Source organism: Nocardia bhagyanarayanae (genome assembly GCF_006716565.1).
In the GTDB taxonomy this organism is placed as follows: Bacteria; Actinomycetota; Actinomycetes; order Mycobacteriales; family Mycobacteriaceae; genus Nocardia; species Nocardia bhagyanarayanae.
The window spans coordinates 1,034,865-1,092,535 of the sequence record NZ_VFPG01000002.1 but is presented as its reverse complement, the minus strand read 5'-3'; the positions used below and the strand labels follow the sequence as shown (position 1 = coordinate 1,092,535).

General features: G+C 68.2%; 46 protein-coding genes, 3 rRNA genes and 1 pseudogene (2 of these 50 cut by a window edge). 18 read left to right on the top strand and 32 right to left on the bottom strand.

All coding sequences use genetic code 11. From position 1 onward, the window contains the following. The 11 genes from der to steA form a co-directional block, all read right to left on the bottom strand. Positions 1-1,089, bottom strand: the 5' portion of a protein-coding gene (der, locus tag FB390_RS31735; RefSeq protein ID WP_141812843.1) for a ribosome biogenesis GTPase Der. Its footprint begins 327 nt before the window's first position; the window shows 1,089 of its 1,416 coding nt (coding positions 1-1,089); the start codon lies at positions 1,087-1,089; its stop codon lies off the left edge, out of view. After that, on the bottom strand, positions 1,086-1,754 hold the full coding sequence (cmk, locus tag FB390_RS31730) for a (d)CMP kinase (RefSeq protein WP_141813218.1): 669 nt from the start codon (positions 1,752-1,754) through the stop codon (positions 1,086-1,088). Before cmk ends, der begins: the two co-directional genes overlap by 4 nt. Positions 1,755-1,819: 65 nt before the next feature. Next, positions 1,820-3,103, bottom strand: a complete 1,284-nt coding sequence (locus FB390_RS33825; RefSeq protein ID WP_185757361.1) for a pseudouridine synthase — start codon at positions 3,101-3,103, stop codon at positions 1,820-1,822. Positions 3,104-3,111: 8 nt separating this feature from the next. Further along, positions 3,112-3,795: an SMC-Scp complex subunit ScpB gene (scpB, locus tag FB390_RS31720; protein ID WP_425465945.1), complete on the bottom strand. Its 684-nt coding sequence runs from the start codon at positions 3,793-3,795 to the stop codon at positions 3,112-3,114. Between the two features lie 68 nt (positions 3,796-3,863). Continuing rightward, positions 3,864-4,730, bottom strand: a complete 867-nt coding sequence (locus FB390_RS31715; protein WP_185757422.1) for a segregation and condensation protein A — start codon at positions 4,728-4,730, stop codon at positions 3,864-3,866. Between the two features lie 95 nt (positions 4,731-4,825). Then, entirely contained in the window at positions 4,826-5,770 is a 945-nt protein-coding gene (locus FB390_RS31710) for a ParA family protein (protein WP_141813214.1), read from the bottom strand. Between the two features lie 306 nt (positions 5,771-6,076). Then, positions 6,077-7,024, bottom strand: a complete 948-nt coding sequence (gene xerD / locus FB390_RS31705; RefSeq protein ID WP_141812842.1) for a site-specific tyrosine recombinase XerD — start codon at positions 7,022-7,024, stop codon at positions 6,077-6,079. A gap of 12 nt (positions 7,025-7,036) precedes the next feature. After that, positions 7,037-7,696, bottom strand: coding sequence for an NUDIX domain-containing protein (locus FB390_RS31700; protein WP_141812841.1), 660 nt, complete (start codon positions 7,694-7,696; stop codon positions 7,037-7,039). 8 nt (positions 7,697-7,704) lie between these two features. After that, a complete protein-coding gene (locus FB390_RS31695) occupies positions 7,705-9,417 on the bottom strand; it encodes a CTP synthase (protein ID WP_141812840.1) in 1,713 nt (570 codons plus the stop codon). Between the two features lie 157 nt (positions 9,418-9,574). Then, positions 9,575-10,519, bottom strand: coding sequence for a copper transporter (locus FB390_RS31690; RefSeq protein WP_141812839.1), 945 nt, complete (start codon positions 10,517-10,519; stop codon positions 9,575-9,577). Then, on the bottom strand, positions 10,519-11,745 hold the full coding sequence (gene steA / locus FB390_RS31685; protein ID WP_141812838.1) for a putative cytokinetic ring protein SteA: 1,227 nt from the start codon (positions 11,743-11,745) through the stop codon (positions 10,519-10,521). Before steA ends, FB390_RS31690 begins: the two co-directional genes overlap by 1 nt. Positions 11,746-12,073: 328 nt before the next feature. On the opposite strand from steA, the gene FB390_RS31680 reads away from it, so the two are divergent. The 3 genes from FB390_RS31680 to FB390_RS31670 all read left to right on the top strand — a co-directional run bounded on the left by FB390_RS31680 (position 12,074) and on the right by FB390_RS31670 (position 14,393). Further along, a complete protein-coding gene (locus FB390_RS31680; protein ID WP_141812837.1) occupies positions 12,074-12,880 on the top strand; it encodes an LLM class flavin-dependent oxidoreductase in 807 nt (268 codons plus the stop codon). Positions 12,881-12,977: 97 nt separating this feature from the next. Beyond that, the gene (add, locus tag FB390_RS31675) at positions 12,978-14,006 is read left to right on the top strand and encodes an adenosine deaminase (RefSeq protein WP_141812836.1); all 1,029 of its coding nucleotides are present in this window, start codon (positions 12,978-12,980) and stop codon (positions 14,004-14,006) included. Between the two features lie 165 nt (positions 14,007-14,171). Then, positions 14,172-14,393, top strand: coding sequence for a lipopolysaccharide assembly protein LapA domain-containing protein (locus FB390_RS31670; RefSeq protein ID WP_141812835.1), 222 nt, complete (start codon positions 14,172-14,174; stop codon positions 14,391-14,393). Between the two features lies 1 nt (position 14,394). Here FB390_RS31670 and FB390_RS31665 read toward each other — a convergent pair whose 3' ends face one another. Together FB390_RS31665 and FB390_RS31660 are read right to left on the bottom strand one after the other, a co-directional pair. Continuing rightward, positions 14,395-15,582: a zinc-dependent alcohol dehydrogenase gene (locus FB390_RS31665; RefSeq protein WP_141812834.1), complete on the bottom strand. Its 1,188-nt coding sequence runs from the start codon at positions 15,580-15,582 to the stop codon at positions 14,395-14,397. Positions 15,583-15,775: 193 nt separating this feature from the next. Next, positions 15,776-16,111 (bottom strand): hypothetical protein, encoded by a 336-nt coding sequence (locus tag FB390_RS31660; protein WP_141812833.1) that lies wholly within the window; start codon positions 16,109-16,111, stop codon positions 15,776-15,778. A gap of 158 nt (positions 16,112-16,269) precedes the next feature. Between FB390_RS31660 and FB390_RS31655 the strand changes: the two genes are divergently transcribed. Next, on the top strand, positions 16,270-16,692 hold the full coding sequence (locus FB390_RS31655) for an SRPBCC family protein (protein ID WP_141812832.1): 423 nt from the start codon (positions 16,270-16,272) through the stop codon (positions 16,690-16,692). 171 nt (positions 16,693-16,863) lie between these two features. On the opposite strand, the gene recN is transcribed toward FB390_RS31655, so the two are convergent. The 12 genes and pseudogenes from recN to FB390_RS31590 all read right to left on the bottom strand — a co-directional run bounded on the left by recN (position 16,864) and on the right by FB390_RS31590 (position 34,018). Continuing rightward, positions 16,864-18,633, bottom strand: a complete 1,770-nt coding sequence (gene recN / locus FB390_RS31650; protein WP_141812831.1) for a DNA repair protein RecN — start codon at positions 18,631-18,633, stop codon at positions 16,864-16,866. Continuing rightward, a complete protein-coding gene (locus tag FB390_RS31645) occupies positions 18,611-19,603 on the bottom strand; it encodes an NAD kinase (protein WP_141812830.1) in 993 nt (330 codons plus the stop codon). The genes recN and FB390_RS31645 overlap by 23 nt, the downstream gene beginning before the upstream one ends. Further along, positions 19,600-20,421 (bottom strand): TlyA family RNA methyltransferase, encoded by an 822-nt coding sequence (locus FB390_RS31640; RefSeq protein WP_141812829.1) that lies wholly within the window; start codon positions 20,419-20,421, stop codon positions 19,600-19,602. Before FB390_RS31640 ends, FB390_RS31645 begins: the two co-directional genes overlap by 4 nt. A gap of 1 nt (position 20,422) precedes the next feature. Further along, positions 20,423-20,731 carry a hypothetical protein gene (locus FB390_RS31635; RefSeq protein WP_342780462.1) on the bottom strand — a complete coding sequence of 103 codons (309 nt, stop codon included), beginning with the start codon at positions 20,729-20,731 and terminating at the stop codon, positions 20,423-20,425. Between the two features lie 13 nt (positions 20,732-20,744). Further along, a complete protein-coding gene (locus tag FB390_RS31630; RefSeq protein WP_185757360.1) occupies positions 20,745-21,635 on the bottom strand; it encodes an HAD-IIA family hydrolase in 891 nt (296 codons plus the stop codon). An 864-nt stretch (positions 21,636-22,499) separates the two neighbouring features. Then, positions 22,500-23,513: pseudogene (locus FB390_RS31625) on the bottom strand (tetratricopeptide repeat protein); the annotation flags it as partial. Between the two features lie 1,040 nt (positions 23,514-24,553). Continuing rightward, positions 24,554-24,670 (bottom strand): 5S ribosomal RNA (gene rrf / locus FB390_RS31615). A gap of 164 nt (positions 24,671-24,834) precedes the next feature. Continuing rightward, positions 24,835-27,969 (bottom strand): 23S ribosomal RNA (locus FB390_RS31610). A 326-nt stretch (positions 27,970-28,295) separates the two neighbouring features. After that, positions 28,296-29,814: ribosomal RNA gene (locus FB390_RS31605) — 16S ribosomal RNA — on the bottom strand. The 16S, 23S and 5S rRNA genes sit together here, the layout of an rRNA operon. A 531-nt stretch (positions 29,815-30,345) precedes the next feature. Next, on the bottom strand, positions 30,346-31,638 hold the full coding sequence (tyrS, locus tag FB390_RS31600) for a tyrosine--tRNA ligase (RefSeq protein WP_141812826.1): 1,293 nt from the start codon (positions 31,636-31,638) through the stop codon (positions 30,346-30,348). Positions 31,639-31,983: 345 nt separating this feature from the next. Continuing rightward, positions 31,984-32,664, bottom strand: coding sequence for a DNA-3-methyladenine glycosylase (locus tag FB390_RS31595; RefSeq protein ID WP_425465932.1), 681 nt, complete (start codon positions 32,662-32,664; stop codon positions 31,984-31,986). A gap of 466 nt (positions 32,665-33,130) precedes the next feature. After that, positions 33,131-34,018 (bottom strand): RNA polymerase sigma-70 factor, encoded by an 888-nt coding sequence (locus tag FB390_RS31590; protein WP_185757358.1) that lies wholly within the window; start codon positions 34,016-34,018, stop codon positions 33,131-33,133. A gap of 285 nt (positions 34,019-34,303) precedes the next feature. On the opposite strand from FB390_RS31590, the gene FB390_RS31585 reads away from it, so the two are divergent. From FB390_RS31585 to FB390_RS31570, 4 genes are all read left to right on the top strand, one after another. After that, positions 34,304-35,827: a multicopper oxidase family protein gene (locus tag FB390_RS31585; protein ID WP_141812824.1), complete on the top strand. Its 1,524-nt coding sequence runs from the start codon at positions 34,304-34,306 to the stop codon at positions 35,825-35,827. Between the two features lie 77 nt (positions 35,828-35,904). Further along, positions 35,905-36,636: an ABC transporter ATP-binding protein gene (locus tag FB390_RS31580; protein WP_141812823.1), complete on the top strand. Its 732-nt coding sequence runs from the start codon at positions 35,905-35,907 to the stop codon at positions 36,634-36,636. Continuing rightward, complete coding sequence (locus tag FB390_RS31575) at positions 36,633-37,427, top strand: ABC transporter permease (RefSeq protein ID WP_141812822.1); 795 nt, start codon at positions 36,633-36,635, stop codon at positions 37,425-37,427. Before FB390_RS31580 ends, FB390_RS31575 begins: the two co-directional genes overlap by 4 nt. Next, a complete protein-coding gene (locus FB390_RS31570) occupies positions 37,424-38,119 on the top strand; it encodes a TetR/AcrR family transcriptional regulator (protein ID WP_141812821.1) in 696 nt (231 codons plus the stop codon). The genes FB390_RS31575 and FB390_RS31570 overlap by 4 nt, the downstream gene beginning before the upstream one ends. 19 nt (positions 38,120-38,138) lie before the next feature. Here the strand turns inward: FB390_RS31570 and FB390_RS31565 are convergent, their stop codons facing one another. Genes FB390_RS31565 through FB390_RS31555 form a run of 3 tightly spaced genes read right to left on the bottom strand, consistent with a single transcriptional unit; the run spans position 38,139 to position 41,128 of the window. Then, positions 38,139-38,357: a Trm112 family protein gene (locus tag FB390_RS31565; protein WP_067793020.1), complete on the bottom strand. Its 219-nt coding sequence runs from the start codon at positions 38,355-38,357 to the stop codon at positions 38,139-38,141. Positions 38,358-38,367: 10 nt separating this feature from the next. Further along, positions 38,368-38,853, bottom strand: coding sequence for a GtrA family protein (locus FB390_RS31560; protein WP_141812820.1), 486 nt, complete (start codon positions 38,851-38,853; stop codon positions 38,368-38,370). Between the two features lie 22 nt (positions 38,854-38,875). Further along, on the bottom strand, positions 38,876-41,128 hold the full coding sequence (locus FB390_RS31555; protein ID WP_246124502.1) for a glycosyltransferase family protein: 2,253 nt from the start codon (positions 41,126-41,128) through the stop codon (positions 38,876-38,878). A gap of 179 nt (positions 41,129-41,307) precedes the next feature. On the opposite strand from FB390_RS31555, the gene FB390_RS31550 reads away from it, so the two are divergent. Continuing rightward, entirely contained in the window at positions 41,308-42,393 is a 1,086-nt protein-coding gene (locus FB390_RS31550; RefSeq protein ID WP_141812819.1) for a glycosyltransferase family 2 protein, read from the top strand. Then, a complete protein-coding gene (gene rffA, locus FB390_RS31545; RefSeq protein ID WP_141812818.1) occupies positions 42,383-43,522 on the top strand; it encodes a dTDP-4-amino-4,6-dideoxygalactose transaminase in 1,140 nt (379 codons plus the stop codon). Before FB390_RS31550 ends, rffA begins: the two co-directional genes overlap by 11 nt. A 64-nt stretch (positions 43,523-43,586) precedes the next feature. Here rffA and FB390_RS31540 read toward each other — a convergent pair whose 3' ends face one another. From FB390_RS31540 to FB390_RS31530, 3 genes are all read right to left on the bottom strand, one after another. Then, positions 43,587-44,186 (bottom strand): class I SAM-dependent methyltransferase, encoded by a 600-nt coding sequence (locus FB390_RS31540; protein ID WP_141812817.1) that lies wholly within the window; start codon positions 44,184-44,186, stop codon positions 43,587-43,589. 198 nt (positions 44,187-44,384) lie between these two features. Then, positions 44,385-47,333: an acyl-CoA synthetase gene (locus FB390_RS31535; protein ID WP_141812816.1), complete on the bottom strand. Its 2,949-nt coding sequence runs from the start codon at positions 47,331-47,333 to the stop codon at positions 44,385-44,387. 168 nt (positions 47,334-47,501) lie between these two features. Continuing rightward, a complete protein-coding gene (locus FB390_RS31530; protein ID WP_141812815.1) occupies positions 47,502-48,287 on the bottom strand; it encodes a bestrophin-like domain in 786 nt (261 codons plus the stop codon). Between the two features lie 326 nt (positions 48,288-48,613). Between FB390_RS31530 and FB390_RS31525 the strand changes: the two genes are divergently transcribed. Genes FB390_RS31525 through idi form a run of 4 tightly spaced genes read left to right on the top strand, consistent with a single transcriptional unit; the run spans position 48,614 to position 53,179 of the window. Next, a complete protein-coding gene (locus FB390_RS31525) occupies positions 48,614-50,020 on the top strand; it encodes a family 2B encapsulin nanocompartment shell protein (RefSeq protein ID WP_141812814.1) in 1,407 nt (468 codons plus the stop codon). A 15-nt stretch (positions 50,021-50,035) separates the two neighbouring features. Continuing rightward, positions 50,036-51,700 carry a family 2 encapsulin nanocompartment cargo protein terpene cyclase gene (locus tag FB390_RS31520; RefSeq protein ID WP_246124501.1) on the top strand — a complete coding sequence of 555 codons (1,665 nt, stop codon included), beginning with the start codon at positions 50,036-50,038 and terminating at the stop codon, positions 51,698-51,700. A 31-nt stretch (positions 51,701-51,731) separates the two neighbouring features. Next, complete coding sequence (locus tag FB390_RS31515; protein WP_141812813.1) at positions 51,732-52,604, top strand: geranyl diphosphate 2-C-methyltransferase; 873 nt, start codon at positions 51,732-51,734, stop codon at positions 52,602-52,604. After that, on the top strand, positions 52,601-53,179 hold the full coding sequence (idi, locus tag FB390_RS31510; protein ID WP_221639440.1) for an isopentenyl-diphosphate Delta-isomerase: 579 nt from the start codon (positions 52,601-52,603) through the stop codon (positions 53,177-53,179). The genes FB390_RS31515 and idi overlap by 4 nt, the downstream gene beginning before the upstream one ends. A gap of 32 nt (positions 53,180-53,211) precedes the next feature. On the opposite strand, the gene FB390_RS31505 is transcribed toward idi, so the two are convergent. Further along, the gene (locus FB390_RS31505; protein ID WP_141812812.1) at positions 53,212-53,667 is read right to left on the bottom strand and encodes a MarR family winged helix-turn-helix transcriptional regulator; all 456 of its coding nucleotides are present in this window, start codon (positions 53,665-53,667) and stop codon (positions 53,212-53,214) included. An 82-nt stretch (positions 53,668-53,749) separates the two neighbouring features. Here FB390_RS31505 and FB390_RS31500 point away from each other — a divergent pair, with 82 nt between their 5' ends. The 4 genes from FB390_RS31500 to ilvA all read left to right on the top strand — a co-directional run. Next, the gene (locus FB390_RS31500; RefSeq protein WP_141812811.1) at positions 53,750-54,676 is read left to right on the top strand and encodes a quinone oxidoreductase family protein; all 927 of its coding nucleotides are present in this window, start codon (positions 53,750-53,752) and stop codon (positions 54,674-54,676) included. Between the two features lie 453 nt (positions 54,677-55,129). Next, on the top strand, positions 55,130-55,480 hold the full coding sequence (locus FB390_RS31495; protein WP_141812810.1) for a hypothetical protein: 351 nt from the start codon (positions 55,130-55,132) through the stop codon (positions 55,478-55,480). A gap of 97 nt (positions 55,481-55,577) precedes the next feature. Beyond that, complete coding sequence (locus FB390_RS31490) at positions 55,578-56,756, top strand: serine hydrolase domain-containing protein (RefSeq protein WP_141812809.1); 1,179 nt, start codon at positions 55,578-55,580, stop codon at positions 56,754-56,756. Between the two features lie 49 nt (positions 56,757-56,805). Continuing rightward, a protein-coding gene (ilvA, locus tag FB390_RS31485) for a threonine ammonia-lyase (RefSeq protein WP_141812808.1) crosses the window boundary here: on the top strand, positions 56,806-57,671 show its 5' portion. Its footprint extends 355 nt past the window's final position; 866 of the gene's 1,221 nt are visible here — the first part of the coding sequence; it begins with the start codon at positions 56,806-56,808; its stop codon lies beyond the right edge, outside the window.

Here is a 57,671-nt window from a genome sequence, read left to right as displayed (position 1 = left end):
GGTGTGCGCGGAGATGTTGACGCGCTGAGCCCACGGCACCCGGACCAGCTCGCGATCGACTTCCTTCTCCAACTGGAGGCGGCGATCCTCGTCGACCAGATCCCACTTGTTGAAGGCGAGCACCAGCGCCCGGCCGGAGTCGGCGACCAGGCTGATCACCCGCAGGTCCTGCTCGGTGATCGGCTGCGAGGCGTCGATCAGCATGATCGCCACCTCGGAGGCCTCCAGCGCCGACTTGGTGCGCAGCGAGGCGTAGAACTCGGTGCCGCTGGCGTTGGCGACCTTCCTGCGCAGACCCGCCGTGTCGACGAACTTCCAGATCTTGCCGCCCAGATCGACCAGCGAGTCGACCGGATCGACGGTCGTGCCCGCGACATCGTGCACCACCGAGCGCTCCTCGTCGGAGAGCTTGTTGAGCAGGCTGGACTTGCCGACATTGGGCTTGCCGACCAGCGCGACGCGTCGCGGGCCCGCGCCGCCGGTGCCCTCGCGCGGCGTCTCCGGCAGCACCCCGAGCACGTCGTCGAGGAGGTCGCCGGTACCGCGGCCGTGCGCGGCGGAGACCATGCGCGGCTCGCCGAGCCCGAGCGACCACAGCGCCGCGGCCTCGGACTCGACACGCTGGTCGTCGACCTTGTTGGCGACCAAGATGACCGGGATCTTCGACCGCCGCAGCTTCTTCACCGCGGCCTCGTCGGTCGCGGTCGCCCCGACGGTTGCGTCGACAACCAGCAGAATCGCGTCGGCGGTCGCCATGGCCACCTCGGCCTGACGGGCAACGTGCTGTTGCAGACCCTTGGCGTCGGGCTCCCAGCCGCCGGTGTCCTGCACCAGGAACCGCCGCCCGGCCCAGCTCGCCTCGTAGGAGATGCGGTCGCGGGTGACGCCCGGGATGTCCTCGACGACCGCCTCGCGGCGGCCGAGGATCCGGTTCACCAGCGTGGACTTGCCCACGTTCGGACGCCCGACCACCGCGAGCGTCGGCATGGCGAGGTGCTCCTCGCCCTCCTGCTCACCCTCGAGATCGGCGATCTCCCAGTCGGTTTCGTCGCTCCATACGCCGTCACCGGCGAGTACGTCCTCGGTCACCGCTCCCCTCCCGTCGAAATCTGCTGCGCGACAACGCGGTACAGCTCGTCGATGACCTCGTCCATGTTCAGCTCGCTGGTGTCCACGAGCACCGCGTCCGCGGCGGGACGCAGCGGGGAGACCTTGCGGGTGGAGTCGAGGTTGTCGCGGCGCTGCACGTCGGCGAGCACGGCCGCGTAGTCGTCGCCGCGGCCTTCCCGGATGTTCTGCTGGTTGCGCCGTTCGGCGCGCGCCTCCGCGGAGGCGGTCAGATAGATCTTGGCGTCCGCGTCCGGCAGCACCACGGTGCCGATGTCGCGGCCCTCCACGACGATGCGCTGCGCCGTCGCGGTGATCTCGCGCTGCAACGCGACGAGCAGCTCGCGCACCTCGGCCACAGCGGACACGGCCGAGACCGCCTTGGTGACGGCGTCGCCGCGGATCTCGGCGGACACGTCCTCACCGTCGAGCTCGATCACCTCGTGGCTGGGATCGGTGCCGATGGTCAGCGGCAGCTCCTTGACCGCGCTGCCGATGGCCGCGCTGTCGGTCAGCTCGATGCCGGTCCGCAGCACCCGCAGGGTGGCGACCCGGTACATGGCGCCGGTGTCGAGGTAGCGGGCGCCGAGCCGGGTCGCGAGACGTCGGGAGACGCTGGACTTCCCGGTGCCCGAGGGCCCGTCCATGGCGACCACCAGCGGAGCCTGGCCGGCCAGCCGGCCGGGAGCCTCGACCGGAATCTCCACACCGTTCACAACGACACCGCCTCGTAGAGTTTGCCGATTTCATCGCGGCCGAGGACACGCAGCGTGCCCGGCCGTTGATCGCCCAGTGCCACCGGGCCGATATGGGTGCGCACCAGCCGGGTCACCGGATGGCCGACCGCGTCGAGCAGACGGCGCACGATGTGCTTGCGCCCTTCGTGCAACACGATTTTCACCAGCGAGCGTCCCTCGCCGAGTTCGAGCACCTGGAAGCGGTCCACCTTGGCCGGGCCGTCCTCGAGCTCGACGCCATCGCGCAGCCGCTTGCCGATGATCTTGTTGTTGACCTCGCCGTTGACCGTGGCGAGGTAGGTCTTGGACACCTCGAAGGAGGGGTGCATCAGCCGGTGCGCCAGGTCACCGTCGTTTGTCAGCAGCAGCAGACCCTCGGTGTCGGCGTCCAGCCGACCGACGTGGAACAGCCGCTGCCCGGCCGCGATCCGCTCCGCGACGATATCGCCGACACAGGGCCTGCCGAGATCGTCGGACATGGTGGACTGCCAGCCCTTCGGCTTGTTGAGGGCGACGTGCACCAGTTCGTCGCGAACCACGACGCGGGTTCCGTCGACCCGGACCACGGCCGTCTGCGGATCGATGCGCAGGCCTTGCTCACGCACGATCGCGCCGTCGACCTCGACCCGGCCCTGCTCGATCATCTCCTCGGCCGCGCGCCGCGAGGCGACACCGGCCTTGGCGAGCACCTTCTGCAACCGCTCGCCCTCGCCCCACGGCAGCTTGACCGGGCCTTCGGTGTGCGCGGGCTCGACGTTCTGGCGACGCGCGGGCTTGGCGTTGCTCAACAGCGGCTGTGCCGGAATCTGGCGCTGCGGCTTGGGATTCTTCGACTTGCGGGCGGCGGGGGCCTTGGCCGCGCTCTGACCCCACGAAGAACGCTGCGCGGGCGCGCCCTGGCCGGAGCCGCCGCGACCGAATCCGCGCTGGGCCGCACCGCCTTGGGCGGAACCACGCTGAGCCGAACCGCCTTGCGCGGAACCACGCTGAGCCGAACCACGCTGGGGCGAATTACGCTGGCCGGAGCCGCCCTGGCCCGAGCCCTGCTGGAATGCGCCGCCCCGGCTCGAACCGCCGGCGCCGCGACGGGCTCCGCCGCTCTCGTCCGACCCCCACGGTGCGGCGCCGCGCGCGGTCCCGCCGCGCTGGGCGGCCCTGGCGCCGCGGGCGCCTACGTTGCGTCCGGCGCCGCCCCTGGCGGGCTGGCCGCTGCTCTTCCTACGATCCGGTGTGCCATCTCGGCGAGCGGAATTATTCATCTGTCCTGTCAATCCTCGGTGCCGAGATCCAGGTCGGCCTCGGCGGGTTTCTTCAGCCTGGTGTAACGGGGGTCCGTTTCCAGGCTCTCGTTGATCTCATCGATCAGGTCGACGCCCGGGAGCAGGGGCGCCAGCGGTGGCAGATCGGACAGCGAGGCAAGTCCGATCCGTTCCAGGAACAGTTCGGTCGTGCAGTACTGCGTGCCGTTCGTCTCCGGGTCGACCCCGGCCTCGGCGATCAGCCCGCGGGCGAGCAGCGTGCGCATCACGCCGTCGACGTTCACGCCGCGAACGGCGCTCACCCTGGTTCTGGTCACCGGTTGGCGGTAGGCCACCACCGCCAATGTCTCCAACGCCGCCCGCGTCAATTTGGTCCTGGCGCCGTCGAGCAGTACGCGCTCCACATACGGTGCGTACTCGCTGCGAGTATAGAAGCGCCACCCGTCACCGACGAAACGCAGATCGATGCCGCTGCCGCGCGCGGTCAGCTCCGCCGACATCGCGCGCAACGCCGCCTCCACCCGTTCTGTGGTGTCGTCCAGGGCCGCGGCCAGCTGTTCTACCGGGGCGGGAGCGTCGACGACGAGCAACATCGCCTCGAGCGCGGAGCGGAATTCGGCGTCGTCGAGGGTCTCCGGGGTGAAGCCCGCCACTGCGCCGGGGCCTGCGGGTGCCGAGGTGTTTTCCGCCACGTCCGGTGAGTTCCCGCCTGCGGCCGGTTCAGCCACTGCTTCGGCAGCGGCGTCGATGGTCGAGTCCGTCACCCGTAGTCCTCCTCGATCGTCACGGCCGGCGCCGGAGCTCCGTCCTCTGGGTCGCCGATCCAGCTGATCGCGAGCGGGCCGAGCGGATCGGGCTGGTCGAACTCGATGGTCTTGCCCCGATACAGCTCGAGCAGCGCGAGGAAGCGCGCCACGATCTGCACCGGCATCTCGCAGTCGGCGACCAGCTCCGCGAACGTCGTCCACCCGCCCGCGCCGCGCGCCTTCAGTCGTTCCAGCACCAGCGCGGCCTGCTCGGCGACCGAGATGGCGTGCGCGTGCAGGTGGTCCAGTCCGACCTTCGGCGTCGGGCGCGGACGGAACGCCGCGGCGGCGATATCGGCGAATCCGGCCGCGTCGACTCCCAGCGTAACCTCGGGCAGCAGACCGGCGAACCGCTCCTCCAAGCCGACCGAGCGCGGATAGCGCCGCAGCGCGACCGCCTCCAGTTCGCCGAGCAACTCCGCGACCTGCTTGAACGCCCGGTACTGAAGCAGGCGGGCGAACAGCAGATCGCGCGCCTCCAGCAACTCGAGATCCTCGGCGTCGGTGACCTCACCGGAGGGCAGCAACCGCGCGGCCTTCAGGTCGAGCAGGGTCGCGGCGACGACCAGGAATTCGGTGGTCTGGTCGAGGATCTTGTCCGCGCGCAGCCCGCTCTGCTCGTTCATGCTCGCGGTCATCGCCTTCGTGTAGGCGATGAACTCGTCGGTGACCTGATGCAACGCCACCTCGGTGACATCCAGCTTGCGTGAACTGATCAGCGTGAGCAGCAGATCGAACGGCCCCTCGAAATTGCTGAGCTTGAGCCGGAAACCACCCTGCTCGGCATCGTCCGGCCGCACCGCATCGCCCGAGTTCGCGATATCGCCCGGCTCATCCGAATCGCCCCGCGCGCCGACAACGTGCGGGCCGATCGTCTGCGTGGTCGTCCTGTGTCGTGCGGGGTCCGCTGCGTCGCTCACCGGCCGGAACGGTGGATGACTTCCCGCGCCATCGACCGATATGCTTCGGCGCCACCGGATTTCGGCGCCCACGTGGTAATGGGTTCACCGGCCACGCTGGCGTCCGGGAAGCGGACGGTGCGCGCGATGGCCGTGTCGTAGACCAGATCGCCGAAGACCTCGACGACGCGCGCCATCACCTGGCGCGAATGTAGTAGGCGGGCATCGAACATGGTGACCACGATGCCGTACAGGCTCAGTCGCGGGTTCAGCCGGTCGCGCACCTTCTCCACGGTGTCGTTGAGCAGCGCGAGCCCGCGCAGCGAGAAGTACTCGCACTCCATCGGAATGATGACGCCGTCGGAGCAGGCCAGCGCGTTGACGGTGAGCAGGCCGAGCGAGGGCTGGCAGTCGATGAGGATGTAGTCGTAGCGGTCGCGCACGGGTTCCAGTGCGCGACCGAGGGTTTGTTCCCTGCCGACCTCGTTGACGAGCTGGATTTCCGCGGCCGAGAGATCGATGTTGCTCGGCAGCAGGTCCATGTTCTCGACCTTGGTCTGCATCAGCACGTCGTCGATGGAGGTGCGGCTGCCGACGAGCAGGTTGTGCACCGTGAGGTCGAGATCGTGATGGGCGACGCCGAGTCCGGCCGAGAGCGCGCCCTGCGGATCCAGATCGACCAGCAGCACGCGACGGCCGTATTCGGCCAGTGCCGCGCCGAGATTGATGGTGGAGGTCGTCTTGCCGACCCCGCCCTTCTGGTTGCACATGGCCACGATGAGCGCCTCGCCGTGCCGGGCGACCGGCGGCGGGTCGGGCACCAGGCGCAGTGGGCGTCCGGTCGGTCCCAGTTCCGGGCTCTCCGGAACGGGCTCGGCCCCACTGCCCCACAGCGTTTCCGCCGCGGCGTCCGAGTACCCGTCCGACCGGGGCCCCGTAAGCGGCTGCGCCCCAGCACCCATCGGCGGCTCCGCCGCGCCGGCTGTCGTCACGATCCGCTGCTCCTTAGACGTTCCTGCCCGTTGCCTCGCCGAGCCTAGCGAGGCCGATCGGGCCCGACCTCGCTTTCGTACGGTCCAGCTCTCGGTAGACGCTACCGCTTGACCGCGCGAGACCCGCGCTCGGACACGCGACACCCGCGTTGCTGTCGCGATGCTCTCCCACCCCGACTCGCCGCACATGTCGCGACCGAGCTGCCGGAAGCACTTCGATTTCGGACGATACCCGCTGTCCGGGTCGGCGACGAGCGATCGACGCCGACGCGTGGTTCAGCGGGCGCGCGGATGGGCGGTCGCCCACACTTCGCGCAGCGTGTTCACGGTGACCAGCGTGTAGATCTGGGTGGTCGTCACCGAGGCGTGCCCGAGCAGTTCCTGCACGACACGCACGTCGGCGCCGCCGTCGAGCAGGTGCGTCGCGAACGAGTGCCGCAAGGTGTGCGGCGAGACGGCCGCGCCGATTCCCGCGCGTTCGGCGGCGGTCTGCAGGACTTGCCAAGCGCTCTGGCGCGACAGCCGCCCGCCGCGCGCGTTCAGGAACAGGGCGCCCGCGGCGTTCTTGCCCGCCGCGGCCAGCGCCGGACGCCCGCGCACCAGATAGGCGTCCACGGCGGCCAGCGCGGGGCGGCCGATCGGCACCATGCGTTGTTTGCCGCCCTTGCCGCGCAGGACGACGGCGCGTTCGTCGGTGTCGAGATCGTCGACGTCGAGGCCGACCATCTCGGAGATGCGCGCGCCCGTGGAGTAGAGCAGTTCCAGCAGGGCGCGGTCGCGCAGCCCACGCGGTCCGCCGTCGACCGCGCTCTGTTCCTCGTCCGCGATGGCGCCGCCCGCCGCCTCCAGCAGACGCAGCACCTTGTCGTAGGGCAGCGCCTTGGGCAGCCGCCTGCCCGGTGCGGGCGGCTTCACCGCGTGCGCGACGTCGGTCCTGGTGAGTCCCTCGGCCGCGGCGAAGCGGTGCAGTCCGCGCACCGCGATCAACGCGCGCGCCACCGAACTCGCGGCCAGCGGCGGATGCTGCTCGCCGCCGGCGCGCAGGGCGACGGTGAAGTCGGCGACATCGGATTCGGTGACCCGATCCAATTCGGTGACGCCGCGCCCGATCAGGAAATCGCGATAGCGCTCGAGATCGCGGCGATAGGCGCCGAGGGTGTTGCGCGCGGCTCCGCGCTCGACCGCGAGATGGTCGAGGTAGGAGTTGATCTCGCGCGCAACCACCCTGGAATCCTGTCAGGTTTCCGGCGGTAGCGCCGCTTGACGCCGCAGCAGCGCGGTGGGTTGCCCCGGCCACGGCGCATCGGCGGGTCGCAGCGGCGTGTCGCCGGACCGCGCCGCGACGAGGGCGAGCACGCCCGCCACCGCGGTGGCGTTGGTGATCTCCCCGGCCAGCGCCGCGCGCACCGCCTCGGTGATCGGCATGCGGACCAGTTCCAGGTCCGCCTCTTCGAACTCCGGGTCCGGCCGGTCGGTGTCGGACAGCCCGCTGGCCAGGTAGACCCGCAGCGCCTCGTCGGTGAACCCCGGCGAGAGCGCCACGTCGACCAGCACCGCCCATTCCCGCGCGGCGAGCCCGGTCTCCTCGGCGAGCTCGCGCTTGGCCGCCGCGAGCGGGTCCTCGCCGGGAATGTCGAGCAGGCCCGCGGGCAGCTCGAGCAGCCGGGTGCCGAGCGGGTGCCGGTACTGGCGGATCAGCACGATGTTGTCGTCGTCATCGATCGCGGCCACCGCGACGGCGGCGTGGTGCTCGACGACCTCCCGTTCGACCACGTGCCCGCCGGGCATCGCCACCCGGTCCTGGCGCAGGGCCAGGATCGCACCGGTGTACAGCGTCTTGCTCGCGACGGTCTCGAAGTCGTGACGTCCCGGCACATCTCCCCCTCTGTCGCTCATTACGATGCCTATTCCGCGTTCGCCAGTTCCTCGCCGGGGATGTCCACCGGAAGCCGTTCGGCCAGCTTGTATTTCAGCGCCGCAGCGATGAGCGCCGCGAACAGCGGATGCGGGCGGGTCGGGCGGCTCTTGAGCTCCGGGTGCGCCTGGGTCGCAACGAAGAACGGGTGCACGTCGGCGGGCAGCTCGACGAACTCGACCAGGTGCCCGTCGGGCGAGACGCCGCTGAACTTCAGGCCGCTGGAGGCGACCTTGTCGCGGTAGGCGTTGTTCACCTCGTAGCGGTGCCGGTGCCGCTCGGACACGTGCTCGGCGCCGTAGGCCTGCGCGACGACGGAGCCCTTCTGCAGCGTGGCCGGGTACGCGCCGAGACGCATGGTGCCGCCGAGATCGGCCTCGCCCGCCACGGCCTGCTCCTGGTCGGCCATGGTCGAGATGACGGGGTGCGGTGTGTCCGGCTCGAACTCGGCCGAGTTGGCCTCGGTGAGGCCGACCGAGCGGGCCGCCTCGATCACCACGCACTGCAGGCCGAGGCACAGCCCGAGCAGCGGGATCTTCCTGGTCTTGGCGAAGCGGATGGCGCCGACCTTGCCCTCGATGCCGCGGATGCCGAAGCCGCCGGGGATCAGCACCGCGTCCACGTCACGCAGCGCGGCCGCCGCGCCGGACTCGGTCTCGCATTCGTCGGAGGGCACCCAGCGGATCTTCACCTTGGCGCGCGAGGCGAACCCGCCCGCGCGCAGCGCCTCGGTGACCGACAGGTACGCGTCGGGCAGGTCGACGTACTTGCCGACCAGCGCGACCTCGACCTCCTCGCGCGGCGAGTGCACGCGATCGAGCAGGTCGCCCCATACGGTCCAGTCCACGTCGCGGAACGGCAGGCCGAGCCTGCGCACCACGTACGCGTCCAGGCCCTCGCGGTGCAGCACCTTCGGGATGTCGTAGATGGAGGGCGCGTCGGGGGTGGAGATGCAGGCGTCCACATCGACGTCGCACATGAGCGCGATCTTGCTCTTGAGCGCCTGCGGCACCTCGCGGTCGCAGCGCAGGATCAGCGCGTCGGGCTGGATGCCGATGTTGCGCAGCGCGGCCACCGAGTGCTGGGTCGGCTTGGTCTTCAGCTCACCCGAGGGCGCCAGGTACGGCACCAGCGAGACGTGCAGGAAGAAGACGTTGTCGCGGCCTACGTCGTGACGGATCTGCCGGGCGGCCTCGAGGAAGGGCTGCGACTCGATGTCGCCGACGGTGCCGCCGATCTCGGTGATCACCACGTCGGGGGTCTGCCCCTGCAGATCCGGTCCGCTCATCGCGAGGATGCGGCTCTTGATCTCGTCGGTGATGTGCGGGATCACCTGCACCGTGTCGCCCAGGTACTCGCCGCGGCGCTCCTTGGCGATGACCGACGAATAGATTTGCCCCGTGGTCACATTCGCGTCGCGGGACAGGTCCCGGTCGAGGAACCGCTCGTAGTGGCCGACGTCCAGATCGGTCTCGGCGCCGTCCTCCGTCACGAACACCTCTCCGTGCTGGAACGGATTCATGGTGCCCGGATCGACGTTCAGATAAGGGTCGAGTTTCTGCATGGTGACGCGCAGACCGCGCGCCGTCAGCAGCTGACCGAGGCTGGAAGCGGTAAGGCCTTTACCCAATGAGGAGGCGACACCACCGCTTACGAAGATATGTTTGGTAGCGGTTCGCGTCTGAATCCGTGTTTGACCCACGGGTCTTCACGGTAACACGTCCAGGCCCGGTGAAACGAACGCCACGCACGTTTGCTGACCGATCGCCAGAACTCGGTCAGAGCGCCGGGTCTCCGGCTGTGAGCGGGATCGCCCGTCGGCGGCCGCACGTGCGACGAGATAGCGGCGGTCCGCGAGCTCAGCCCGGCAGCGCGGCGAGGGTGAGCGAGGTCGCCTTCGCGCCGGTGCCGTATCGCCCCGCGCCGCCGTTGAGCTGTTCGGTGAGCCCGAGGACGGCGGTCACCCTGCCGATCTCCCGATCCAGATTGTCGACGGTGGTCAGGGTGGTGGCCAGCGCCGCGTCGGACCGGGCGGCCGCGATCGGGCCCGCGCCCTCGGCCGCGCCGAAACGACCTGCGAGCACGACGCCCGCGCCGCGCCCGCGCAGTCCGCCGGCGAACCGGGCCAGATTCGAACCTTGGCTGTTCTCCGCGGCTTTCGCGCCGTCGCCGGTCACCACCACCGCGAGCTGGGCGGGCTGCACCGGTGTGTCGCCGTAGGCGAGGAAGCCGCCGCCGCGCAGGGTCTCCAGCACCAGGCTCAGCTCCTGCGGGGTGCTGCGCGGTTGCGCGTTGCCCGGATCGAGCAGCAGCACCAAGCCGAGCAGATCGCCCGCCATGCTGCCTTGGTCGACGCCGCCGGTGCGCAACTGCGCGCCCGCCGGGATGACGTTGGTGATCGCGGTGCGAAGCCGGTCGCCCTCGGTCGCGTCGGCGAAGGCGTCGGTCAGCGCGATCCGGCCCGTCACCGTCGCGCCCGCGGTCTGCATGCCGTTCGACACCGCCTCGACGTCGGCGGCGTCCGCGTCCGGAGTGGTGAAGACCACTACCGAGCGACCGCCGAGGGCGCCGCCGAGAACGCGGTCCGCGTAGCCCGCGATGAACCGGTCGGCGGCGTCGAGCTGGTCGGTGAGATGGCGGTTCCGCGCGCCGAGCGCGTCGACCTGCTCACGCAGCTCGGTCTTGTCCGCGCGCAGTCCGGAGAGGAGGTCGGCGGCTAGCGTCTGCGAGCCCAGCACCACGCCCATGGCGAGCGCGAGGAAGACGGCCACGAGCGATGTCGCGTGCTGGCGCAGTGAGATCATTACCGCCCCCGAGTGTTCGACAGGTCTTGTAGGAGGCCCTCGGCCCGGACCGCGAGGCGGTTCCAGGTGTCCACGCCCCAGTCGAGCACTTCGCCGCCGGAGTTGGAGGCGAGCAGCACCACGATGACCGCGATCAGCGCGGCCAGCACCACCATCGCGATCGCCACGCCCGACACCCGGTTGCGGTACAGGGTGGCGACGGCCTTGGCGTCCATCAGCTTGGTGCCGAGCTTGAGTCTGGTCAGGAAGGTGGCCGGGTTGCTGTCGCGGCGGCCGCGGTCGAAGAAGTCGTCGAGCGAGGCGGCCGCGCCGACGGTCACGATGAGCGCGGCGCCGTGGTGGTGGGCCAGCAGCAGTGCGAGATCGGCGGGCGCGCCGGAGGACGGGAAGGTGGTCGCGCCGATGCCCAGATCCTGGATACGTTCCAGGCCCTTGGCGTGGCCGTCGGTGTCGGCGGGCAGGATGACCTCCGCGCCGCACTTCATGGTCGCCGAGGTGATCTCCTCCGGATCGCCGACGATCAGATCCGGCTTGTAACCCTGCTTCATCAGGGTATCCGCCCCTCGGCCGACGCCGACCATGATCGGCGCGTACTCCTTGACGAACGGCTTGAGCCGCTTCAGGTCGTCGACGTGGTCGGGACCATCGGCCACCACGACCACGTGCCTGCGCTTCATGTCGAGCTCCAGCTCGGGAACCCCGATGCCGTCGATGAGCAGCGGGCTCTCGGTGCGGACGAACTCGATGGTGTTGCCCGCGAAAGCCTCCAGGTGATCGGCCAGGCCGTTGCGCGCCTCGATCATCCGCTCCGCGACGGTGGCCTCGGTGAGCTCGATGGCCTCGACCAGGACCTCCGGCTCCTTCTTGGTCAGCTTGTCCGCGTAGACGACGCCACCGTCGATGCGGACCCGGCTGCCGTCCTTGATCTTGGTGAAGGCGTCGGAGCTGACCGTGTCCAGCAGCGGAATGCCGTTGGCCACCAAGACTTCCGGACCCAGGTTCGGGTAGCGGCCGGAGATCGAGGGCGAGGTGTTGATCACCGCGGCCACGCCCGCCTCCACCAGCCGGTCGGCGGTGATCCGATCCAAGTCCATCTCGTCGAGTACGACGACATCGCCGGGACCGATCCGTCGCAGCAGGCGCCGGGTGTTGCGATCCACCCGGGCCACCCCGGTCAGACCGGGCAGCGTTTCGGTGTTCTTCGACAACAACGCCAGCATCCTCATGGCCCGATGATGGCCGCAAACTCTCAACCACTGGTGGAGGCGCGCCGGAACCACCCGCCCCATTCGTCACAGTGATACAAGCCAGTCCCATTACCGAACCGACCGGACCGTTGCCTACGCGCCGCCCCCGTCTCGGACAGCGCCGCCGCTCGAGGCATGGTTCGCGCTGCGAAAAGTCTTCTCGACGCCGTGCTGCGTGTCGGTGCCGACTCGCGGAACTCGGCCATGCAGGAAGGGCATGCATCGCCTTCCGCGGTGAGTGTCGGTGACATGAGGATGAGCTTTCGCGACATTGGCCGCGGGTGCCGCCGCTCGTAGCGTCGCGGACATGACTTTGCAGCTCGGTGTCATCCTGCCCACCTCGTCCCCCGATCCCGAACAGCCCATCCTCGGCGACGTCCGCGCGGCCGCGAGATTCGCCGAAGCGGCAGGGCTCGAATCGGTATGGTCGACAGACCATTTGGTCGCCAGCGCCCCGATCCTGGACAGCACGGTGGTGCTGGCCACGGCAGCCGCGGTGACCGACCGCGTGCGAATCGGCTACGGCGTGCTGCTGCTCGCCCTGCGCCCGGTCGCCTGGGCGGCCAAGCAGATCGGCGCGTTGCAGTACGTGTCGGAGAACCGGCTGTTGCTCGGCGTGGGCACCGGCAATCCGGCGCACGGCGACGTCGGCTGGCGCGCCGCGGGCGCGTCCTTCGCGGACCGCGGCCAACGCACCGACGAGGCGCTGCGCCTCCTCCCCGACCTCGTCGCCGGAAAACCGGTGACGCTCACCGACGGAACGGAGCTCGCCCTCTCCCCCGGCGCGACGATGCCACCGATCCTGGTCGCCGGCGACGGTCCACGGGCACGGCGGCGGGCGGCCGAATACGCCGACGGCTGGATCACGATCGGCGCGAGTCCCACCCGAATCGCCGCGAGCGCACGCGAATTGACCACGCTCGCCGAAGGATTCCGTCGCACCACGCCGACGATCACCGTGGTCGTCCCGCCGCTGTCCACCGTGCCCGCGCAGGCAGCCGACCAGCTGGCCGAATACGCCACCGCCGGTGCCGAACGGGTGATCCTCGCGCCGTCGCCCGCGGGATGGGAGGCGAGTTACGAGTTCGCCGCCGAGCTCCAGCAGTCGCTGTGAAACCTCGAGAACCGGCCCGCGCGACCGGCTACCGTTGTCGTTGGCATGCGACGGCCCGACACGGTTCGCCGCCCCGCGACGCACACGGTGGTGACCCATGACCGGTACTGTTCGTCCTGACCTCGCCGAGTTCGTCCGCGGCCTGCCCAAGGCCGAGCTGCACTTGCACCTCGAGGGGACCTTGGAGCCGGAGTTGAAGTTCCGGCTGGCCGAACGCAACGGCATCCGGTTGCCGGAGCGGACGGTGGAGGAGGTGCGCCAGACCTACCGCTTCCACGACCTGACCTCGTTCCTGCGGGTCTACTACCCGGCCATGCAGGTGTTGCAGCAGCCGAGGGACTTTCACGATCTGGCGTTCGAATACCTGACCAGGGCGCACGCCGACGGCATCCGGCACGTCGAGATGTTCTTCGACCCGCAGGCGCACACCGGACGCGGCGTTCCGTTCGAGTCCGTCATCGGCGGCTACCGCTCCGCGATCGTCCAGGCCCACCGTGAATTCGGCATCTCCGCGGAACTGATCCTGTGCTTCCTGCGCGACCATTCGGCGGAATACGCGATGGCCACACTGATGGAGGCGCTGCCCTACCGGGACTGGATCATCGGCGTCGGCCTGGACTCCGACGAGCGCGGCAACCCACCGCGCAAGTTCGCCGCCGTGTTCGAACGGGCCCGCCGCGAGGGCTTCCTGCTCACCATGCACTGCGACATCGATCAGCCCGACTCCCGCGAACACATCCGCCAGGCGCTGGAGGAGATCGGCGTCGACCGGCTCGACCACGGCACCAATATCGTGGAGGACGAGCGGTTGGTGGAATTGGTGCGAGCCAAAGGCATCGGACTCACCTGCTGTCCGGTCTCGAACTCCTTCGTCACCGCGCAGATGAAATCCGACGAGATCATCGGGCTGCTGGACCGCGGCCTGCTGGTCACGCTCAACAGCGACGATCCCGCCTACTTCGGCGCCTACGCCGCGGATAATTACCTGGCGCTGGAGAAGCACGCCGGGCTGGACGCCGATCGGCTGGTGGAACTGGCCCGCAATTCCTTCCGCGCGTCCTGGCTGACCCCGGCGCGCCTGGACGGCTACCTCCGCGAGATCGACGCCTACGTCGCCAACAGCTGAGGTCGAACGGCGATTCCGGGTCATCGGCCGCCGCCACCAGAGCGCCTCGGCTACATTGGAGCGACTTCTCAATGCCGAGCACGTTCGCGGCGTCGCCGAGGGTGGTTGTCCGGAGCGGCGACGGCACGGCAGGCGACGGCGAACCCGGGCAGAGAGGATCGACCGATGGCCACCGAATCCCGTTCGTTCTTGTCGCGGATCTCGCCCACGCAGTGGGCCGCACTCGCTCTGACGGTGCTCGCGGTGCTGTTCGTCATCGAGAACCGCACCAAGGTGACGATCGAATTCCTGCTGATCAGCGTGCAGTCGCCGATGTGGCTGATCCTGCTCGTCATGTTCGCCATCGGCTGGATCGCCGGCGTGCTGACCGTGCGCAAGCGGCGCTAGGTCAGGCGCTCGGTTCGAGCACGATCTTCACCGCGCCGTCGGACTTCTGCTGGAACATCGCGTAGGCCTCCGGCGCGGCCGACAGCGGAAGGCGGTGCGTGGCAAAGGATTCCACGCCGAGCGGATCGTCGTCCACAAGCAGCGGCATGATGTCGTCGACCCAGCGGGTGACGTTGGCCTGGCCCATGCGCAGCTGGATCTGCTTGTCGAACAGCACCCGCATCGGAATCGGATCGACCATTCCGCCGTACACGCCGACCAGCGAGATCGTCCCGCCCCTGCGCACGATGTCGATCGCCGAGTGCAGCGCGGCGAGACGATCGATGCCCGCGTTGTCCATCAGCTTCTGCGCCACGGCATCCGGCAGGTAGGCCGCGGAGCGCTGGGCGATCGAGGCGAACGGCGAACCGTGCGCCTCCATACCGACGGCGTCGATCACCGCGTCGGTGCCGCGGCCGTCGGTCAGCTCCCTGATCACATCGCCGAGCGGCTGACCGACCGCCTCGAAGTCGATCACCTCGATGCCGCGCGCGGCGACCCGCGCGAGACGCTCGGGCACCCGATCGACGCCGATCACGCGGTAACCGTGCTGCGCGGCGACCCGGCAGGCCATATCACCGATCGGGCCGAGGCCCAGCACGGTGACCGAGCCGCCGTCCGGCACACCGGCGTACTCGACGGCCTGCCACGCCGTGGGCAGCACGTCCGAAAGGTAGAGAAAGCGGTCGTCATCGGGACCCTCGGGCACCTTGATGTGCGTGTGCTCGGCGTACGGCACGCGCAGATATTCGGCCTGCCCGCCCGGCACCTGTCCGTAGAGCTTGGAATAACCGAACAGCGCCGCACCGCTGCCGTAGTCGCGGACCTGCGTGGTCTCGCACTGGGTCGGCAGACCCGCCGCGCACATCACGCATCGACCGCAGCTGATCTGGAAGGGCACCACCACCCGGTCGCCCTTCGCCAGACCGGTCACCTCCGAGCCGACCTCCTCGACGATGCCCATCGGCTCGTGTCCGAGCACGTCGCCCTCGCTCATGTACGCGCCGAGCACTTCGTAGAGGTGCAGATCGGAACCGCAGATGCCCGAGGACGTCACCCGCACGATCGCGTCGGTGGGCGATTCGATGCGCGGATCCGGCACGGAATCGACCGATATCTTGCGCCTGCCCTGCCACGTCACGGCCTTCATGCGGGTCTCCTCGCCGAGAGTTCGGATATGCCGACGACACTGATACGCCGTCTTGGACGAAGTCTTTGTCGAAGCCGGGAGCGTCCGGCCTGATCTCGAAACGGGTGCTGCGGCCGCGGGTGCTGTCGCAGACGGTCCGCCCCGGTGCCGAACGACCGAGCCGGACCGCCTGCCGAAGCGGCCGGACCGCGCGTCAGTCGGCGTCGTCGAGCGAGGTCACACCCGTGACGACGGTGATGGCGAACGACTGGGTGTTCAGGCATCCCGCGGTCACCGTGCTGCCCGCGGCGAACCCGCCGCGGCTCTCCCCGGCCCGCGCCATATCGAAGCGGCTGCCCGCCTGCTCGGCCGAGCCGACCAGCACGCATGTCCACTGCTCACCCGCCGGATTGCTGCCGACCGCGATGCTGCCCTCTTCGGCGGTGTCGGCGGTGAGCGTCGGGGCCGCGGTGGCGAGCCCGCCACCGAGCACGACCGCCGAGGCGGCGGCCGCGGTGATGAACGCCAAGCGAAGACCCGTTCGGAACATCGTCGTCCTCCTGATTTCGACTGTCGATGTACCCGCAGTTGCCCGTCAGCGCGGGCCGAAACCGAATCGACGGAATGTGACCGCGCCTACACGGCACTCCGGCGCGTGACGTGGTACCTATACACTTCCGTCACAGACAGCTCGAAGAGGAGACACGTATGGCCACCAGCACCGTCGACGCCGTAATCCCCGCCCCGCGCGAGGCCGTCTACAAGTTCTTCGCCGACCGGGACGGCATCAACGGACACCTCCCCGGCGTGCAGTTCACCCTCAAGAAGCCGGGTTCTCCGACGCCGTCGGGTGTAGGCGCGCAGTACGTGGTCGGCCGCGGCAGCATCGGCTTCATCGAGGAGACCACCAAGCTGGTGCCCGGCGAGCGGATGGAATACAAGATCGTCAAGGGCGTCCCCGTGAAGCGCCACGTCGGCATCGTGACCTTCGCCGACGCCGACGGCGGCACCCGGGTGACCTACACGATGGAGTCGGAGCCGAGCCTGCCCGTGCCCGCCAAGGCGGTCGAGGCCGGACTGCGGGTCCTGATCAACCAGTTCATCAAGGGCGCGCAGAAGGCGTTCCGCTGATCACTCCGGCCGCGCTGGGTTTCACCAGCGGCTCTAGGTTCTCCCCAGCCGCGTCAGGTTCTCGCAGGCCCCGCTGAGCCCACCCATCGGCGCTCGCGCCGACAAGGCCTACGTGACAAGGCCCTCGCTCCGAAGCGCTTCGGAGCGAGGGCCTTTCGCGTTTCGGAGAACTCAGGCGGTGGCGCGCTCGGCGCGGGCTGTCTCCAACAGTTCCTCGGCGTGCGCGCGACCGGTCTCGGTGTCGTCCAGACCGGCGAGCATGCGCGCCAGCTCGATGACCCGCTCGTCCTTGGTGAGCGCGCGAACACCGCTGTTGACCTTGCCCTTGCCGTCGTCGGACTTGTCGACCACCAGGTGCGTGTCGGCGAACGCCGCGACCTGGGGCAGGTGGGTCACCACGATGACCTGGTGGGTGCGCGCCAGCCTGGCCAGCCTGCGCCCGATCTCCACCGCGGCCCGGCCACCGACACCGGCGTCCACCTCGTCGAACACCATCGTCGCGCCGTGATCGGAGCTGGCGAGCACCACTTCGAGCGCGAGCATCACCCGCGACAGCTCGCCGCCGGAGGCGCTCTTGCTCAACGGCAGCGACTGCGCGCCCGAATGCGCGGAGAGCCGGAACTCGACCTCGTCCACGCCGGACGAGCCCGCGTGCAGTTCGGCGCCGTCGACGGTCAGCGGCGCGGAATCCTGGGCCGCCGCGGGCACCGGACGCACCTCGACCTCCAACCGCGCCTTGCCCATCGCCAGGCCACCGAGCTCGGCGCTGACGGCCGCCGCCAGCTTGCCCGCCGCCTTGGTGCGGGCCGCGGTGAGCTTACGGGCCGCCGCGCGCACGCGTTCGGCGGCGATGTCGACCTCCCCGGCCAGCTTGGTGAGCGCCTCCTCGGAGACGTCCAGCGAATCCAGCCGGGCGCGCGCCTCGTCGGCCCAGGCGATCACGCCGTCGATGTCGGGCGCGTACTTGCGCGTGAGGCTCTTGAGTTCGGCCTGCCTGGTCAGCAGCGAATCGAGCGCGCCGGGATCCGACGGCAGGTCGGAGAGATAGCCGCTCAGCTCGGTGGTCAGATCGACGACCACCGCGATGGCCTCGCCAAGCCGCGGCGCGAGGGCGGACAGGGCCGGATCATCGGCGGATTCCAGCCGCGAGCGCGCGGCGCCGAGCAATTCCAGTGCAGCGGAACCGTCTTCGGGCGCGTCGGCAGGACCCGCCAGCGCGTCGTGCGCGGTCGCCGCGGCCTCGCGCAGCGAATCCAGGTCGCTGAGCCTGCGCACTTCGCCGACGATCCGCACGTCCTCGCCGGGTTCCGGTGCGATGGCATCGATCTCGGCGAGCGAGTGCTTGAGCCGATCGGCCTCCAGCGCCAATTCCCTGCTGCGCGCGGTGCGTTCGAGCAGCTCGTTGCGTGCGTCCAGCCAGGAGCGGCGGTGCACCTGATACTTGCGCAGCAGCGGGCCGACGGTCTCGGCCGCGAACTGGTCGAGCGCGCTGAGCTGCTGTTCCGGACGTTGCAGGCGCAGCTGGTCGTTCTGGCCGTGCACGGTCAACAGCGGCGCGGTGAAATCGGCGAGCACCGAGGCGGGCACGCCGCGTCCGCCGAGGTGCGCGCGAGAGCGTCCGTCGCTGCCGACCGTGCGGATCGCGATGATGCTGCCGTCGTCGTCGGCCTCGGCCGCCGCCGACTCCAGCACCTGCCCGACCTCGGCGCGGGCGGCCTCGTTCACGTCCTCGACGGTGAACCGGCCCTCCACCACCGCGCGCGCCGCGCCCAGCCGCACCCGGCCCGCGTCCGCGCGGGCGCCGCTCAGCAGGTGCAGGCTGGTCACCACCATGGTCTTGCCCGCGCCGGTCTCACCGGTCAGGACGGTGAGACCCTCGTGGAACTGCGCCGTGGCCGTGGATATGACGCCGAGGCTGTCAATCCTGATCTCTGTCAGCACGTGTGCTCTCCGTTCGCCGTCGGCCTCGCCAGCCGGTGACAGGCAACTGGAACTTGCGCACCATCCGGTCCGCGAACGGCGCGGAGTCCAACCGCACCCAGCGCACCGGTTCGGCGCCGCGGACGGCCTCGACGCGGCCGCCCTTCGGCAGCGCCATGGTGCGCCTGCCGTCCAGGAAAACTATCGCATCGTGGCCCGTGGCAACCGATTCCACCGCGATCCTGGACTCCGGGCTGGTCACCAACGGCCGCGCGAACAGCGCGTGCGCGTTGCTCGGGATCACCAGCAGCGCCTCCAGCTCCGGCCACACCACCGGGCCGCCCGCCGAGAAAGCGTAAGCTGTGGAACCGGTCGGCGTGGAAAGCAGGATGCCGTCGCAGCCGAACGCCGAGACAGGGCGTCCGTCGACTTCGAGCACCACCTCCAACACGCCCATCCGCGAAGCGTTCTCGATGCTGGCCTCGTTCAACGCCCAGCCGGTCTCCACCACCTCGTCGTCCACCCGGACCGACAGGTCGATCGTCATCCGGTGTTCGATGCGATAGTCGCCGCGCACCACCTGGCCCAAGGCCTCGTCCAGGTGTTCGGCCTCGGCCTCGGTGAGGAATCCGATACGTCCCAGGTTGATTCCCAACACCGGCACCGACGCGGGACGCGCCAGTTCGGCGGCGCGCAGGAATGTGCCATCACCACCGAGCACCAGCACCATCTCGCAGCCGACCGCGGCCTCGGGGCCGTGCTCGACCACCCGCACCGGATAACCGCCCGGCGCCGCGAGGGCCACCGCGTCCGGCCCTGCCTCGACGTCGAAGCGGGTGCTGTCGGCCTCGTCGTCCAGAACCCGCAGCCCGATCCCCGCCTCGGTGAAGATCTTCGCCACCCGGTGGGCGGTCTCGATGATCTCGGCCCGGCCCGGATGCGAGACAAGCAGGATCTCCCGGCCGCCGGATTCCGGCGCCACCGCGTTCACTGTGGACCCTCCTCAACCGCACGCTCGACGAGAGCAGCGACCTGTTCCGCGTCGTATTCGAACTGCCCGTCCTTGCGCAGCCACAGAAAGTATTCGACATTGCCCGACGGACCCGGCAGCGGGCTGGCCACCGCGCCGAGCGTGCACAGCCCGTGCTCGGCGGCCGCCGCGGCGACCGTCCGCACGGCCTCCGCGCGCAACGCCGGATCACGCACCACACCGCCGGAGCCGACCCGTTCCTTGCCCACCTCGAACTGCGGCTTCACCATGGGCAGCAGGTCCGCGCCGTCGGCGGCGCAGGCGGCGAGTGCGGGCAGCACCAAGCCGAGCGAGATGAAGGACAGGTCACCGACGACGAGTTCGACCGTGCCGTCGATGAGTTCGGGTGTCAGGTTGCGGACGTTGGTGCGGTCGTACACGCGCACCCGATCGTCGTTCTGCAATCGCCAGATCAGCTGGCCGTACCCGACGTCGACGGCCACCACCTCGCGCGCGCCCCTGCTGAGCAGGACGTCGGTGAAACCGCCGGTGGACGCGCCCGCGTCGAGACAGCGCTTGCCCGCGACATCCACGCCCTCGGCCTCGAATCGCTCCAGCGCGCCGAGGAGTTTGTGCGCGCCGCGTGACGCCCACTGCACCTCGTCGGGCTCCTCCCGCACCAGCAGCGGGGTACCCGCCTCCACCGCGGTCGCCGGTTTCGTGGCGACCGATCCAGCAATCAGGACCCGACCCGCGCCGATCAGCTCGACCGCGTGCTCCCGCGATCGCGCCAACCCGCGGCGAACGAGTTCGGCGTCCACTCGCGCCCGCCTGGCCACCTCAGATCTTGTCCACCGTAGCCAGGGCCTGGACCAGCACGTCGTGTGCCTGCTCCAGGATGCGCGCGCGCCGGGTGATGTCGACGCCGGATTCCGCGCTCTCCGGGGCCGCCCCGAAGGCGGCGCCGCGCGCGTCGAGCTCGGCGAGCAGACTGTCGATCTCGCCGCGGATCCGGTCCGGGTCGGCGGGCTCCGGGCGACCCTGCGCGCCGGGCAGATGCCTGCCGGGCAGCGGGATGCCGGGGCGGGGCGCGTTCGGTCCGGGACCGGGCACGCCGGGTCCCTGCGGGCGGGGCGTCGGAGTACTCATCGTGCTGCCAACGCTATCGGATTTCCGAACCGGGCGCGCGCACCGTCACCGCTCGACCAGGGTTGCGCCGGAGCCGCTCGGGCAGGTCGTCGGTCGAGTCGTCGTCGACCGGTGGGTGGTTCAGCGCGTCCAGGGAATCCGCGACGTAGGTGGGGATGCGTGTCTCGGGTGCGGTGCGCAGCTCGTCCAGAGTGCTCACGCCGGTCAGGACGAGCAGCGATTCGAGTCCGACGCGCTGGGCGCCCTCGATGTCGGTGTCCATCCGGTCGCCGACGACCAGTGCGCTGCGGGTTCCGGCGCGCACCAGCGCGTCTTCCAGCAGCGGCGCGTACGGTTTGCCCGCGACGATCGGCTCGCGGTCCGAAGCGGCACGCAGCGCGGCGACCATCGCGCCGTTGCCCGGCGCGAGACCGCGCTCGTTCGGCAGCGTCTTGTCGGTGTTGGCCGCGACCCAGAGCGCGCCGGCGCGCAGTGCGTAGGCGGCCTCGGCCAGATCCGGCCAGGCCGTCTGCGGCGAATGCCCCTGCACCACGGCGGCGGGCACAGTGCCGTCGAACCGGCGGATGCCGCGCAGGCCGACCGCGTCGACCTCGGCGACCAAGTCGTCGGTGCCGACGACGAGAACTTCGGCGCCAGGGCTCAGGCGTTCGGCCAGCAGCCGCGCGGCCGCCTGGGCGCTGGTCACCACGTCCTCGGCGGTCGCGGGGAAGCCGAGGTCCGCCAGATGTTCGGCCACCACCTCCGGGCCGCGGCTCGCGTTGTTGGTGACGTACACGAGCCGCTGCTCGGACTCGCCATTGCCCGCCAACGCTTCCGGCGCACCCTCGATCACCGCGGGACCGCGGTACAGCGTGCCGTCCAGGTCCAGCAGCAGGGCTTCGTAGCGATCTCGTAGCCGCTTCACACCACTCTCACTTCGTGTCACCATCCGGCGCGGTGCCGAATTCCGTGCGCGCCCAGAAGTTGTCGGGTCGCGGCGCTCCCCACGGCACGATCTCCGTGGCCGAGTCGCCATGCACGCCCGCCGATCCGAGCCGCCTCGACAACACGCCGAGACATCGACCCTACGTCAGGCGGCCGACAGGTACGGCATCGCGTTGCCGACTCCACAGCTCCGCGCGATCGTCTCGTCGCTCGGCCGAACATCGGTTCCGATCGTCGGCCCGAGCTCGAAAGCTGTTCCGCGACCGGGCTTCACAAGCAGTTTCCCAGCGCCCGAGGCGGCGTGCACAGCGATCCGGGTCCGCGCATCGTGTCCTGGTCGATGATGCTGCCGCCTGTGTAACCCTCGATGATCGTTGTGAACCGCGACTCGCCGCCGCTGAGACGTGCTGACGGTCCGTCGTCGCGAACGCCGGGCCGCATCCCGCGAACGGCCCGGACGATCACACCCCACCGTCTACCGCGATTGCGGCGGTACGGCATGCCGGTGGCGGTCAGACAGCGCGCTGAGTCCCCATGGGCGAATTGCGGCCAGGGCACGATCCGGGCGATCCCGCGCACTCCACCGCCGGTGGCGGTCGGTCAGACCGCCGAGCAGCACCGGTGTAACGCGCTGAGTTCCCGATCGCCCGATTTCAGCCATCGCACGACCCGGCGATCCCGCGCACCAGCAGTGGCGGTCAGATCCCCTGACCAGCAGCGGTGTAGCGCGCTGAGTGCCCACCGGCGAATTGCGGCCACGGCACGATCCGGCGATCGAACAACCGCGACGTGGTGGCGCAGATCGCGGCCATCGCCGGGTCAGCGATCGAAAGTTTCGGCCGGACTACAGGTCGGTGTCGCCGGTCAGTTCGTCGGCGCGTTCCTCGGCATCGGTCTCGCCGTCGAGGTCGGCGGAGGCCGCGTTGAGGAACCAGGTCAGGCCCTCATCCGTGCGGCCGGCGGCGACCAGGGCGTCGGCGTAGGCGTAGAAGAGGCGCGCGGCGGCGGAACCGGTGCGCTCCGGGTCGAGGTCGGACGTCTGCAGCGTCACCACGGCCTGGTCGTACTGACCGAGATCCATGCGCGCGCCCGCCACGACGATGCGCAGCTCGGTGGCCTCGTCACCGCTCAGCGCGCGGGCTTCCTCGCTACGACTCAGCTCGATCGCGCGCTCTGGACGGCCGAGCCCACGCTCGCAGTCCGCCATCACGGCGAGCAGACCGGAGCCGCCGGACATGCGCCGCGCGGTGCGCAGTTCGGACAGCGCCTCCGCCCACTCTCCCGCGTGATAGGCGACGACGCCCGCGGTCTCGCGCACCACCGCGATCCGGCCCGCGCGCTGTCTTGCCGCGCGCGCGTGCGCGAGCGCCAAGCGCGGATCGTCCTCGACGAGGCGGACGGCCATCACCAAGTGCCGCGCCACGGTCTCGGCATTGCCCTTGTCCAGGCTCAGCAGATCGCGCCGGATGGCGGTGTCCAGATCGGACGCCTGCACGTCGTCGGGCAGATCGGGTTCCTCGGGACGCGGCGGTCGCCGATCCATGGAACGGCCACCGGTGCGAGCGCCCTCGCCGCCGCGACGACGATCCTGCTGCCCGCGGTCGTACTCCCCCGATTCGCTCCGGCGCTTGAAGCCGCCGCGCTCACCGCTCTCGCGATCGAAACCGCGATCCTCGGCGCCCTCGCGAACGCCTTCGCGCCGTTGGTAATCGGGACGATCACCACGGCGCTGGAAACCACCGCGCTCACCGGAGTCACCGCGACGCTCGTATCCGCCACGCTCACCCTCGCCGCGCCCGGAGAATCCGCGCCGTTCGCCGGAATCCCCGCCGCGGTCGAAACCGCCGCGCTCGCCACGCGGCTTGAAGCCTTTGTCATCGGAGTCGCGCCGCGGCTTGAAACCACCACGTTCGCCGGAATCGCCGCGCCGCTCGTAACCGCCGCGCTCACCCGAGCCGCCGCGGTTGAACCCGCCACGCTGTTCGGAACCGCCGCGCTGGTATCCACCACGCTCGGAACCGCCACGATCGAAGCCACCGCGCTCACCGGAACCGCCACGGCTGAAGCCGCCACGTTCGCCCGAGCCGCCACGGCCGAAGCCACCGCGATCCTCGGAACCGCCCCGCTGGTATCCACCACGCTCGGAACCGCCACGCTCACCGGAACCGCCACGGCTGAACCCGCCGCGGTCACCGGAACCGCCACGGCGGTCGAAACCGCCGCGCTCTCCCGAGCCACCGCGCTGGAATCCACCGCGCTCGCCGGAGCCGCCGCGACCGGAGCCGCCGCGATCCTCCGAACCACCGCGTGGCTTGAAGCCTTTGTCATCGGAGTCGCGCCGCGGCTTGAAACCACCACGTTCACCGGAATCGCCGCGGCGGTCGTAACCACCGCGCTCGCCCGATTCGCCCCGGCGCTGGTAACCACCGCGCTCTTCGGAAGAACCGCGCGAACCGTAACCGCCGCGCTCGCCGGAGCCCTCACCGCGCCGGAAGCCGCCGCGACGTTCACCACCACGGTCGAAACCGCCGCGACCTTCGGAGTCCTCGTGTCTTCCGGAACCACCACGGCCGCCGGACGCACCGCGTTCACCGGACCCGCCCTTGCGGTCGAACCCGCCGCGCGAAGATCCGTACGAGCCACCCGTGTCGCGGGACGGCCGGTCCGAACCGGCGTCGCGCTGACCGGAGGCGGAAGCGCTACGTCGGAATGGCCTCCGACCGTCGTTGTCTTCGGACACGGTGATCCCTTTCTAGGTTCCGCTGAGGTTGTTCAGGGCCCCAATCAAATTGAATCACGTGCCGTCGGCGGGGCTCGGACTCGACGGCGCCAGGGGCGCGAAAGCGCCCCAAACGACGATAGGGGACCCAGAATTGGGTCCCCTATCGTGAAAGGATGTTCCGGCGGTGTCCTACTCTCCCACACCCTGTCGAGTGCAGTACCATCGGCGCAGGTGGCCTTAGCTTCCGGGTTCGGAATGGGACCGGGCGTTTCCCCACCGCTATAGCCGCCGTAACTCTATGAAACTATCCACACACCAAGTCGTGTGCCGGGAAGATTCCCGAGGGTGGTGCCCTCGAACTCCCGACCGAATGAAAACCCCCGGAAGGGGTTTTCGCTCGATCACTCGGTGTCTGTGTGTTGTTTCAGATACCGCACAGTGGACGCGTAGCTTCTTCGTTGGTAAGTCCTCGGCCGATTAGTACCAGTCACCTCCACCGGTTACCCGGCTTCCAGTTCTGGCCTATCAACCCCATGGTCTGTGGGGGGCCTTACCCCCTCGAGGGGGTGAGAAACCTCATCTTGGAACAGGCTTCCCGCTTAGATGCTTTCAGCGGTTATCCCTTCCGAACGTAGCTAACCAGCGGTGCCCTTGGCAGGACAACTGGCACACCAGAGGTTCGTCCGTCCCGGTCCTCTCGTACTAGGGACAGCCTTCCTCAAGTTTCTGACGCGCGCGGCGGATAGAGACCGAACTGTCTCACGACGTTCTAAACCCAGCTCGCGTGCCGCTTTAATGGGCGAACAGCCCAACCCTTGGGACCTACTCCAGCCCCAGGATGCGACGAGCCGACATCGAGGTGCCAAACCATCCCGTCGATATGGACTCTTGGGGAAGATCAGCCTGTTATCCCCGGGGTACCTTTTATCCGTTGAGCGACACCGCTTCCACTTGCCGGTGCCGGATCACTAGTCCCGACTTTCGTCCCTGCTCGACATGTCTGTCTCACAGTCAAGCTCCCTTGTGCACTTGCACTCGACACCTGATTGCCAACCAGGCTGAGGGAACCTTTGGGCGCCTCCGTTACATTTTAGGAGGCAACCGCCCCAGTTAAACTACCCACCAGGCACTGTCCCTGAACCAGATCATGGTCCGAGGTTAGAGGTCCAATACGATCAGAGTGGTATTTCAACGACGACTCCACCGACACTGGCGTGCCGATATCACAGTCTCCCACCTATCCTACACAAACCGTACCGAACACCAATACCAAGCTATAGTGAAGGTCCCGGGGTCTTTTCGTCCTGCCGCGCGTAACGAGCATCTTTACTCGTAATGCAATTTCGCCGAGTCTGTGGTTGAGACAGCAGAGAAGTCGTTACGCCATTCGTGCAGGTCGGAACTTACCCGACAAGGAATTTCGCTACCTTAGGATGGTTATAGTTACCACCGCCGTTTACCGGGGCTTAAATTCTCAGCTTCGCCACCAAAGTGGCTAACCGGTCCTCTTAACCTTCCGGCACCGGGCAGGCGTCAGTCCGTATACATCGTCTTACGACTTCGCACGGACCTGTGTTTTTAGTAAACAGTCGCTTCTCTCTGGTCTCTGCGACCCCACCCAGCTCCCACCGCAAGGGTGTTCACCAGACGAGGTCCCCCTTCTCCCGAAGTTACGGGGGCATTTTGCCGAGTTCCTTAACCACAGTTCTCTCGATCGCCTTAGTATTCTCTACCTGACCACCTGTGTCGGTTTGGGGTACGGGCCGTGTACCAACTCACTAGAGGCTTTTCTCGGCAGCATAGGATCACTGAATTCGCCTCAATCGGCTACGCATCACCTCTCAGGCACATGTTGTGCGGATTTGCCTACACAACGCCCTACAGGCTTACACCAGTACAACCACTGACTGGCCCAGCTACCTTCCTGCGTCACCCCATCGCTTGACTACTACAGCCAGGGTCCCATGCAGCCCCCGCCAGCCACCCGAAGGTGGTCTATTGGGTTTTGGATGGTTAGCACAACTGCCTCGCCATTGGGCGCGGATACACGGGTACGGGAATATCAACCCGTTGTCCATCGACTACGCCTGTCGGCCTCGCCTTAGGTCCCGACTCACCCTGGGCGGATTAACCTGGCCCAGGAACCCTTGGTCATTCGGCGGACGAGTTTCTCACTCGTCTTTCGCTACTCATGCCTGCATTCTCACTCGCGTGCCCTCCACGGCTGGATCACTCCGCCGCTTCCCTGGACACACGACGCTCCCCTACCCATCCGAGCCACTGGATGCATGCCCGTAGACACACATCGGTGTAATGCTCGAATGCCGCGGCTTCGGCGGTGTACTTGAGCCCCGCTACATTGTCGGCGCAGGATCACTTGACCAGTGAGCTATTACGCACTCTTTCAAGGGTGGCTGCTTCTAAGCCAACCTCCTGGTTGTCTTCGCGACCCCACATCCTTTTCCACTTAGTACACGCTTAGGGGCCTTAGCCGGCGATCTGGGCTGTTTCCCTCTCGACTACGAAGCTTATCCCCCGCAGTCTCACTGCCACGCTCTCACACACCGGCATTCGGAGTTTGGCTGACTTCGGTAAGCTTGTGGGCCCCCTAGGCCATCCAGTAGCTCTACCTCCGGCGTGAAACACGTGACGCTGCACCTAAATGCATTTCGGGGAGAACCAGCTATCACGGAGTTTGATTGGCCTTTCACCCCTACCCACAGCTCATCCCCTCAGTTTTCAACCTAAGTGGGTTCGGGCCTCCACGACGTCTTACCGTCGCTTCACCCTGGCCATGGGTAGATCACTCCGCTTCGGGTCTAGAACATGCGACTGGAAACGCCCTATTCGGACTCGCTTTCGCTACGGCTACCCCACACGGGTTAACCTCGCCACATGCCACTAACTCGCAGGCTCATTCTTCAAAAGGCACGCCATCACCCACAACACACTAAAGTGTTCGCAGGCCCTGACGGATTGTAAGCGCACGGTTTCAGGTACTATTTCACTCCCCTCCCGGGGTACTTTTCACCTTTCCCTCACGGTACTAGTCCGCTATCGGTCACCAGGGAGTATTCAGGCTTACCGGGTGGTCCCGGCAGATTCACAGCAGATTTCACGGGCCCGCTGCTACTCGGGTACTCACTACAACAGAGCATGAGTTTTCGCTTACCGGACTCTCACCGTCTACGGTTGGCCGTCCCAGACCAATTCAGCTAACACACACTTTTCTGACTGTTGCTCGCCACGGCAGTGACAAGAAAATGAGCCCCACAACCCCGCATAGACAACGACTGCCGTCTATCACATCTACACGGTTTAGCCTCATCCGCTTTCGCTCGCCACTACTCACGGAATCACTATTGTTTTCTCTTCCTGTGGGTACTGAGATGTTTCACTTCCCCACGTTCCCTCCACACACCCTATATATTCAGATGCGGGTAACACGACATCACTCGTGCTGGGTTTCCCCATTCGGAAATCCTCGGATCTCAGCTCGGTTGACAGCTCCCCGAGGCTTATCGCAGCCTCCTACGTCCTTCATCGGCTCCTGGTGCCAAGGCATCCACCGAACGCTCTTAAACACTTACAAACAAAGATGCTCGCGTCCACTGTGCAGTTCTCAAACAACACACCCACTCGAACCCACACCCCGGACCAGCACCCCCAAAGGAGCCGGTATCACAGGAGATCCGAGCGGATCGTATCTTTTGCCTGGAAAGAACGTCTGTTCTTTCAGGACCCAACAGTGTGTCGATATATCCACCGCCAGTCAGCCACTACAGGACCAACCGATGATGCGATGAAGCTTGTCAGCGTTCCACCCATGAGCAACCGCAGTCCCACATTCGAGGACATAAGCGGCTCTGGCACGCTCGAACTCGACTCTACGAGCCGAACAGTGCAGAAGCTCCTTAGAAAGGAGGTGATCCAGCCGCACCTTCCGGTACGGCTACCTTGTTACGACTTCGTCCCAATCGCCGATCCCACCTTCGACGGCTCCCTCCCACAAGGGGTTAGGCCACCGGCTTCGGGTGTTACCGACTTTCATGACGTGACGGGCGGTGTGTACAAGGCCCGGGAACGTATTCACCGCAGCGTTGCTGATCTGCGATTACTAGCGACTCCAACTTCACGGGGTCGAGTTGCAGACCCCGATCCGAACTGAGACCGGCTTTAAGGGATTCGCTCCACCTCACGGTATCGCAGCCCTCTGTACCGGCCATTGTAGCATGTGTGAAGCCCTGGACATAAGGGGCATGATGACTTGACGTCGTCCCCACCTTCCTCCGAGTTGACCCCGGCAGTCTCCTGCGAGTCCCCACCATTACGTGCTGGCAACACAGGACAAGGGTTGCGCTCGTTGCGGGACTTAACCCAACATCTCACGACACGAGCTGACGACAGCCATGCACCACCTGTACACCGACCACAAGGGGGCCTACATCTCTGCAGGTTTCCGGTGTATGTCAAACCCAGGTAAGGTTCTTCGCGTTGCATCGAATTAATCCACATGCTCCGCCGCTTGTGCGGGCCCCCGTCAATTCCTTTGAGTTTTAGCCTTGCGGCCGTACTCCCCAGGCGGGGCGCTTAATGCGTTAGCTACGGCACGGATCCCGTGGAAGGAAACCCACACCTAGCGCCCACCGTTTACGGCGTGGACTACCAGGGTATCTAATCCTGTTCGCTACCCACGCTTTCGCTTCTCAGCGTCAGTTACTGCCCAGAGACCCGCCTTCGCCACCGGTGTTCCTCCTGATATCTGCGCATTTCACCGCTACACCAGGAATTCCAGTCTCCCCTGCAGTACTCAAGTCTGCCCGTATCGCCTGCAAGCTCACAGTTGAGCTGTGAGTTTTCACAGACGACGCGACAAACCGCCTACAAGCTCTTTACGCCCAGTAATTCCGGACAACGCTCGCACCCTACGTATTACCGCGGCTGCTGGCACGTAGTTGGCCGGTGCTTCTTCTACAGGTACCGTCACTTGCGCTTCGTCCCTGTCGAAAGAGGTTTACAACCCGAAGGCCGTCATCCCTCACGCGGCGTCGCTGCATCAGGCTTTCGCCCATTGTGCAATATTCCCCACTGCTGCCTCCCGTAGGAGTCTGGGCCGTGTCTCAGTCCCAGTGTGGCCGGTCGCCCTCTCAGGCCGGCTACCCGTCGTCGCCTTGGTAGGCCATTACCCCACCAACAAGCTGATAGGCCGCGGGCCCATCTCGCACCGATAAATCTTTCCACCAAAAACCATGCAGTCCCTGGTCATATCCGGTATTAGACCCAGTTTCCCAGGCTTATCCCGAAGTGCGAGGCAGATCACCCACGTGTTACTCACCCGTTCGCCGCTCGTGTACCCCGAAGGGCCTTACCGCTCGACTTGCATGTGTTAAGCACGCCGCCAGCGTTCGTCCTGAGCCAGGATCAAACTCTCCGTTGAAGACTCTCGAAACACCCGAAGGTGAATCAGAAATATCTAACTAGAGTCCGAAAACCTAGCAAAACAATCGCCAGCCGGAAATTAGCTGACTTCAATGTCCAGCCCTCCACACGGGGAGTGGAAGGGCCGGAACCAAATTTCAAAATTTGGCACTGACATTCATCGACACACTATTGAGTTCTCAAAGAACACACGCACACCCATCCGCGCCGGTCTCACCCGGTGCTTCTGAGAGGCAACTTTCCCAGCCTAACCGGCCTCTCGTCTGGAGTCAAGTCCATTCGATTGTCCTGGTCCTTGCGGGCCGCCAGGCGCTCCTCGTCCTACCTCGTGTCCCGGTCCACGCTCAGCCTCTCGGCTTGGCGTCTCGGCTCCGGGTCGGTGTCCGTGTCGCTCTGACGTTGAATAAGTTACGCGGCGACGAACGCGTCGTCAAATCCGCACTACACGGATGTAATTCCGCAGGTCAGAGGCTTGCGATCCGGCCGAAAACGGGCTTGGGCCACACGAATGTGACCCAAGACACCAAGATCAACTCGCGGTGGCCCGCCGGACGCCCGCGATATTGCGCTTGCCCCTGCGCACCACCAGCCAGCGTCCGTGCAGGTAGTCGCCCTCGGCGGGGGTCCACTCGAGGTCGGAGATCTTCTGGTTGTTGACCGATGCGCCGCCCTCGTTGACCGCGCGCCGGGCGGCGCCGCGGCTCTCGGACAGTCCGGTGGCGACGAGCAGATCGACGATCGTGTCGGGCTGGCCCGGCGCGACCTCGGCCAATTCGCCGTCGACCGCGGCCTCGCGCAGGGCGGCGGCCAGCGTCGGCTCGTCCAGTTCGCGCAGCTCGCCGCGACCGAAGAGGGCCTGGCTCGCCAGCTGGACGGCGCGGGTGTGCTCCTCGCCGTGCACCAGCGTCGTCATCTCGGCGGCCAGCCTGCGCTGGGCTTCCCTGGCGTGCGGACGTTCCTCGGTCGCCTTCTCCAACTCGGCGAGTTCCTCGCGGGTGAGGAAGGTGAACCAGCGCAGGTACCGGACGACGTCGGCGTCGGCGGTGTTCACGAAGTACTGGTACCACGCGTACGGGCTGGTCATCTCCGGATCGAGCCAGAGGCTGCCGCCGCCGGTGGACTTGCCGAACTTCTTGCCGTCGGCGGAGGTCACCAGCGGCACGGTGAGCGCGTGCACCGATTCCCCGTCGACGCGGCGGTTCAGCTCGACGCCCGCGATGATGTTGCCCCACTGGTCCGAGCCGCCGACCTGCAAGCGGCAGCCGTAGTTGCGGCGCAGCTGCAGGTAGTCGTTGGCTTGCAGCAGCATGTAGCTGAACTCGGTGTAGGAGATGCCCTCACCGTCGAGGCGCCGCTTGATGGTGTCGCGGGCCAGCATGACGTTGACCGAGAAGTGCTTGCCGACGTCGCGCAGGAAGTCGACGGCGGTGAGCTGCCCGGTCCAGTCCATGTTGTTGGCGATGACCGCGCCGGTGGGCGAATCGTCCAAGTCGACGAACCGCTCGAGCTGGGAGCGAATCCGCTGGGCCCACTCGGCCACCGTGTCGGTCGAGTTCATGGTGCGTTCGCCGACGTCGCGCGGGTCGCCGATCAGGCCGGTCGCGCCGCCCGCCAGGACGATCGGCCGGTGCCCGGCGCGCTGGAAACGCTTCAACGCCAGCAGCGGGACCAAGTGGCCGGCGTGCAGGCTCGCCGCGGTCGGATCGAAACCGGCATACAGCGTCAGCGGCCCGTCGGCCAGCGCCGCGCGCAGGGCGTCGAGGTCGGTGGACTGCGCGATCAGTCCGCGCCAGGTCAGTTCGTCGATGATGTCGCCGCTCACGCCGTCCCATCTTTCCGCACCGCTGTCCTGCGCCGATGCGCAGGTACCGGGGGCGATTCTCCGCGACACAGAGCGGCCGGGCCAGGGAATTACCCGCCGCCACCTCCCGCCGCGCTCGCCATGACCGAATAGTCGTGAACCGTGGCCAGACCCGGACGCCCCGGAACTCCGGCGCTCACTTCATCGGGATGCCGCCCGGCCTGCCCGCGATGGAGCCGCGGACCCATGTGCCGACACCCGGACTCCGCGCAGACCGCCGAGGCTCGGCCGTTCTCCTACCAGTCACCGAAGCCGATCGCGTCGAAGATCCCGCCCGGGCGATGAACTTCGGTGCCGGAGGTGCGGCTAATTCATCGCACTGCCGCGGGTTCCGCGCCGAACCCGTCCACCCGCGCCGGGGACGACCGCGGGGGCCGCGGCGGCGAGTGGCGCGCGGGGGCTGCGCCGGTACGCCGAGACCGCGGGCGAGGACGGCAGCCAGAACCGCCAGGGACGATCGGCGGCCGTGCTGACGCCGACGCGCGGACCGCTGGCGATCTGAGGGGCGTCGATCGCGCCGTCGAGGTCCAGCCGGATCGGCGACGCCGGATCGAACAGCGGCGTGCCGTAGTCGGCCAGGGTGATGCCGAGAATGGTGCCCAGATTCCCCGGGCCTCGACCCAGATCGATGTCGGAGCGCGCCGCGGGCCGGCGGGAACGCGCGACATCCAAGCCTTCGACGACCTCGCCCGCCCGGACCAGGACCGCGCTGGCCGTACCGTCGGGTCCGCTGGTGACATTGATGCAGGTGTGCATGCCGTAGCTGAGGTACACGTAGAGGAAGCCAGCGGGACCGAACATCACGGCGTTGCGTTTGGTCCGCCCGCGCCCGGAGTGCGAGGCCGTGTCCGGCCACGGCCCCTCCGGATCGCCGCCGTACGCCTCGACCTCGACGATCCGGACGGCCACCGGCCCGGACCGCAAGGTTGCACCGAGCAGGCGACGGGCGGCGGCGGGCGGTTCGACCACGAGATCATCGACAGACACAGCGGCCATTCTCCTCGACCGCACCGACAACCGCTCAGCCGCTGGTCAGGCCCGCGGTAAGGAGCGCTCGCAGCGGCTCCGAACACCATCGGTCCATTCGCCGAGAACCAACGCGCGCCGCCACGACGAGCCGATGCGGAACCGCCACGCGCTCACCACACACCACGCTGCGCACTCTGGCGCGGCCACACACGGCTACTGCCCAGCGGAGTCCAGCGCGCGAGTGGACGCAAGCCGGCGGTTGCGGACCGCTCGGAATCGCCGATGGACGCGGACACCAGCGTCCGCGCACAGCGCTCGGCGTCTTGGTCGAGCGACAGTGGGACGTCGTCAGCTTCGAGCCCTCGAGGCGCAGCAGCTGGGCCGGATGTGCGACCGACCCCGGAATGCGACGACCGCTCAGATCAGGACCGTCAGGCCCGGGCGACAACAGCCGCGCCCGTCGAACCCACGACGAGCTACCCGCTCAGCCCAGCATCGATGTGCTCATCGTCAGCCCCTTCAACTTCCCTGGATTGACCTGGAAGCGCAGGTTCTCGATGCGGCCGTCGACCAGGTCGTAGGTGAATGCCGCGACCGGGACATCGCCGATGCGGGCCAGCGTGCCGACTTCGCCGTTGATGTGGGCGAGCTCGAGGGCGATGCCCGCCGACTCCGGCTTGGCGAGTACGCCGAGGATCCAGCGGGCGACGTGGTCGGGTCCGTGCAGCGGACGGCGGGCCGCGGTGACCACGCCGCCGCCGTCGGACCAGCAGGTGACGTCCGGGGCGAGCAGGTCCATCAGTGCGTTGAGGTCGCCGCCCGCGCAGGCCGCCATGAACTGCTCGGTGACGTGCGCGCGCTCGGTCGTGTCGGTGTCGAAGCGCGGGCGCCGCGACCGGACGTGGCTTCGGGCGCGGTGCGCGATCTGGCGGATCGTGGCCTCCGGCCGGTCCAGGGTGTCGGCGATCTCGGCGTGGCTGTAGCCGAACACCTCGCGCAGCAGGAACACCGCGCGCTCGATCGGGGTGAGCGTTTCGAGCACCACCAGCATGGCGGTGGAGACGGTATCGGCCAATTCGGTGCGCTCCGCGAAATCGGGTGTCGTGAGCAGGGGTTCGGGCAACCAGGGCCCCACGTAGTTTTCACGGGTGGCCCTGGCCGAGGTCAGTCGATTGAGCGACAAGTTGGTGACGGTGCGCACCAGATAGGACTTCGGGTGCCGCACCTCGGACCGATCGGCTTCGTTCCACTTCAGCCACGTGTCCTGCAGGACGTCCTCCGCGTCGGTGACGGTGCCGAGCATCCGGTACGCGGTAGCGAACAGCAGCCGCCGGTGTTCGACGAAAGGATCGGATTCCGACGTCTCTGCCATCAGCCCATGCTCCTTCGTGCGGGACCGAGTCGGCAAACCGGCCGGTCTCTTGTACGGGTCGCCCGGCCACCGCGCGAGAGTCGCACGGCGACGGTCATGTTCATGGCGGTTGCTCCGATCCGTTGCTCGGTCGCTGGTTGGTGACGACCATGGGACAAGCGACCGGCGCCGAACGTGACACCACAGATCATGACCTGCGTCACATATCGCTCAGGGCTGGGTCCAGGGTCGAAATAGGGACGCTCCCCGATGCGTCGGAGGACGCGAGATTCCTACCGTCGGTGCATGAATTCGGTTTCCCGTCCGCGTCGATGGCGGCGGTTGTTCGTCGGTCTCGTTTCCTTCGTCCTCGTGTTGCTTGTCGTGATCGGCGGTTGTGCCAGTTGGATCTACGTGGACGCGGCGGTGTCCACCGTCGGTCGCACGGACTTTCACAACGAGCTCGCGGTGCCGCCACTGGCCGAGTCTCGAATCGAGCCCGACGGGACGCGCCTGTTCGAGCTCGACATGCGCACGGGCAGCAGGGAATTCCGACCCGGACAGGCCACGGAGACCTGGGGTTTCAACGGCGACTACCTCGGGCCGACGCTGCGTGCCCGGCGCGGCGAACAGGTCCGGGTCCACGTCCGCAACGGCTTGCCCGAGGCCTCGACGGTGCACTGGCACGGCATGCACCTCCCGGCGGCCATGGACGGCGGCCCGCACCAGATGGTCGAGGCGGGCGCGACGTGGACGCCGCAGTGGACGGTGGACCAGCCCGCCGCGACGCTCTGGTACCACCCGCATCCGCACGGCGCGACGGAGGATCACGTGCGCCGCGGCCTGGCCGGGATGTTCCTACTGGACGACGATCTGACCGAAACCTTGCCGCTGCCAAGGAATTACGGCGTCGACGACCTGCCGGTCATCGTGCAGGACGTGACCTTCCGCGGCGCGCGCTTCGAGGACACCCACCGGATCTTCCGGGAGGTCGGCTTCCTCGGCGAGCAGACGATGGTCAACGGCACGCTGGCCCCCTACCGCGAGGTCGGCGACGAACTGATCCGGCTGCGGCTGCTCAACGCCTCCACCGCGCGCGTCTACACCTTCGGCTTCGACGACGCCCGCGCCTTCTCGCTCGTCGGCACGGACGGCGGCCTGCTCGATCGCCCCGCCACCCTGCACGAGCTGCCGCTCTCGCCGGGCGAGCGCGCGGAGATCGTGGTGCGAATGCGTCCCGGCGAGCGAACGGTATTGCGCAGCAACAAGTTGGACGCGGGCCTCGGCTTCTGGACCCAGCGCTTCAACGGCGGCGACGACACGTTCGACCTGCTGGAACTGCGCGCGGCGGCGACCCTGCGCCCCTCCCCGGCGCTGCCCGCGACGCTGGCGCCCGCGTCAACGCCCGACGGCCGCGACTCGGTGACCGAACGCCGCTTCGAACTCGACCTGAGCGGTATCAACGGACAACCGATGGCGATGGACCGCATCGATTTCGCCGTCACCCGAGGTTCCACCGAGACCTGGATCGTGCACAACCGCGACGGCATGCCGCACAACTTCCACATCCACGACGTGCAGTTCCGCGTGCTCGCGGTCGGCGATGAGGCGCCGCCCGCGCACCTGACCGGACCGAAGGACACCGTCTTCCTCGCGCCGGACGAGACCGTGCGGCTCGCGGTGCGCTTCGACGGCCCCGCCGATCCGGACACGCCGTACATGTACCACTGCCATCTGCTGTGGCACGAGGATCTCGGCATGATGGGCCAGTTCGTCGTGGTGGAACCCGGGGGCGCGGCCGGACGCCCCCAGCATCGTCACGGGCATTGACCCCCCTTGCCGCGCCGGGTCCGGCGGAGGTAAATTCATCACACAGTGAATTCAACACTCGATGAATTGAGGCCGTCATGTCTCACCCTTCGCCGTCTCCGGCCGTCGAAATCCGGAACCTGACCGTCCGGCGCGGCAAACGCGAAGTCCTGCACAACATCTCGTTGACCATTCCGCGCGGCTCGATCACCGGGCTGCTCGGACCTTCGGGCTGCGGCAAGACCACGCTGATGCGCAGCATCGTCGGCACCCAGATCGTGGCCTCCGGCGAGATCACCGCGCTCGGCCTGCCCGCGGGATCCGCCGAACTGCGCAGGCGCATCGGCTACGTCACCCAGGCACCGAGCATCTACCCCGACCTCAGCGTCCGCGACAACGTCGCCTACTACGCCGCGCTCTACGGCCGCGATCGCGACGACACCGACACCGCCATCGCGGCGGTCGGCCTGCTCGAACACGCCGACCAGCGCGGCGACGAACTCTCCGGCGGTCAGATGACCAGGGCCTCGCTGGCCTGCGCGCTGGTCGCCCAGCCGGATCTGCTCGTGCTCGACGAACCGACCGTCGGGCTCGATCCGGTCCTGCGGGTCGATCTGTGGAAGCAGTTCCACGAGCTGGCCGCCAACGGGACGACGCTACTGGTCTCCAGCCACGTCATGGACGAGGCCGAGCACTGCGACAAGCTGCTGCTGATGCGCGAAGGCGACGTGCTCGCCCAGCTCAGCCCCGACGAACTGCGCGAACAGACCGGCGAGCAGAACCTCGAACAGGCCTTCCTCACCCTCATCACGATGGGACAAGCGGCATGACCACCACCGTCCTGCATCCCGGCGCGTCCAGGTGGACGCTGCGCCCGTACGCCGCGACCACCACCCGCATCCTGCGCCAGCTGCGCAACGACCACCGCACCGTCGCCATGATCCTGGTGGTCCCCGCCCTGCTGATGACGCTGCTGTACTTCATCTACGCCGAGGCGCCGACCGCGCCGCACCAGCCGTTGACGCTGTTCGACCGGGTCGGCATCAGCATGCTCGGCATCCTGCCGTTCATCGTTATGTTCCTGATCACCGCGATCGCCATGCAGCGCGAACGCACTTCGGGGACCCTCGAACGGCTGCTCACCACACCGCTGTCCAAGCTCGACCTGCTCGGCGGCTACGGCACCGCCTTCTCGCTGGCCGCGGCCGCACAGGCGACCGTCGCGTGCCTGGTGTCGTTCGGGCTGCTCGATCTGGAGGCGGCGGGCAACCCGGCCTGGGTGGTGCTGATCGCGGTCGTCGACGCCATCTGCGGTGTGGCGCTCGGCCTGCTGGCGAGCGCGTTCGCGCGCACCGAGTTCCAGGCGGTGCAGTTCATGCCGGTCGTCGTCGCGCCGCAGATCTTCCTGTGCGGCTTGCTCGTTCCGCGTGACCAGCTGCCGGGCTGGCTGCAACCGATCAGTGATCTGATGCCGCTGAGCTACGCCGTCGATGCGCTGCAACAGGTTTCGACCAACCCGGAGGCGACCGCGGAGATGTGGCGCGATCTCGCCATCGTCGCGGCGTTCGCCGTGGTGGCGCTGGTGCTCGGTGCGGCGACCCTGCGCAGGCGGACCGCATGAGCGCGGCGCCCCGTCAGCGGAACGGACGCGCCGATGCGGTCGAAGCCGAAGAGCGGCAAGGACGTTCGGGGCGGCGGCCGGGCAGATCCGGCGCGCGGGAGGCGATCCTCGCCGCCGCGCGCGCTCGGTTCGCCGAGGCGGGTTTCGACAAGACCTCGATCCGGGCCGTCGCCGCCGACGCCGGAGTGGATCCGGCGCTGGTGCACCACTATTTCGGCACCAAGCAGCAGTTGTTCGGGGCGGTGGTGGAGCTTCCCACGGACCCCGAAGTGATCCTGACCGTCATGGACAACGCGCCGCTGGACCAACTCGGTGCGACGATCCTCGGCGCGGTGGTCGGCGTGTGGGACTCCCCCGCGGGTCCCGGCATCGTCGCGGCGGTGCGCGGACTGCTCACCGGCGGCGATCCGGTGCTGGCCCGCACGTTCGTACTGGAGGTGGTGCTCGAACGGGTCCGCAAGCGCATCGCCACCCCGGAGGACGACGGACGCGCGCGAGTGGCTCTGGCCGCCTCGCAGCTGATGGGCGTGCTGGTGGCGCGCAAGATCATCGGCGTCGAACCGCTGGCATCGATGCCCATCGAGGAGCTCGTCGCCGCCGTCGGCCCGACGTTGCAGCGCTACCTGACCGGCGACATCGGCTCGGCCACAAGCGAAATCACGCCGATCACCGAGACGATCCCAGGCCTGTGACCCGGTCGTCGTCGCACGCTCAGGCGGTGAACGCCTCGTGCTCGGCCTCGGTGACGTCGCGCGCCTCGTCGATCAGCAGCACCGGGATCCCGTTCTCGATCGGGTAGGCGCGGCGAAGGCGCGGGTTGTAGAGCAGCGCGGCGCCCGCGGCATCGCGGACCAGCAGCAGCGGGCCCTTGTCCTGCGGGCAGGCGAGCAGGCTCAGCAGGGTGGCGTCCAACGCGGTTTCCTCGGGCATGATCGAGAACCTACCCGACCGGTTCGCCCGCTTCGACCGCCGGGCGACGGCGGAACGAGATGTGCCGATGCCCGAAGAAACTCGCCACCGCGACCAGGCCCATCACCACGACCGCGGAGGGCTGCGCGGGCAGGTGCAGCACGGTCACGGCCAGGTAGAGCAGCGCCGTGTTGAGCGCGAGGCCACCGGAGTTGACCGCCACGAAGCCCGCGAAATCGCGCAGCACGTGGCCGCGCACGCGGAACACCAGGGTGCGGTGCAGCACGAACGCGACGGTGATGCCGAGGGCGTAGGCCAGCGGGACAGCGACCAGCGGCGCCCATCCGGCGTCGGGCAGCACGGTCAGCCAGCCCACCGTCAGCGCCATGCCGAAGACCGTGTTGAAGGCGCCGATCAGCGCGAAGGCGACCTCCTGCCGCCGGACCAGCCGCAGCAGCAGACCCGAAGCGGGCGCGGCCGCCTCGGTCGTCGCGATCGAACCCGGGTCGGTGCTCACGAGTTCGCCTCGCCGCGCGCGCTCACGAGACCACGTCCGCGAGCTCGCGCTCCGGCTCACCCGCGGGGCGTTCCTCGGTGTCCGCGTCGTCGTCGCGACGCCGGGACCGCACGTACATCCACTGGAGCACGCCCAGACCCGCCAGCCCGGCAACCATGGTCGCGATGCCGATCTTCCAACCCGGCGGACGCCAGGTCAGCACCAGTTCGGCGTCCTTCGTGCCCGCGGGAACCTCCACGGCGACGAAGGACTTGGCCACGGTGGTGATCGGAATCTGCTTGCCGTCCAGGGTGACTCGGTACCCGGGCCAGCCGAGGCGGGCGAAGACCACGCGGCCGCCCTGCTCCGAGCTCACCCGCACGCGGCTGGTGGTGTCGGTCTCCGCGATCGACGTTGCCGTCACGTTCTTCGTGTCCGAGACCCGCCCGTTCACGGTGGACACCGGACCGTCGACGCGCTCGAGCACCGCGATGTAGCGCTCGTGGCCCGGGTAGTCCACCCACTTCCAGCCCTCGGGTGCGGCTTGGTCGCGCGCGTCGGGGTACAGCGCGCGCTGCAACACCACCCTGTCGAGCTTCATCAGGTCGACCAGCGGTCGGCCCGTGCTCGGCTCCGGCGCGAACACCCTGCGATAGGCGTCCGGGCAGACGCTGCTGTCCCAGCGCATGCACAGCAGCTCACCGAAGTAGAAGTGCCCGGTGGGCGTATAGCCGTTGACGTACTTCAGCTCCAGCGCCCTGGCGTAGTTGCCGAAGACCAGGGAGCCGTAGGCGGCGTCGATGTCGCGGTCGGCCGGTTGCAGCAGACCGCGCTCGCCGAGTTGGAGGGTGGTTCCGGTGAAATCGGGGAACTCGGCCATCGCTTCGGTGCGGTCGGCGGGCAGATTCCACGGCATCGGCGTCGGCTGTGCGGCGCTCACCTGGAAATAGGCGATCGGGAACATGGCGACGATGGTCAGCGCGCACGCGGCGGCGATACCGCGCTCGCGGGCGAGCCACACCACCCCGGCGCCCACCGCCGCGATGGCGAGCGCGGCGACCACGTGCCAGAGCGCGTGGCGCGGGTCGGCAGAGAAGGACCGCACCCACAGCGCCAGGATCAGCACACCGGCCGCGATGCCGCGGTTCTTCCAGTTCTGGAATGTGCCGTAGCGGCCGAGCAATACGCATACCAGCACCAGCAGGCCGATGGCCAGCATCGGCAGCACCCGGACCGGCCAGCGCAGCGGACCGATCGAGCCCGGTCCGGCGGTCCACATCAGCATGATCATGGCGAACAGCGCGACCGCGCTCAGCTCGCGCCACGACTCGCGGGCCCGTTTCCAGTCGATGAACGCCAGCGCCGGGATCAGGAACCACGCGATGTAGGTCAGCGGCATCGGCTGCACGTAGCCCCACCACGACGTGAACGCGGGCAGCGAACTGGGCAGGCTGGCGTTGAGCGATTCCGACCACGGCACGGTCAGGAACTGGTCGTTGTTGATCTGCGCCGTGCCGCGCCAGGTCACTTTGGCCGAGAGCATGCTGGGCAGGAAGGTCAGCAGTCCGGCCAGTCCGGCGAACAACGAGACGGCCGTGAGCCGGGCGACGGGCTGCCACTTGCGTTGGTACACAAGCTCGCCGACCGCCACCGCGAGCAGCATCAGCGCCGCCTCCACGGCCGGGAAGATGTACTGGGTGGAGATCGTCAGGTACAGGAAGACGAAGACCGGAATCGGGCCGCCGAGCCCGCGGGTGTAGCGCACCGACGAGGCCCACGCGTGCACCAGCCAAGCGGTGCCGGTCAGCGCGGTCATCCAGCTGGCCTGATCGAAGAACAGGAAGAAACCGGACAGCGGGAACGCGATGCCGGCCACCGCCGACCAGGCCGGGCGCGCGCCGTAGACCAGGCAGATCCGGTAGACGCCGGTCGCGGCGATGATGGAGAAGATCAGCTTGACGACGGTCGCGTACAGCGCAACGTTGTCCACCGAGGGCGCGATCAGATCGATCAGCAGCTGCGGCGGATTGAACAGGCCCGCGTCGTCCATGGTGTTGTTGCCCGACATCCACTGTTCCGGGACCATCACCGGGAATTGGCCGTCGCGCAGCGCCCGGCCGAGGCCGACCCACAGCGCGGTGTACTGCGATTCGGTGTCGTCGGTGAAGTAGTGCCGGACGTTGGCGAGCAGCACCGCCGCGTACCCCGCGATCACCCCGAACACTGTGATCGCGGCCCACCGGTGGACGTCCCGTCGCGAGTGCGGCCGCGAGTCGAGTACTGCACTGTCGGTCACGAGTTCCAAACCCTACAGCCCACCGCAGCGCTTGGCATCGGCCGCCGAGGTGTTGATGATGGTCTGATGAACTGCACCGGAAGGCCTTGTTCGCATCGTGCTACAGTTCACGGCGGCTCGGGCTCCGCTGTCCAGCGGGCAGTACCGGCACGCACCGTCATCGAAAGTTGATTCAGCTGATGCCGATTCCCTCCGCTCGCCCGTACCGCGCCGACCCCGTCGCGGACGGACGTCCCGGCCTCGACCGGCCGCACGGCATTTCCGTTGTGGTTCCGGTGTATCGGGGCGAGAACACCATCGGCGGACTGGTCGCCGAGCTGCACGCGCTCACCGCTGGCTCGCAGACGCCGGGCGGCACCGCGTTCACCGTCCAGGAAATCATTCTGGTGCACGACAACGGGCCCGATCGCTCCGATGTCGTCCTGCAAGAGCTGGAACAGACCTACCCCGAGGTGCGCACCGTCTGGCTGAGCCGCAACTTCGGCCAGGACGCCGCCACCATCGCCGGAATGTCGGCCGCGCGCGGCGACTGGATCGTCACCATGGACGAGGACGGCCAGCACGATCCGCGCTTCATCGGTGCGTTCCTCGACGCGGCGCTCACCGGGCGCGCGGACCTGGTCTACTCCAAGCCGACCAACACCCGCCCGCACGGTTTCCTGCGCAACCTCACCTCGCGCGGGGCCAAGATCGTGCTGGCGACGCTGTTCGCCTTCCCCGATTCGACCAGGTTCGAGAGCTACCGGCTGATCCGCGGCGCCATCGGCCGCCAGCTCGCCGAGGTCGCCTCCAACGGCGTGTACCTCGACGTGGCGCTGACCTGGGTGGTCGGCACGGTCGTCCAGGAGCCCGTGGTGCTGCGCGCCGAGGGGCGCGAAGAGTCCGGCTACAACTACCGCAGGCTGTTCTCGCTGTTCTGGAAAATGGTCCTGTGCAGCGGAACCCGGGGCCTGCGTCTGGTCAGCATGCTCGGCGTGACGCTGGCGCTGGCCGGTGTGGTGATGGCGGGCGTCGTCGTGTACGAGGCGCTCACCACCGACGGCTGGGCGCCGGAGGGCTGGGCCTCCACCATCGTGGTGCTGCTGCTGTGTTCCGGAGCGATCCTGTTCTCGCTCGGCCTGATCGCCGAATATCTGGGCGTCGCCCTGCACATCCTGGTGGGCAAGCCGCTCTACCTCACCGTCGACTCACCGACGCCGCGCCCGATCGACGCGCGGGAACTGACCACGACCACGAGCAGGGGGACCAACCGGGTTGAGCACTGACCGCGTCATCTTCAGCCGCCCGTTCCGGGCGCGCCGGGAACTGGCCAATCTGGAGGCCGTGCTGGCCTCCGACCACAGCCATGGCGACGGGCAGTTCACCGCGTCGGCCACCGCGAAGCTCAAGGCCATCACCGGCGCGCCGCACGCGCTGCTGACCACTTCGTGCACCTCCGCGCTGGAAATGGCCGGTCTGCTGCTCGAGCTCGGCCCCGACGACGAAGTGATCGTGCCGAGCTTCGCGTTCACCTCCACGGCCACCTCGATGGCGCTGCGCGGGGCGACCTGCGTCTTCGCCGACATCGACCCGGCCTCGGGCAACCTGGATCCGGAATCGGTGGCCGCCGCCGTCACCGAGCGCACCAAGGCCGTGGTGGTCATCCACTACGGCGGTGTCGCCGCCGACATGGAAGGCCTGCTGGCGCTCGCCGCCCAGTACGGCTTCGCCGTCGTCGAGGACAACGCGCACGGGCTCGGCGGCAGCTGGCGCGGACGGCCGCTCGGCACCATCGGCACGCTGGGCACGCTCAGCTTCCACGACACCAAGAACGTGCACTGCGGCGAGGGCGGCGCGCTGCTGCTCACCGACGAGATCCTGATGGCGCGCGCGGAGATCATCCGGGAGAAGGGCACCGACCGTGCCCGCTTCCTGCGCGGCGCGGTGGACAAGTACTCCTGGCAGGACATCGGTTCCAGCTACCTGCCCAGCGAGCTGAACGCCGCGGTGCTCGACGCGCAGCTCGACGAATTCGACACGATCCAGTCCGGCAGGCACCGGGTGTGGGACGCCTACGCCGCCGGGCTGGCGGACTGGGCGGCGCGCAACGACGTGCGCCTCATGACGGTGCCCGAGGATCGCGCGCACACCGCGCACCTGTACTACCTGCGCACGCCCACCGAGCAGCGCCGCGACGACCTGATCGCGCACCTCGGCGGTCTCGGCATCTCGGCTCCGTTCCACTACGTGCCGCTGGACTCCAGCCCGGCGGGTCTGAAGCTCGGCCGCACGCCGCGGCCCTGCCTGCGCAGCGCGGAGTTCTCCGGAACCGTTGTGCGTCTTCCGCTCTGGCCGGATCTGCGCGACGAGCAGGTGGCCAGGGTGATCGAGGCGGTCACCGCCTTCACCGTCTGACCCGCGACATCGACCGAACGTCACCTTCACCTGGTCGGGCGCGGTGGCGGTCACCTTCGGTCGGTCACGCGGTGAGGACGTACAGCTTCTCGCGGCCGCCCGCGATCAGGGAGCGGTGGGCGATGCGGGAGTTGTAGCGGTCGAAGAAGTCGTCCAGAGTCGGTTCGGTGAACCGGTGCGCCTGGCGACCGTCGCCCGCGTTGGTGAACCGGCGCCCGACGGTGGCCAGGATCCGGTTGCGGCTGGTCGCGAGGTTGCGGACGGGTTCGGCGACGATCACGGCCTTGCGCGCGGCCGCGAGCATCCGATCCAGCACCGGACCCGGCTCGGGCAGGAAGTGGTAGAGGCTGGCCTGCATGATGACGTAGTCCGCCTCCGGCAGCGGAGTATCGGAGCGCATGTTCCAGACCAGCCCGCGACCGCCCGCGCGGGAGACGCCCGCGACGAAACCCTCGTTCAGGTCGAGCCCGGTGTATTCGACCGACTTGGCGCGCAGGTAGCGGGTGTACAACGTCGCCGGACCGCAGCAGACGTCGACCACCTCGGCGCCGTCGGGCACCAGCCCGGCGATCGCGCCGTACCTGGCCGCGTAGTGGCGGCCGTACAGCCCGCGCATCAGCAGCTCGTACACGGCGCGATTGCGATAGATGAGGCTTTGACTCACCAAGTACCCCTGAACGGTTGTCGGACGTCGGGTGCGGCCTCCGGCGCCGCGCGGGCGGACCCGCGGACAAACTATGCCAGCCGACGCCGCGGCGCGAATTGTCCGGGTGCGCGAGCCGCGGCCAATCCAGCGGATCTACAACACGTTCCGGCCGCACCGGCGTGGACCGGTGCGGCCGGAACGGGCTCGGTCGCGGGCTCAGTCGCCGAAAAGTGCGCGGGCCTCGGTCTCGGTGAGCACCTCGTAGTTCTCGGTCTCGCGGTGGTACCACCAGGTGAGCGGACCCGGTTCCGGCCGGCCTGCCGCCTGCACCGCGCGGGTGGACGGCCGGTAGCTGGAGCTGCGCGGAATCTCGTCGACCACGTACACCACGTCCGGTCGTTGGTCGGGGTCGAGGGCGCGCATCGCCTCGGTGACGTCCTTCGGCTCCAGGTGGAAGCCGGCTCGCACGGACACCGCCGCCACCGCCAGGCAGTGATCGTCGACCGGAAGGCCGTAGGCGACCTCCATGTCGACGGCGGTGATGTCGTTGAGCACGTCCACGATCGGCTGGCCGAACACCGGACCGCGCGCGGTGTGGATCACCGTGTCCTTGCGGTCGACCAGCCAGTAGTCGCCGTCGCTGTCGCGGCGGAACAGATTCTCGGTCGGCATCCACGAGTCGCCCGCGGTGAACACCCCGCGCAGACCGCCCTCGGAGATGTCGACGCCTTCCGAGGCCCGGCCGAGCAGCAGACCGACCTCGTTGTCCGCGCAGCGGCGGGCGAAACCGGAATCGTCGACCAGGATGCGACCGGCGCTCGGGTCGTAGGCCACCAGTTCGACCTTGGCGGTGCCGGGCACCGGGCGGCCCTTGCAGCCGGCCTTGGCTCCGGTCACGTTGGCGAGCACCACATCGCCCTCGATGGAGGCGTAGAACTCCAGCACCCGCGCCGGTTCGAACTGGTCCATGGTGCGCCGCCACAGTCCGGCGGGCATTCCCGAGCCGATGAACAACCGGATCGGGTGCCGATGCCCGGCGGGGAACACTCCCGCGTCGAGGATGTCGCGCAGCATCGTCCAGGTGTAGGTCACCACCGTGACGCCGTAGCGGTGCACCTCCTCGGCGAACTGCTCCGGGTCGAGCGACCTGGCCAGCGCGATGCGGCTGCCGCCCGCGATGGCGCCGCCGAGGCTGACCAGCAGTCCCGACGAGTGGTGCAGCGGCGCGAGGCAGTACACCGTGTCCTTGCGGTCGAGATCGGCGGTGGTCGCGGTGCCGAAGGCCGAGAGCGCCCAGCGGTGGTTGGTGATGTGCTTGGTCTCCAGCCGGTCACCGGTGCCGGTCACCAGCACGAAGGCCAGCTCGCGCGCCAAGCCCGGGTTGGGGCGGTACCAGCCGGGCAACCGCACCTGGGTGGGATCGATCTGCTCGAGATCGATCACGTTGTCGCCCAGCGGGATATCGAGTCCGCGGGCTTCGCCGCCGCCCAACACCAGAACCCGTGCGCCGCTCGCCGCCGCTTGACGCAGATTCTCCGGATCGACGATCACCGTCTCCGCGCCGGTGAGTTCGATGGCGCGGTTCAGCTCGCTGCCCGGCGCGAGCAGCACCGCCACCGCGCCGAGCCGGGACAGCGCCGCCACCGTCACCAGGGCGCTCGGCCGGGTCTCCATGAGCACGCCGACCCGGCTCGCGGGGCGGATGCCGACGGAGATGAGCCCGCGCACCACATTGTCGATGCGGACTTGCACCGCCGCGTTGGTGTGCACCCGGTCCTCGAAGAGGAAGCATTCGCGCAGCGGCGCCCGCTTGGCCTGCTCGGCCAGCAGCTTGCCGAGCGAGATGCGGGTGTTGGGCTGGATCATGCCCAACCGGGTCAACCTGGGCAGCGCCCGCGCCGCCTCGCCCGCCAGCTCGATCGAACCGCGCACGGTGTTGTTGGCGATGCCTTCCAGCGCCTTGCCGACCCCGGCGCCCGCCTCGGCCAGCGTCCCCGCGGTGTGCACCACCCGGGTGGCCGCCGAGCGCGGGCGGTTGGTCGCCACGTGCTCGGACATCCGGAAGATCTCCTCGGGCAGCGGCTTGTCGCCGTCCATCCACTCCACCCACTGGCGCACCAGCGGCCACGTGTGGTTGGTGGCCATGCTGCCCGCGACCAGACCGAAATGGCCCGCGACCAGACTCGCCTCGAAGACCTCCGCGTTCGGCGCCGCGCGCACGATGCCGCGCACCGCGGCGGGCTGGCCGATGTCGTCCACCTCGCCGACGAAGGCCAGGATCGGGCACTTCAGCTCGGCGAGCGAGATCGGCTGATCGCGAATCACGAAACCGCCGAGCATCATCCGGTTGTGCGCGACGAACTGCTTGAGCAGGTCGGCGGCCGCGGGTCCGGCGTAGCCGACCCAGCCGTCGCTGTTGAGGAAGCGGCGCTGACGCTCCTTGGGCAGCAACGCCTCACGGTCGTGCAGCTGGCGCAGGAAGTCGATCCTGGCCTTGGCGGTCTTGACCGGGTCGAGCATCTGGAAGCCGAGCCGCACCATCGAATCGGTGATGGGCAGCCGCGTCACCACGTGGTCGGCGAGGAAGTCCGCCACGTCCGAGACCAGACCGTAGGGCAGACCGAACGGCATGCCTGCGACGATGTCGACCGGGCTGCCGAACGTCACGATGCTCTCGACGCCCTTGCCGAAGCGGTAGGCGGTGGTCTGGTAGGCGAACATGCCGCCCTGCGAGTAACCCATCAGGTGCACATTGCTGCCGGTCGCCTCGCAAACCGTGTCGATGGCGCTGCTCACCGCGAGCACGTGGTCGGCGAGGTCGCGCTCCCAGCCGCCCTCCTCGCTCGCCGGAGAACCGAAATCGACCACCCAGCAATCTATTCCGCCGCGGTGCAGAATGCCGACGGCGCCGTCCTCGGCGTTCACGTCCCAGATGTCGGCGTTGACCATCAGCGGCGGCACCAGTACCGCGACGGGGCGACCGGGCCTGGCATCGTCGGGGAAGTAATGGCGCAGCCGATACATCCTGCGCCGCTCGACCACCTCGAAGGGCGACGACTCGACATCGTGGGTGAGCCCACCGAAGCGGATCACCTCCAGGCCGTTCTGCGCGGTCGCCATCAACCGCTGCACCGAACCCACCAATTCCTTACCGAAGTTCACCATCGCTCCTGGCCCTACCCTGCAATGTGCCACACGACCTCCGCGCGCTCGGCGCGAAGAGACACCTTCCGACCCCCGGAGAAGTATGCCGTCCACGCGTATAGACGAGCTTCCCACATCGGGGTGACCTCATGTGTCGGCTGTGACAGGTTCCATGGCAGGTGAGCGCGATCACTGCCCCATGACGTGGATGTACATGCTCTCGAACGGTTCGGGGCTGACGCTGAGATCACCGCGGAACGGATAGTCCATGGCCGCGATCAGGAAGATCATCGCGCCGAGGAAGAAGGCGAACAGGCCGCCGAGCACCAGATGCGCGCCGCGGCTCAGGCTGAACATGCAGAGCAACACCAGGTTGACCGCGCCACCGACCAGGATGACCCACCACAGCACATCGGGCATGCCGCCTGCGGTGGCGTTGATCCGGTGCCTGCGGTCGGAGTCGAATTGCGCGAACTGTTCGATGGTCGCGGCGTGCACGATCTCCTGTGCGGTCGTCTGCGGCTCGAAGGCCAACAGGTTCGTCTGGAACCGAGTCACCAGAGCCGTGCCGCCCATCGGCTCACGCCCCTCGCGCAGCGCGGGCCACGCCTCGGTGAGCACGTTGTCGGCGTAGTCGACCAGATCCCTTTGGAGCTGAGTGCGTTGCGGCTCGGGGTAGGCGCCCACCTCGCGGTAGAGCGTGCCGAGCGCGGCGGCCTCGTCGGCGACCAAGGCCTGTGCGGTGTCGTAGGACTCGTAGGTCGCCGCCGCGATCAGGCCGAGTAGCAGTCCGTAGAACACGCCGCCGACGGTCAGCACCATCGTGACGGTTTCGTTCTTGCCGGGTTCGGGCCCGAAGATCCGGATCACGTACTTGCGTGAAACCAAGATGCCTGCGGAAGTGAGTAGTACCGCGGTGCCGGTGATGATGAGGAAGACCAGCCAGATGGGCAACACGTAGATCCACGTGAACATGGCAAGAAGATAGCCAGCCAACCGCGAATCGTCGGCGAATCCATGATTCATCCCAGGATGTTCGCGCGCGTCGCCGTGCCGTTATCTGTCGTTACTCGATCGAACGCATGTCGTAACCATCCGAATACGGGCCTGCGGAATCTGCGAATTTCGCTGCGCCGCAACACTTCCGCCACCTACCATCGATGCCGTCTGGAACGCACTGTCGCACAAGTCTTTTCCAACACGTATGTCTCTCCTTTCGCAGGCCTTTCCGGTCTGCTGATCTGCCGTGCCCAAGAAACACCATCGACCGTCCCGGTGACCCCTCGAGGTGAGGACCACGCATGACCATCGAAATGCCAGTCCAATCGGAAAACAACGTTCGCAAAAGCCTGAGCACGGGCGCCGCGCATCAGCTGGCGCACACCACCAAATCCGAACCGCAGATGCAGGGGATCAGCTCGCGCTGGCTCACCCGCACGCTGCCCTGGGTGCAGGTCAACGGCGGTATCTACCGTGTCAACCGGCGCCTGACCCACACCGTCGGCAACGGTGAGGTCGAATTCGCCGTCGACGGCGGGCAGGCCCGCGTGATACCCCTCGAATTGCAAGAACTTCCGCCGTTGCGCGGATTCGACGACGAGGAAACGCTTGCCGCGCTCGCGCAGCGTTTCGAACAGCGCGATCTCGAACCCGGAAGTGTCGTCGCGGAATTCGGCAATCCGATGAATCAGGTCATCCTGATCGTGCACGGCAAGCTTGCCAAGATCGGCACAGGAGAATTCGGCGAGCAGACCAAGGTCGGCATGCTCGGGACCGGTGATTACTTCGGCGTCGAAACCTTGCTCGATTCCTCCGCCATTTGGCCGGTAACCGTCAAGACGGTCACCAAGACGACGATGCTCGTGCTGCGGCGGCAAGTGCTCGACGAAATGGTCGACACCGCACCGGCATTGCGCGAGCAACTCGAACGCGCCGCCGCCGCGCCCGCGCATCGGCAGAATTCCAAGGGCGAGGCCGATATCGAGATCTCCTCGGGCCACGACGGCGAGCCGCTGCTGGAAGGCACCTTCGTCGACTACGACGCCGCGCCAAGGGAATACGAGCTCAGCCTCGCGCAGAGCGTGTTGCGGGTGCATTCCCGCGTCGCCGATCTGTTCAACGATCCGATGAACCAGGTCGAACAGCAGTTGCGCCTGACCATCGAGGCGCTCTACGAACGCCGGGAACACGATCTGGTGAACAATCCCGATTTCGGTCTGCTGCACAACTGTGACCTCAAGCAGCGCATCTACACCGAGTCCGGCCCGCCGAGCCCGGACGACATGGACGAGCTGCTGAGTATGCGCCGCAGCACGAAAATGTTTCTGGCGCACCCGAAAGCGATCGCCGCGTTCGGCCGCGAATGCACCAAGCGCGGAATCTATCCCGACCCGGTGGACGTCGACGGACACCGGGTGCCCGCGTGGCGTGGCGTGCCGATCTACCCGTGCGGCAAGATCCCGGTCAGCGAGAACGGGACCACCTCGATCCTCGCCATGCGCCTCGGCGAAAAGGATCAGGGCGTGATCGGTTTGCACCAGACCGGAATTCCGGACGAGTTCGAGCCGAGTCTGAACGTGCGTTTCAAGGGCATCGACGACCGATCGATCATCTCCTACCTGGTCAGCTGCTACTACTCGGCCGCCGTGCTGGTACCGGACGCCCTCGGGGTGCTCGACAATGTCCTGGTCGCCCGGCAGGCGGACTAGCCGGGGTGATGACCGATGTCGGTGCTCTCCCGCGCCGCCGCGCCCGCCGCCACGCACGATCTGGCCGCCGACGTCGTGGCGCTGCTCACCAACACGGACAGCGCGGCGCCCGCCGAGCTGTTCACCGAAGCGGTAGCCGAATCAGCTGCGCCACCTGATGTTCCGAGCCGGCCCTCGCCAGCAGCCGGCACCACGCCGGTCCGGCTGCTCGGCCCGAGGGGGTTGGGCGCGGCGGCGCTGCGGCTGCCGACGCCCGCCGATGGCGCCACCGGGCCTACCACCCCGTACCTCGCGCCGGACGGTGTGGCGATCGGCCCGTCCGTACCCGACGCCGCTTCGATCGCGGACGGCGTCGACGAGCGCCCGTCCGGTCCGCCGGACGGGAACGTCGCGAACTCCGTCGGCCCGGCGCAGGGGGCCGGTCCGGCGGAGTCGCGATGCCCACCGATTCCGTCCGGCCCTGCTGTGCCGGTCACCGGAAGGAGCAACGGGCGCGTCGTCGCACCGGGAAGCGACGGGCACCCTCCAGCCGCACCGGCGTCCACGCGGCACCGGCTGCGCGGGCGAATCCCCCTGGGGCCCAGCGGTTTAGGCACCGCTTCGACGGCGGTTCGTCCCGCGACACCGGCGCCGCCCCGGGCACAGATCGGACCGTCCGGACTCGGCGCCGCCTCGACGCAGGTCGGCGGCGGGTCGCGCATTCCTCCGCTGTACTGCCCGCCTCCCCTGCGCGACGATCCCGCGCTGGCGGAGGCGGTCAACGAGGGGCTGCTGGACTGGGCCGAGGACATCGGCCTCTACGAAGGAAAGCTGGACGACCTGCGCAAGGCCGACTTCGGACGGCTCATCATGCTCGCCCACCCCGACTGTTCCAACGCCGATCAGTTGCTGGCCGCGGCCAAATGCGCGGTTTCGGAGTGGTCCGTGGACGACTACTACTGCGAGGAGGATGCCGACGACCGAGCTCCCGACGGCACTCCGTCCAGCCCCGAGGCCGAGCTCGGCCCGCGGCTCGAACTGTGCATGGCAGTCATGGATCCCGCGCATCTGCCCGCCCGCTACGCACCACAGCTGGAACGGGCACTGCAGGCCGATCCGATCATGCGGGCCTTCCGCACCTCGTTCGAGCACCTGGCCCGCTATGCCACACCCGCGCAGTTGGCCAGACTGCGCACCGAGATCGCGGGTTGGTTCATCGCGCTCGGCGCCGAAGCGGGCTGGCGGGCCGCGGGCCGGATGCCGCCGGTCTGGGAATATCTCGCCAATCGTCAACCGCACAGCTTCCTGCCGTGCATGGCGCCGATCGACGTACTCGGCGGCTATGAGCTCTCGGCGGCGGAATACACCCACCCGGCGATGCGGCGGGTCACGACCACCGCGGCGCTCGCCGCCCAGATGGTCAACGATCTGTATTCGATGGCACGCGAAGACCTTTCCAACGGAAGGGAATTCAACCTCCCCACGGTGCTCGCCGCCGAAGAGCGGTGCTCCCGTCGGGAGGCGGTGCTGCACACCGCGGCGGTCCACGACGAACTCGTGCACCGCTTCGAACGCGAGGCCGCGCCGCTGGCCGCCGGCGGATCGCCGGAACTGCGACGCTTCCTCGTCGGACTGTGGGCATGGATGGGCGGCAATCGCGCCTGGCATGCCGACAGTCGTCGCTACAAAGATGTCGGATAGCCGGTACCGCAACGAGAGAGGATGATCACGCATGACCATGCTCAACCCCCACGCCGAGGCCGTGCTGCGCACCAACTACCAGAAATCCGTTGCGGCGTACTGGAACAACAACCCCAACGACGATCGCGTCAACACCAAGCTCGGCGAGGTCGACGGGCTCTACCACCACCACTACGGCATCGGCGACCCCGATCTCTCGGTGCTGGAAGGTCCCGAGGACACCCGCCAGGAACGGATTGTCGAGGAACTCCACCGGCTCGAGACCGCGCAGGCCGACCTGCTGCTCGACCACCTCGGCGACGTCCGCCCCGGCGACCGGCTGATGGACGGCGGATCGGGCCGCGGCGGCACCAGTTTCATGGCCAACCAGCGCTTCGGCTGCCAGGTGGACGGTGTCACCATTTCCGAGTACCAGGTCGGCTTCGCCAACGACCAGGCCGCGCACCGCGGAGTCGCCGACAAGGTGAAGTTCCACTTCCGCAACATGCTCGACACCGGCTTCGACAGCGGCGCGATGCGCGGGATCTGGACCAACGAGACCACCATGTACGTCGACCTGTTCGACCTGTTCCGCGAGTTCTCCCGGCTGCTGGAACCCGGCGGGCGCTACGTCTGCATCACCGGCTGCTCCAACGACGTCACCGGCGGACGCTCGTCCTCGGTCAGCTGGATCGACGCCCACTACGGCTGCATGATCCATCCGCGCAGCGAGTACTTCCGCGCGCTCGCGGAGAACGGCCTGGTGCCCATCGACGTGGTCGACCTCACGGCGGCCACCATCCCGTACTGGGATCTGCGCACGAAATCCGAGCTCGCGACGGGTGTGGAGAAGCCGTTCCTCACCGCGTACCGCGAGGGCAGCTTCCAGTACCTGCTCATCGCCGCCGATAAGGTGGGGAGGTGACCGAGACCCTCGCCCAGCCGTTGACCGACCGCGAGGCCCTGCCCGTCGAGCTCGTGGACGAGGCGGGCCGCGCGGTCGGCGCGTGCCCGGTCTCGGAGGCGCACCAGGCGCCTGGGCGACTCCATCGCGCGTTCTCCGTGCTGCTCTTCGACTCGGCGGGCCGGGTACTGCTGCAACAACGCGCCGCCGTGAAGACCCGCTTCCCGCTGCTGTGGGCCAACACCTGCTGCGGGCATCCCGCGCCCGGCGAGCCGGTGGCGGCCGCGGCGGCGGTGCGGCTCGCCGAGGAACTCGGGCTCGCCACCACGCTCACCGAGGTCGGCGTCTTCCGTTATCACGCGCGGGACAGCGCCACCGGCCGCGTCGAGCACGAGTGGGACCACGTCATCATCGGCCTGCTCGACGCGGGCATGCCGCGGCCCGATCCCGCCGAGGTCGCGGCGTACACGTGGATCCAGCCGGAGGAACTGCGCGCGGCGCTCGCGGAGGATCCGACGAGTTACACGCCGTGGTTGGCGGATGTGTTGGAGATCGCCGACGCGGCGCATCACGCGGGGCGTGCGGCCTCTCGCTGATCGAGGAGCCGCAGCCGCGACGTCCGGCGAAATTATGGCCCAGCCCGCAAGTTCTCGGGCTGGGCCTTTCCATTCGTCAGCCGTCCCGAAAGGGAGTCGAGCAGTTGTGTGAGCGCCTCGCGGTCGTCCGCGGCTAGACGGTCGGTATAGGGCGCGAGGGCCACGTGGATCGCCTCCTGCACCCGTTGCGCGAGTTCGCTGCCCATCGGCGTGATGAACACGTCGACCACCCGGCGATCCGCAGGCGACTTGCCACGCGCCACGAGACCTCGGCGCTCGGCCCGTTCGACGAGGCCGGACATCGTGGACTTGTCCAACCCCAGGAACTCCGCCAGATCGGTCATGCGCGGTCGGCGGTCGCGCAGCAGGCCGAGCAGCCGCAGTTGGGTGAGGGACAGATCGTGCTCCGAACCGATGCGGGTGAGCACGGCCATCACCCGGAACGACATCCGGACCAGAGCGTCCTCGAGCGCGTCGTCGGATTCCATACCGAGATCCTACTTGACATGGTTTGTATTACCAACCAAACTGAATTTGGTTTGTAATACCAATCAAATACGAGGAGTTGCCATGCACGCCGCTGTTGTCACCAGCTTCGACGCTCCGCCGCGGTACAGCGAGCACCCCGCCCCGGTCGCCCGGGGGGAGAACGACCTGGTCGTGGACGTTCTCGCGGCAGGTTTGCATCAGCTGGTCAGGGCTCGGGCGAACGGCACGCACTACAGCAGCACCGGCACGTTGCCGTTCGTTCCCGGCGTCGACGCCGTCGTGCGCGACCAGCACGGAAATCTCAGATACACGGTGGTGGACGACGGCGGCATGGGCACGCTTGCCGAGCGGACGGTGATCGACCTCCGCCGCAGCGTGCTACTGCCGGACGACGCCGACCCGGTGCGCATCGCCGCCGCGATGAACCCAGCGATGTCGTCCTGGGTCGCGCTGCGCCGCCGCATCGAGTTCCGGAAGGGCCGAAGCGTCCTCGTCCTCGGTGCCACCGGCAGCGCCGGAAGCATGGCCGTGCAGATCGCCAAACGGTTCGGTGCCGCATACGTGATCGCCGCCGGACGCAACGCTTCCCGGCTCGAGGCACTGCACGAGCTCGGCGCGGACGAAACAGTGACCTTCGAGCGGGTCGACCGCGCCGCCGATGTCGACGTCGTCATCGACTACGTGTGGGGAGAACCGTCCGCCCGAGCGATGACCGCGATGATCACCGCACGCCGCGACCGCAGCGCTCCACTGGACTGGATCCAGATCGGATCCGTCGCCGGTCAGACGATGCCCGTCGATTCCGCGCTGCTGCGTGGGTGCCGGCTGCAGATCTGCGGCAGCGGAATCGGCTCGGTACCGGCCCGCGACTTCCTCGCGGAACTGCCGGAACTCACCGTCGCGGTGAACACCGACGCGCTCGCCGTGCGGGCGCTTCCCGTGCCCCTCGCTCAGGTCGGCGAGACGTGGAACGCCCAGACCGACGACCGCATCGTCTACGTCCCGTAGCGCACCAGGACACGCGAACCCGACCGGAGGCCACCGCCGGTCGGCCCACCACCCACGGTCGGCACTCCGACCAGCTAGGTCGGGTGCACGAAGGTCACCTTCAGTCGGTCTGGCGGGATGAAGGTGGCCTTCGGTCGGTTTTCGTGCCGACCACCGCGATGCGGCGCTGATGTCCGTTCCCGCGAGGGGGTTCGCCTTCCTTGCTGATTTCGAGGTGCTGCCGATGTCGTGGGCCATATCTTGGATCAACATGTTTGATGCGCATATCTACGTATGGGCATCTTCTTCTCCACTGCGCGCGGATGCCGGGTCCGGGATCGGACCTATCTCGGGCGATGCCGAGACTCCGCTCAGAAGCTTGGGGAAATCACAGGATCGGCACAGGGTCAGTCCAGGGGCGGCCCCGATGCTGGAGGTGTACGGAAATCCGGGGGCGATTGCGAGGTACGCGGCATGGTGGAGATCGAGGTCACGGGAACGACGGTGACGGTCAAGGTGCTCGGCGGACATCGACTGCTCGCACTGCGCGACCAACTCAGTTTCGACCTGCGCGATATCACCGAGGTCGCGCCCGCGGAGGTCGACCTACGGCCGCCGTGGGTGCGTGCGCCCGGCACCTTCTTCCCCGGCGTGATCGCCGCGGGCACCTTCCGCGGCAAGGGCCGCAAGGAATTCTGGGACACCCGTTTCGACGGCTCGGGCGTGCGCATCGAGCTCAGGGGCTCGGAATTCACCCGGCTCGTCATCGATGTCGCCGAGCCCTCCGACATCCTGGGCGCACTGCGCACCGCTGTCGCGGCTTGACGTTCCCCCTCCCCCGCCCGGTACCCGAGACAGGGAACCGGGCGGGGAGAAATCTGTCCACCCTTAGTCTGGGTAAGGAACAGAAAAGGAAACCTCGATGCCGACACCTCCGACAACGCAGTTCGTGGACCGGCGCTTCGTCGGCCTCGTCGCCGACTTCGACCGGCTCTTCCGCCGTCCGAGCGACGGCGGCGGCGCGCTGACGGTCTATCTGCACGGCGAGCCCGTGGTCGACGTCTGGGCCGGCTTCGCGCGACCGGGCGTTCCGTGGCAGCACGACACGCTGGCCGTGGCGTATTCCACCGGCAAGGGCGTCGCCGCCACGCTGCTGCACCGCCTCGCGGAACGCGGACTGCTCGACTACGACCGTCCCGTCGCCGAGTACTGGCCGGAGTTCGCCGCGGCGGGCAAAGAGCACATCACCGTGCGCGCCCTGCTCAGTCACCGCGCCGGACTGCACCGGCTGCGCAATCTGCTGCCCGGTCCGCCGGAAAGCTTCTTCGACGACGCCGCGGTCACCGCCGCGCTCGCCGCCGCCACGCCCGACCCGCGGCACCGCACGACCAGCGGCTACCACGGCATCAGCTTCGGGCACCTCGTCGCGGAGCTGGTGCAGCGGGTCGCGGGTGCGGAATTCACCGACGTGCTGCGGACCGAGATCGCCGAGCCGCTCGGCGCCGAGGAACTCTGGTTCCGGGTGCCCGAGACCGAGCGAAACCGCATCGCGGTCAACTTCCCGAAGCTGACCGTCGCCGGGATGAGCTGGGAGAGCGGCGCGCGGATCATGGGTCGCAGCCGCCGCCTCGCAGCCGCCGCGGAGACGACGCCCAGCGGTTTCGCCGAGCTGATGTCGGACCCGCGGCTGCACGATTCGGTCATGCCCGGCGTGAACGGCGTCTTCTCCGCGCGGGCGCTGGCCAGGCTGTACGGGGCGCTGGCGATCGGCGGCAGCCTCGACGGCTACCGGCTGCTCGGCGCGGAGACCATCGACCACATGCGCGAGCGCCAAGTCTTCACGCCCGATTACGTTCTCGCGTTCCGCATTCCGTGGGGGCTCGGCTTCCACGGCGTTCCGATGATGCCCTCCAAGGCCGCGCCGATCTCGGCGTTCGGGCACTTCGGGCTCGGCGGTTCCGGCGCGTTCGCTGACCCGGCCACCGGGATGTCGCTCGGCTTCGTCACCAACCGGCTCGGCGGCAAGCTCACCCCGCTCGGTGACGCCCGCTTGGCCCGGCTCGGGGCCGTTGCCCACAACATCGCCAAGAAGGCGGACTGAACGCCCGGAATCGTGGGATGTCTCCGGTTCGCGATGGCAGCATGAGGCCATGGAGCTGATCGGGCTGGAACGGATCGAGTCGGCCGCGGCGCTGTTGGCGCCGGTGATCCGCCGGACGCCGGTGGTCGCCTCGCGGGTGCTGTCCGAACGTTGCGGCGCGGACGTCTGGCTGAAATGCGAGAACCTGCAGCGGACCGGCTCGTTCAAACCGCGCGGCGCCTACAACCGGATCGCGAATCTGCCGCCCGAGGATCGGGCGCGCGGGGTGGTCGCGGCCAGCGCGGGCAATCACGCGCAGGGCGTCGCATGGGCGGCCACCTCGCTGGGTATCGAGGCCACCGTCTTCATGCCGGTCGGGGCGTCGTTGCCGAAACTGGCCGCCACCAAGGCTTATGGCGCGCGGGTGCGGCAGATCGGCGACACCATCGACGAAGCGCTCGACGCGGCACTGGATTTCGCCGCGCGCACCGGGGCCACGCTGATCCACCCGTTCGATCACCCGGACATCGTGGCCGGGCAGGCGACCGTGGGGCTCGAAATTTGGGAGCAGCTGCCGGATGTGGGCACGGTGCTGGTGCCGACCGGCGGCGGTGGATTGCTGGCCGGAATCGCGATCGCCCTGCACCGGCTCGCGCCCGACGTGCGGGTGATCGGGGTGCAGGCGGCCGAGGCCGCGGCATGGCCGGAATCGCTCGCGGTCGGCAAACCCGTACGGGCGGAACGGATGTCGACCATGGCCGACGGCATCGCGGTGGGGCTGCCGGGCGAGGTGCCGTTCGCGCACGTCGCCGAGCACGGGCCGCGCATCGTCACGGTGGACGAGGAGGCGCTGTCCACGGCGCTGTTGCTGTGCTTGGAACGTGCGAAGCTGATCGTGGAGCCCGCGGGCGCGGCGGCCGTCGCGGCGCTGATGAG

Coding starts and splice junctions, on each gene's coding strand:
- FB390_RS31525 (WP_141812814.1), top strand. CDS start 48,614: ATGACCATCGAAATGCCAGTCCAATCGGAAAACAACGTTCGCAAAAGC.
- FB390_RS31515 (WP_141812813.1), top strand. CDS start 51,732: ATGACCATGCTCAACCCCCACGCCGAGGCCGTGCTGCGCACCAACTAC.
- FB390_RS31660 (WP_141812833.1), bottom strand. CDS start 16,111: ATGTTCCGAACGGGTCTTCGCTTGGCGTTCATCACCGCGGCCGCCGCC.
- FB390_RS31665 (WP_141812834.1), bottom strand. CDS start 15,582: ATGAAGGCCGTGACGTGGCAGGGCAGGCGCAAGATATCGGTCGATTCC.
- FB390_RS31690 (WP_141812839.1), bottom strand. CDS start 10,519: ATGATCTCACTGCGCCAGCACGCGACATCGCTCGTGGCCGTCTTCCTC.
- FB390_RS31580 (WP_141812823.1), top strand. CDS start 35,905: ATGTCTCACCCTTCGCCGTCTCCGGCCGTCGAAATCCGGAACCTGACC.
- FB390_RS31670 (WP_141812835.1), top strand. CDS start 14,172: ATGGCCACCGAATCCCGTTCGTTCTTGTCGCGGATCTCGCCCACGCAG.
- FB390_RS31575 (WP_141812822.1), top strand. CDS start 36,633: ATGACCACCACCGTCCTGCATCCCGGCGCGTCCAGGTGGACGCTGCGC.
- FB390_RS31495 (WP_141812810.1), top strand. CDS start 55,130: ATGGTGGAGATCGAGGTCACGGGAACGACGGTGACGGTCAAGGTGCTC.
- FB390_RS31635 (WP_342780462.1), bottom strand. CDS start 20,731: ATGAGTACTCCGACGCCCCGCCCGCAGGGACCCGGCGTGCCCGGTCCC.
- FB390_RS31585 (WP_141812824.1), top strand. CDS start 34,304: ATGAATTCGGTTTCCCGTCCGCGTCGATGGCGGCGGTTGTTCGTCGGT.
- FB390_RS31535 (WP_141812816.1), bottom strand. CDS start 47,333: ATGGTGAACTTCGGTAAGGAATTGGTGGGTTCGGTGCAGCGGTTGATG.
- add (WP_141812836.1), top strand. CDS start 12,978: ATGACCGGTACTGTTCGTCCTGACCTCGCCGAGTTCGTCCGCGGCCTG.
- steA (WP_141812838.1), bottom strand. CDS start 11,745: ATGAGGATGCTGGCGTTGTTGTCGAAGAACACCGAAACGCTGCCCGGT.
- FB390_RS31550 (WP_141812819.1), top strand. CDS start 41,308: ATGCCGATTCCCTCCGCTCGCCCGTACCGCGCCGACCCCGTCGCGGAC.
- FB390_RS31505 (WP_141812812.1), bottom strand. CDS start 53,667: ATGGAATCCGACGACGCGCTCGAGGACGCTCTGGTCCGGATGTCGTTC.
- FB390_RS31565 (WP_067793020.1), bottom strand. CDS start 38,357: ATGCCCGAGGAAACCGCGTTGGACGCCACCCTGCTGAGCCTGCTCGCC.
- FB390_RS31520 (WP_246124501.1), top strand. CDS start 50,036: ATGTCGGTGCTCTCCCGCGCCGCCGCGCCCGCCGCCACGCACGATCTG.
- FB390_RS31700 (WP_141812841.1), bottom strand. CDS start 7,696: ATGAGCGACAGAGGGGGAGATGTGCCGGGACGTCACGACTTCGAGACC.
- FB390_RS31570 (WP_141812821.1), top strand. CDS start 37,424: ATGAGCGCGGCGCCCCGTCAGCGGAACGGACGCGCCGATGCGGTCGAA.
- FB390_RS31590 (WP_185757358.1), bottom strand. CDS start 34,018: ATGGCAGAGACGTCGGAATCCGATCCTTTCGTCGAACACCGGCGGCTG.
- FB390_RS31530 (WP_141812815.1), bottom strand. CDS start 48,287: ATGTTCACGTGGATCTACGTGTTGCCCATCTGGCTGGTCTTCCTCATC.
- FB390_RS31500 (WP_141812811.1), top strand. CDS start 53,750: ATGCACGCCGCTGTTGTCACCAGCTTCGACGCTCCGCCGCGGTACAGC.
- FB390_RS31710 (WP_141813214.1), bottom strand. CDS start 5,770: ATGGGTGCTGGGGCGCAGCCGCTTACGGGGCCCCGGTCGGACGGGTAC.
- FB390_RS31680 (WP_141812837.1), top strand. CDS start 12,074: ATGACTTTGCAGCTCGGTGTCATCCTGCCCACCTCGTCCCCCGATCCC.
- FB390_RS33825 (WP_185757361.1), bottom strand. CDS start 3,103: ATGAATAATTCCGCTCGCCGAGATGGCACACCGGATCGTAGGAAGAGC.
- FB390_RS31655 (WP_141812832.1), top strand. CDS start 16,270: ATGGCCACCAGCACCGTCGACGCCGTAATCCCCGCCCCGCGCGAGGCC.
- cmk (WP_141813218.1), bottom strand. CDS start 1,754: ATGGACGGGCCCTCGGGCACCGGGAAGTCCAGCGTCTCCCGACGTCTC.
- FB390_RS31490 (WP_141812809.1), top strand. CDS start 55,578: ATGCCGACACCTCCGACAACGCAGTTCGTGGACCGGCGCTTCGTCGGC.